General features: G+C 65.0%; 55 protein-coding genes (1 of these 55 cut by a window edge). 26 read left to right on the forward strand and 29 right to left on the reverse strand.

The features are described 5' to 3' along the window. Together WBG56_RS06310 and WBG56_RS06315 are read left to right on the forward strand one after the other, a co-directional pair. On the forward strand, positions 1–1197 hold a 1197-nt coding region (locus tag WBG56_RS06310), incomplete at its 5' end, for a TRAP transporter large permease (RefSeq protein ID WP_424266380.1). 131 nt (positions 1198–1328) lie between these two features. Further along, positions 1329–2315: a serine hydrolase gene (locus WBG56_RS06315; protein WP_424266382.1), complete on the forward strand. Its 987-nt coding sequence runs from the start codon at positions 1329–1331 to the stop codon at positions 2313–2315. 37 nt (positions 2316–2352) lie between these two features. On the opposite strand, the gene WBG56_RS06320 is transcribed toward WBG56_RS06315, so the two are convergent. The 3 genes from WBG56_RS06320 to WBG56_RS06330 all read right to left on the reverse strand — a co-directional run bounded on the left by WBG56_RS06320 (position 2353) and on the right by WBG56_RS06330 (position 5662). Beyond that, positions 2353–3867, reverse strand: a complete 1515-nt coding sequence (locus WBG56_RS06320) for an MFS transporter (protein WP_424266384.1) — start codon at positions 3865–3867, stop codon at positions 2353–2355. Beyond that, positions 3864–4244, reverse strand: coding sequence for a thioredoxin (gene trxA / locus WBG56_RS06325; RefSeq protein WP_298015985.1), 381 nt, complete (start codon positions 4242–4244; stop codon positions 3864–3866). Before trxA ends, WBG56_RS06320 begins: the two co-directional genes overlap by 4 nt. A gap of 125 nt (positions 4245–4369) precedes the next feature. Beyond that, positions 4370–5662: an NCS2 family permease gene (locus tag WBG56_RS06330; RefSeq protein WP_424266387.1), complete on the reverse strand. Its 1293-nt coding sequence runs from the start codon at positions 5660–5662 to the stop codon at positions 4370–4372. A gap of 107 nt (positions 5663–5769) precedes the next feature. On the opposite strand from WBG56_RS06330, the gene tsaD reads away from it, so the two are divergent. Continuing rightward, on the forward strand, positions 5770–6816 hold the full coding sequence (tsaD, locus tag WBG56_RS06335; protein WP_424266389.1) for a tRNA (adenosine(37)-N6)-threonylcarbamoyltransferase complex transferase subunit TsaD: 1047 nt from the start codon (positions 5770–5772) through the stop codon (positions 6814–6816). Between the two features lie 2 nt (positions 6817–6818). Here tsaD and plsY read toward each other — a convergent pair whose 3' ends face one another. Then, the gene (gene plsY / locus WBG56_RS06340) at positions 6819–7460 is read right to left on the reverse strand and encodes a glycerol-3-phosphate 1-O-acyltransferase PlsY (RefSeq protein WP_424266391.1); all 642 of its coding nucleotides are present in this window, start codon (positions 7458–7460) and stop codon (positions 6819–6821) included. Between the two features lie 137 nt (positions 7461–7597). Here plsY and surE point away from each other — a divergent pair, with 137 nt between their 5' ends. Genes surE through WBG56_RS06375 form a run of 7 tightly spaced genes read left to right on the forward strand, consistent with a single transcriptional unit; the run spans position 7598 to position 14131 of the window. Further along, the gene (surE, locus tag WBG56_RS06345; protein WP_424266393.1) at positions 7598–8344 is read left to right on the forward strand and encodes a 5'/3'-nucleotidase SurE; all 747 of its coding nucleotides are present in this window, start codon (positions 7598–7600) and stop codon (positions 8342–8344) included. Further along, positions 8341–9162, forward strand: a complete 822-nt coding sequence (locus WBG56_RS06350; protein ID WP_424266395.1) for a protein-L-isoaspartate(D-aspartate) O-methyltransferase — start codon at positions 8341–8343, stop codon at positions 9160–9162. Before surE ends, WBG56_RS06350 begins: the two co-directional genes overlap by 4 nt. Before the next feature lie 13 nt (positions 9163–9175). Beyond that, complete coding sequence (locus tag WBG56_RS06355; RefSeq protein WP_424266397.1) at positions 9176–10015, forward strand: peptidoglycan DD-metalloendopeptidase family protein; 840 nt, start codon at positions 9176–9178, stop codon at positions 10013–10015. Beyond that, positions 10012–10791 (forward strand): 3'-5' exonuclease, encoded by a 780-nt coding sequence (locus WBG56_RS06360; protein WP_424266399.1) that lies wholly within the window; start codon positions 10012–10014, stop codon positions 10789–10791. Before WBG56_RS06355 ends, WBG56_RS06360 begins: the two co-directional genes overlap by 4 nt. 4 nt (positions 10792–10795) lie before the next feature. Further along, the gene (gene rlmD, locus WBG56_RS06365; RefSeq protein ID WP_424266822.1) at positions 10796–12106 is read left to right on the forward strand and encodes a 23S rRNA (uracil(1939)-C(5))-methyltransferase RlmD; all 1311 of its coding nucleotides are present in this window, start codon (positions 10796–10798) and stop codon (positions 12104–12106) included. Positions 12107–12116: 10 nt separating this feature from the next. Further along, complete coding sequence (locus WBG56_RS06370) at positions 12117–13334, forward strand: MFS transporter (protein WP_424266401.1); 1218 nt, start codon at positions 12117–12119, stop codon at positions 13332–13334. Positions 13335–13393: 59 nt separating this feature from the next. Further along, complete coding sequence (locus WBG56_RS06375) at positions 13394–14131, forward strand: sulfurtransferase (RefSeq protein ID WP_424266403.1); 738 nt, start codon at positions 13394–13396, stop codon at positions 14129–14131. 87 nt (positions 14132–14218) lie between these two features. Here WBG56_RS06375 and argH read toward each other — a convergent pair whose 3' ends face one another. Beyond that, on the reverse strand, positions 14219–15634 hold the full coding sequence (gene argH / locus WBG56_RS06380) for an argininosuccinate lyase (RefSeq protein ID WP_424266405.1): 1416 nt from the start codon (positions 15632–15634) through the stop codon (positions 14219–14221). An 83-nt stretch (positions 15635–15717) separates the two neighbouring features. Between argH and WBG56_RS06385 the strand changes: the two genes are divergently transcribed. Next, positions 15718–16056, forward strand: a complete 339-nt coding sequence (locus WBG56_RS06385) for a P-II family nitrogen regulator (protein WP_424266824.1) — start codon at positions 15718–15720, stop codon at positions 16054–16056. On the opposite strand, the gene WBG56_RS06390 is transcribed toward WBG56_RS06385, so the two are convergent. Then, complete coding sequence (locus WBG56_RS06390) at positions 15995–16603, reverse strand: chorismate--pyruvate lyase family protein (RefSeq protein ID WP_424266407.1); 609 nt, start codon at positions 16601–16603, stop codon at positions 15995–15997. The genes WBG56_RS06385 and WBG56_RS06390 overlap by 62 nt on opposite strands. A 44-nt stretch (positions 16604–16647) precedes the next feature. On the opposite strand from WBG56_RS06390, the gene WBG56_RS06395 reads away from it, so the two are divergent. Further along, positions 16648–17379: a pseudouridine synthase gene (locus WBG56_RS06395; protein WP_424266826.1), complete on the forward strand. Its 732-nt coding sequence runs from the start codon at positions 16648–16650 to the stop codon at positions 17377–17379. On the opposite strand, the gene WBG56_RS06400 is transcribed toward WBG56_RS06395, so the two are convergent. Together WBG56_RS06400 and ugpQ are read right to left on the reverse strand one after the other, a co-directional pair. Beyond that, a complete protein-coding gene (locus tag WBG56_RS06400) occupies positions 17352–18329 on the reverse strand; it encodes a 23S rRNA (adenine(2030)-N(6))-methyltransferase RlmJ (protein WP_424266409.1) in 978 nt (325 codons plus the stop codon). The two genes, WBG56_RS06395 and WBG56_RS06400, sit on opposite strands and share 28 nt — an antisense overlap. Before the next feature lie 9 nt (positions 18330–18338). Next, the gene (gene ugpQ, locus WBG56_RS06405) at positions 18339–19106 is read right to left on the reverse strand and encodes a glycerophosphodiester phosphodiesterase (protein WP_424266411.1); all 768 of its coding nucleotides are present in this window, start codon (positions 19104–19106) and stop codon (positions 18339–18341) included. A 270-nt stretch (positions 19107–19376) separates the two neighbouring features. On the opposite strand from ugpQ, the gene WBG56_RS06410 reads away from it, so the two are divergent. Further along, a complete protein-coding gene (locus WBG56_RS06410) occupies positions 19377–21332 on the forward strand; it encodes a SurA N-terminal domain-containing protein (protein WP_424266413.1) in 1956 nt (651 codons plus the stop codon). A 415-nt stretch (positions 21333–21747) separates the two neighbouring features. Here the strand turns inward: WBG56_RS06410 and WBG56_RS06415 are convergent, their stop codons facing one another. The 5 genes from WBG56_RS06415 to xth are packed head-to-tail and all read right to left on the reverse strand — an operon-like array spanning position 21748 to position 26079. Next, on the reverse strand, positions 21748–24012 hold the full coding sequence (locus WBG56_RS06415; protein WP_424266415.1) for a RelA/SpoT family protein: 2265 nt from the start codon (positions 24010–24012) through the stop codon (positions 21748–21750). Between the two features lie 17 nt (positions 24013–24029). Further along, positions 24030–24233 (reverse strand): DNA-directed RNA polymerase subunit omega, encoded by a 204-nt coding sequence (rpoZ, locus tag WBG56_RS06420; protein WP_424266417.1) that lies wholly within the window; start codon positions 24231–24233, stop codon positions 24030–24032. 11 nt (positions 24234–24244) lie between these two features. Continuing rightward, positions 24245–24904, reverse strand: a complete 660-nt coding sequence (gene gmk / locus WBG56_RS06425) for a guanylate kinase (protein WP_424266419.1) — start codon at positions 24902–24904, stop codon at positions 24245–24247. After that, positions 24901–25248 (reverse strand): hypothetical protein, encoded by a 348-nt coding sequence (locus WBG56_RS06430; protein WP_424266421.1) that lies wholly within the window; start codon positions 25246–25248, stop codon positions 24901–24903. Before WBG56_RS06430 ends, gmk begins: the two co-directional genes overlap by 4 nt. Before the next feature lie 36 nt (positions 25249–25284). Next, positions 25285–26079, reverse strand: coding sequence for an exodeoxyribonuclease III (gene xth / locus WBG56_RS06435; protein ID WP_424266423.1), 795 nt, complete (start codon positions 26077–26079; stop codon positions 25285–25287). A gap of 524 nt (positions 26080–26603) precedes the next feature. Between xth and WBG56_RS06440 the strand changes: the two genes are divergently transcribed. The 6 genes from WBG56_RS06440 to WBG56_RS06465 all read left to right on the forward strand — a co-directional run bounded on the left by WBG56_RS06440 (position 26604) and on the right by WBG56_RS06465 (position 31798). Continuing rightward, positions 26604–27041: a cupin domain-containing protein gene (locus WBG56_RS06440; RefSeq protein ID WP_424266425.1), complete on the forward strand. Its 438-nt coding sequence runs from the start codon at positions 26604–26606 to the stop codon at positions 27039–27041. Between the two features lie 40 nt (positions 27042–27081). Continuing rightward, the gene (locus WBG56_RS06445; protein WP_424266427.1) at positions 27082–27993 is read left to right on the forward strand and encodes a dihydrodipicolinate synthase family protein; all 912 of its coding nucleotides are present in this window, start codon (positions 27082–27084) and stop codon (positions 27991–27993) included. A 31-nt stretch (positions 27994–28024) separates the two neighbouring features. Then, positions 28025–28813, forward strand: coding sequence for an IclR family transcriptional regulator (locus WBG56_RS06450; RefSeq protein WP_424266429.1), 789 nt, complete (start codon positions 28025–28027; stop codon positions 28811–28813). 41 nt (positions 28814–28854) lie between these two features. Further along, on the forward strand, positions 28855–29913 hold the full coding sequence (locus WBG56_RS06455) for a TRAP transporter substrate-binding protein (RefSeq protein WP_424266433.1): 1059 nt from the start codon (positions 28855–28857) through the stop codon (positions 29911–29913). Between the two features lie 84 nt (positions 29914–29997). Continuing rightward, positions 29998–30519, forward strand: a complete 522-nt coding sequence (locus WBG56_RS06460; protein ID WP_424266435.1) for a TRAP transporter small permease — start codon at positions 29998–30000, stop codon at positions 30517–30519. A gap of 13 nt (positions 30520–30532) precedes the next feature. Then, complete coding sequence (locus tag WBG56_RS06465) at positions 30533–31798, forward strand: TRAP transporter large permease (RefSeq protein WP_424266437.1); 1266 nt, start codon at positions 30533–30535, stop codon at positions 31796–31798. A 52-nt stretch (positions 31799–31850) separates the two neighbouring features. Here the strand turns inward: WBG56_RS06465 and WBG56_RS06470 are convergent, their stop codons facing one another. Genes WBG56_RS06470 through WBG56_RS06480 form a run of 3 tightly spaced genes read right to left on the reverse strand, consistent with a single transcriptional unit; the run spans position 31851 to position 36683 of the window. After that, positions 31851–34664 carry an ATP-binding protein gene (locus WBG56_RS06470; RefSeq protein WP_424266439.1) on the reverse strand — a complete coding sequence of 938 codons (2814 nt, stop codon included), beginning with the start codon at positions 34662–34664 and terminating at the stop codon, positions 31851–31853. Continuing rightward, positions 34664–35335 (reverse strand): hypothetical protein, encoded by a 672-nt coding sequence (locus WBG56_RS06475; protein WP_424266441.1) that lies wholly within the window; start codon positions 35333–35335, stop codon positions 34664–34666. Before WBG56_RS06475 ends, WBG56_RS06470 begins: the two co-directional genes overlap by 1 nt. Continuing rightward, positions 35328–36683 carry a hypothetical protein gene (locus WBG56_RS06480; protein WP_424266443.1) on the reverse strand — a complete coding sequence of 452 codons (1356 nt, stop codon included), beginning with the start codon at positions 36681–36683 and terminating at the stop codon, positions 35328–35330. Before WBG56_RS06480 ends, WBG56_RS06475 begins: the two co-directional genes overlap by 8 nt. A 109-nt stretch (positions 36684–36792) precedes the next feature. On the opposite strand from WBG56_RS06480, the gene asnB reads away from it, so the two are divergent. The 3 genes from asnB to WBG56_RS06495 all read left to right on the forward strand — a co-directional run bounded on the left by asnB (position 36793) and on the right by WBG56_RS06495 (position 40658). Beyond that, the gene (gene asnB / locus WBG56_RS06485; protein ID WP_424266445.1) at positions 36793–38757 is read left to right on the forward strand and encodes an asparagine synthase (glutamine-hydrolyzing); all 1965 of its coding nucleotides are present in this window, start codon (positions 36793–36795) and stop codon (positions 38755–38757) included. 62 nt (positions 38758–38819) lie between these two features. Further along, positions 38820–39470: a DNA oxidative demethylase AlkB gene (alkB, locus tag WBG56_RS06490; protein WP_424266447.1), complete on the forward strand. Its 651-nt coding sequence runs from the start codon at positions 38820–38822 to the stop codon at positions 39468–39470. Between the two features lie 57 nt (positions 39471–39527). Continuing rightward, positions 39528–40658, forward strand: coding sequence for an alkene reductase (locus tag WBG56_RS06495; RefSeq protein WP_424266449.1), 1131 nt, complete (start codon positions 39528–39530; stop codon positions 40656–40658). Here WBG56_RS06495 and WBG56_RS06500 read toward each other — a convergent pair. The 10 genes from WBG56_RS06500 to WBG56_RS06545 form a co-directional block, all read right to left on the reverse strand. Next, the gene (locus WBG56_RS06500) at positions 40646–41626 is read right to left on the reverse strand and encodes a quinone oxidoreductase family protein (protein WP_424266451.1); all 981 of its coding nucleotides are present in this window, start codon (positions 41624–41626) and stop codon (positions 40646–40648) included. The genes WBG56_RS06495 and WBG56_RS06500 overlap by 13 nt on opposite strands. 130 nt (positions 41627–41756) lie before the next feature. Then, positions 41757–42638, reverse strand: coding sequence for a pirin family protein (locus tag WBG56_RS06505; protein WP_424266453.1), 882 nt, complete (start codon positions 42636–42638; stop codon positions 41757–41759). Between the two features lie 86 nt (positions 42639–42724). Continuing rightward, positions 42725–43954 (reverse strand): ABC transporter substrate-binding protein, encoded by a 1230-nt coding sequence (locus WBG56_RS06510; RefSeq protein ID WP_424266455.1) that lies wholly within the window; start codon positions 43952–43954, stop codon positions 42725–42727. Positions 43955–44042: 88 nt separating this feature from the next. Further along, on the reverse strand, positions 44043–45425 hold the full coding sequence (locus WBG56_RS06515) for an MFS transporter (protein WP_424266457.1): 1383 nt from the start codon (positions 45423–45425) through the stop codon (positions 44043–44045). An 8-nt stretch (positions 45426–45433) separates the two neighbouring features. After that, positions 45434–46120 (reverse strand): hypothetical protein, encoded by a 687-nt coding sequence (locus WBG56_RS06520; protein WP_424266459.1) that lies wholly within the window; start codon positions 46118–46120, stop codon positions 45434–45436. 154 nt (positions 46121–46274) lie between these two features. Beyond that, positions 46275–46958, reverse strand: a complete 684-nt coding sequence (locus tag WBG56_RS06525; protein WP_424266461.1) for an ABC transporter permease — start codon at positions 46956–46958, stop codon at positions 46275–46277. Continuing rightward, on the reverse strand, positions 46955–47671 hold the full coding sequence (locus WBG56_RS06530) for an ABC transporter permease (protein ID WP_424266463.1): 717 nt from the start codon (positions 47669–47671) through the stop codon (positions 46955–46957). Before WBG56_RS06530 ends, WBG56_RS06525 begins: the two co-directional genes overlap by 4 nt. Positions 47672–47798: 127 nt before the next feature. Beyond that, a complete protein-coding gene (locus WBG56_RS06535) occupies positions 47799–48614 on the reverse strand; it encodes a transporter substrate-binding domain-containing protein (RefSeq protein WP_424266465.1) in 816 nt (271 codons plus the stop codon). A 61-nt stretch (positions 48615–48675) separates the two neighbouring features. Continuing rightward, a complete protein-coding gene (locus WBG56_RS06540) occupies positions 48676–50040 on the reverse strand; it encodes a TrkH family potassium uptake protein (RefSeq protein ID WP_424266467.1) in 1365 nt (454 codons plus the stop codon). 9 nt (positions 50041–50049) lie between these two features. After that, on the reverse strand, positions 50050–50706 hold the full coding sequence (locus WBG56_RS06545; protein ID WP_424266469.1) for a potassium channel family protein: 657 nt from the start codon (positions 50704–50706) through the stop codon (positions 50050–50052). Positions 50707–50848: 142 nt separating this feature from the next. On the opposite strand from WBG56_RS06545, the gene WBG56_RS06550 reads away from it, so the two are divergent. Next, on the forward strand, positions 50849–51865 hold the full coding sequence (locus WBG56_RS06550; RefSeq protein WP_424266471.1) for an alkene reductase: 1017 nt from the start codon (positions 50849–50851) through the stop codon (positions 51863–51865). Between the two features lie 50 nt (positions 51866–51915). Here the strand turns inward: WBG56_RS06550 and WBG56_RS06555 are convergent, their stop codons facing one another. Continuing rightward, positions 51916–52377 carry a GatB/YqeY domain-containing protein gene (locus WBG56_RS06555; RefSeq protein WP_424266473.1) on the reverse strand — a complete coding sequence of 154 codons (462 nt, stop codon included), beginning with the start codon at positions 52375–52377 and terminating at the stop codon, positions 51916–51918. Positions 52378–52433: 56 nt separating this feature from the next. Next, complete coding sequence (locus WBG56_RS06560) at positions 52434–53204, reverse strand: NRDE family protein (RefSeq protein ID WP_424266475.1); 771 nt, start codon at positions 53202–53204, stop codon at positions 52434–52436. Here WBG56_RS06560 and WBG56_RS06565 point away from each other — a divergent pair. The 3 genes from WBG56_RS06565 (at position 53203) to fabB (ending at position 55494) form a co-directional block, all read left to right on the forward strand. Beyond that, on the forward strand, positions 53203–53643 hold the full coding sequence (locus tag WBG56_RS06565; RefSeq protein WP_424266477.1) for a hypothetical protein: 441 nt from the start codon (positions 53203–53205) through the stop codon (positions 53641–53643). The two genes, WBG56_RS06560 and WBG56_RS06565, sit on opposite strands and share 2 nt — an antisense overlap. A gap of 109 nt (positions 53644–53752) precedes the next feature. Further along, a complete protein-coding gene (fabA, locus tag WBG56_RS06570; RefSeq protein ID WP_424266479.1) occupies positions 53753–54265 on the forward strand; it encodes a 3-hydroxyacyl-[acyl-carrier-protein] dehydratase FabA in 513 nt (170 codons plus the stop codon). Positions 54266–54276: 11 nt separating this feature from the next. Then, positions 54277–55494 (forward strand): beta-ketoacyl-ACP synthase I, encoded by a 1218-nt coding sequence (fabB, locus tag WBG56_RS06575; protein ID WP_424266481.1) that lies wholly within the window; start codon positions 54277–54279, stop codon positions 55492–55494. A gap of 98 nt (positions 55495–55592) precedes the next feature. Here fabB and WBG56_RS06580 read toward each other — a convergent pair whose 3' ends face one another. Beyond that, on the reverse strand, positions 55593–55657 hold the end of the coding sequence (locus tag WBG56_RS06580; protein ID WP_424266483.1) for a CynX/NimT family MFS transporter. 1168 nt of this gene lie beyond the right edge of the window; 65 of the gene's 1233 nt are visible here — the last part of the coding sequence; the start codon falls outside the window, past its right edge — the gene reads right to left on this strand; it ends in the stop codon at positions 55593–55595.

Consider the following 55657-nt stretch of genomic DNA (forward strand, 5'->3'; position numbering starts at 1 on the left):
TCGCTCCTGACCATCATGGCCTTCGGCACCGACTCGCTGGCCTCGCTCTCGCTCAAGCTCTACGAGACCTCCGAGCACTTCACGCTCATGGCCATCCCCTTCTTCATCCTGGCCGGGGCCTTCATGACCACCGGCGGCGTGGCCAAGCGCATGATCCGCTTCGCCATCGCCTCGGTGGGCCACCTGCACGGCGGCCTGGCGATCGCGTCGGTCATGGCCTGCGTGCTGTTTGCCGCCGTCTCGGGCTCTTCGCCCGCCACCGTGGTGGCGGTGGGTTCCATCGTGATCGCCGGCATGGTGCGGGCCGGCTACAGCCAGGCCTTTGCCGCCGGCGTCATCTGCAACGCCGGCACCCTGGGCATCCTGATCCCGCCGTCCATCGTCATGGTGGTCTACGGCGCGGTCACGGAAACGTCCGTGGGCGCGCTGTTCATGGCCGGCGTCATCCCCGGGCTGCTGCTGGGCCTGCTGCTGATGGTCGCCATCTACGTGGTCGCGCGCATGCGCAACATGCCCCGCCAGCCGCGCGCCAGCGCGGCCGAGATCGTCGGCGCCGCGCGCGATTCGATCTGGGGGCTGCTGCTGATCGTCATCATCCTGGGCGGCATCTACGGCGGCATCTTCACCCCCACCGAGGCGGCCGCCGTGGCCGCGGTCTACGCCTTCTTCATCGCCGTGTTCGTGTACCGCGACATCAGCATGAAGCAGGTGCCGGAGGTCCTGATCGATGCGGCCAAGGTGACCATCATGCTGATGTTCATCATCGCCAACGCGCTGCTGTTCGCCCACGTGCTGACCACCGAGCGCATCCCCCAGGCCATCGCCGAGCAGATCATCGCCTGGGACATGAGCAGCTGGCAGTTCCTGATCGTGGTCAACATCCTGCTGCTGGTGGCCGGCGCCTTCATGGAACCCACCGGCATCATCCTGATCCTGGCCCCGATCCTGTTCCCGATCGCCATGGAACTGGGCATCGATCCGGTGCACCTGGGCATCATCATGGTGGTCAACCTGGAGATCGGCATGGTCACGCCCCCCGTGGGCCTGAACCTGTTCGTCACCGCAGGCATCACGAAGATGAGCATCGGACAGGTCATTCGCGCCGCCTTCCCCTGGCTCTCGCTGCTGCTGGTCTATCTGGTGTTCATCACCTACGTGCCCAGCGTCAGCCTCTGGCTGCCCGGCCTGTTCGGATAGGCCTTTACAGTTGACACACGGGCGCCCTCGACGGGCGCCCGTTGTCTATTCAGCAAAAGTAAGATATTTTGCGAGGTATGTCAGACAGGTGACGCGCGGTCCTGCACCGCGCCAACGAATCGGGAGCCCTCATGGCTGTGCAGCACGCGCGGGCGGCATTTTTCGCCATGGCGGCCCTGGCGGCGACGCTGGCCTGGTCGCCGGGCGCATCGGCCCAGGTCGCCAATTTTCATCCCTGCAATGCCCAGCCCGCCTTGCCGATCTGCCAGCACGGCTACGGCAAACGCGTCGCGGTCCAGCGGTGGGGGGCGCAGCCCGAAGCGCTGGACCCGGACGCTGCTCTCCGCGCCTCGCTGGTCACGCGCAATCCGGCCCGGGAAATCGAAAAACTGACGTCCACCACGATCCTGGTGGAAGACATGGACACGGCCGAGGTCCTGTTCGCTCGCGATCCGGACGTGGTGCGGCCCATTGCGTCGATCACCAAGTTGATGACGGCTCTTGTGGTGCTCAAGGCAGGACAACCCCTGGACGAAATGATCCGCATCGACGCCAGCGACGACGGCGTGCCCAGCGAGCTGCCATCGCGCCTGGCCGTGGGGACCAGCCTCAGCCGGTCGGATCTGCTGCATCTGGCGCTGATGTCTTCCGAAAACAGCGCGGCCCATGCCCTGGGGCGCGCGTATCCGGGCGGCATCAGGGCATTCGTCGACGCCATGAATGCGCAGGCGCAAGCGCTGGGCATGACGGATTCGAGATTCGTGGAGCCTGTCGGCCTGTCCAACGAAAACGTGTCCTCGGCCAGCGACCTGGCGCGGCTGATCAAGGCCGCCGCCCGGCAGCCTTTGATCCGGCAATTCACGACGGATCCCGGAGACAAGGTCTCGGGCCAGGTCTTCCACAATACCAATATGCTGGTGGGTCGACCCGACTGGGCCATCCTGGCATCGAAGACCGGCACCACCCGCGAGGCGGGCGACTGCCTGATCATGGTGCTTGAGCTGGGCGGCCGTCAGTTGGCCATGGTGCTGCTCAACGCCCAGGGTGTCAGCGGTGCGCGCTTTGGCGACGCGGTGCGCGTGCGGCGCGTCCTGAGCAGCCGCATGGCGGCGAAATAAGGGGCTGCGGCGGCCCGGCCCGCGTTCGCGAGGGGCTTCATTCCGCGATGATCGCCCGGCCGCTTTTGCCGCGGTCTCGCTGGTCCTTGTATGCGAAGATCAAGGCCAGCACGACGACGAGCGAGATGACGCCCAAGCCGGCCGCAGTGGCAATGTGCCACGATGCATATCCATCCAGCGTCCAGAACACGGCGGCGGTGATCATGGCGATGCCGACCGAGGTGCCGATGCGCTGCCCCGTCTGCATGATGGCCCCGGAACTGCCTGCGTAGTCCAGGGGGACGTCCATCAGGGTCAGGGCCTGGTTGGGGCTGATGACGGACCCTTGCGCCAGTCCGACGAAGGACAGGGTCAGCAGCAGCCACCAGGCGCTGATCAGGCCGTGGGCCTGCAGCAGGATCACTCCCATGCTCAGGCCCAGGCCGGCCAGGGCCAGAAACAGGCCGCCGATGACGATCTTGCGGCCGTAGGTCATGACGCGTCGGCCGGCCCAGTCGGCCGCCCAGGACGACAGCAGGGCGGCGGGAATGCCGAACAGTCCGGATTCCAGGGCCGACATGCCCAGGCCTTCCTGCACGTACAGGGCCACCAGCACCCAGACGCTGGTCATGCCCAGGAAATACAGCGCCATGATCAGGACGCCGTTGCTGAAGCTGGCGGTGGCGAAGATGCGTAGGTCCACCATGGGGCTGTCGCCCCGGCGCATCGTGCGGCGTTCCCACCAGACCCAGAGGCCGGCCAGCGCCAGGCCCAGCGGCAGCAAGGCCCAGGTCAGGGGGGCGGTGCGGGATTCGACGAAGGGGTACAGCACGGACAGCACGGCCAGCCCCAGCAGCAGGGACCCGACGGGGTCCAGAGAGCGCCATCCCGCGTGCGCGGCGGCCTGGGCGTCCGGGACATCCGCGGCGTCGGGCGGGTCGGCGCGGCCGGGCCATTGGATCAGGGGCCGGGGAAACCATTTCAGCCCCAGCGCGATGACCGCGATGCCGATGGGCACGTTCACCAGGAATGTCAGCCGCCAGCCCAGATTCAAGCCGCCCAGTTCGATCAGCAGGCCGCCCAGCACCGGGCCGATGGCTACGGAAAAGCCGACGACGGTGCCGAAATAGCCAAAGGCGCGGCCTCGCTCGGCCCCGCGAAAATAGTGCTGGATCATGCCCAGGCCCTGCGGGTTGAGCAGACCCGACCCCACTCCCTGGAGAAAGCGGGCGCTGTTGAGCCAGGCGGCATCCGGCGCCAGACCGGCGGCGATCGACGACAGCGTGAACAGCGCCACCCCCGCCAGGAACAGGCCGCCGCGCCCCATCAGGTCGCCGGCGCGGCCCGCCGCGACCAGCACAACGCCGAAGGTCAAGGCATAGCCAGACAGCACCCACTGCATGTCGGATTGCGAGGCGTTCAGGGAAATCTGGATCGAGGGGAGGGCGACGTTGACGATGCTGACCCCGATCAGGGACATGAAAATGGTGGTCAGCAGGATGGCCAGAATGCGCCACCGGCCGGGGTCCGGCCGGTGGGCTTGTGTCGAGCGGTGGGTGGAGGAAGGGCTCAATGAGTGGTCGATGAGGCCTTTTCCTGTTCGGCGATCTGGGCATGCACCTGCGCCATGTCCACGGCCTTGACCTGGGTGATCAGTTCTTCCAGTTGCGAAGCGGCCAGGGCGCCGGCCTGCTGGAACAACAGCACGTTTTCACGGAACACCATGAGGGTCGGAATCGAGCGGATGCGCAAAGCGGCGGCCAGTTCCTGCTGGTCTTCGGTGTTGATCTTGGCGAAGGTGACATCCGGGTGCTTTTCAGCAGCGGCTTCGAAGGTGGGGGCGAACTGGCGGCAGGGACCGCACCACGGCGCCCAGAGATCGATGATCAGGGGTTGTTCGGCCTTGGTGGCGTCCTGGAAGGTTTCCTGGGTGAGTTCGATGATGCTCATGGGGACTCCTGTCTGTGGAAGGCGGCAAAAGGCCGCCGACCGGATTGCTGATCATATGGGGACAGTGTACCTGCCTTGCAAGTGGAAACAGGGGGAAGGTCCGCGGGGACCTTCCCGGCCCGGGATCAGCCGGGGAACAGGGCGTACTTGATGACGAACAGGATCGCGACCAGCAGCGTGGCGGGGTGGATGTCGCGGAAACGCCCGGACAGAGCCTTGATCACCACGTAGCTGATGAAGCCGAAGGCCAGGCCGTTGGCGATGGAGTAGGTCAGGGGCATGGCCACGGCGGCGATGGCGGCGGGGACGGCCTCGGTGATGTCGTCCCATTGCACGTCGACCAGTTCGCGCAGCATCAGGCAGGCCACGTACAGCAGGGCCGGCGCGGTCGCGTAGGCGGGCACGATGCCGGCCAGCGGCGACAGGAACAGCGCCAGCAGGAACAGCACGGCGATGACCAGGGCGGTCATGCCGGTGCGACCGCCCGCCTGCACGCCGGAGGCGCTTTCGATGTAGGCGGTGGTGCTGCTGGTGCCCAGGAAGGAACCGGCGACGATGGCGCAGCTGTCGGACAGCAGGGCGCGGCCCAGGCGGCCCGGGTTGTTCGGCGTGACCAGGCCGGCGCGCGTGGCGATGCCGATCATGGTGCCGGTGGCGTCAAAGACTTCCACCAGCACGAAGACCAGGATGATATGGAAGAAGCCCGTGTTCAACACCCCGGCGATGTCCAGCTTGAAGAAGGTGGGGTCCAGGCTGGGCGGCGCGGAGAAGATCCCCTGGTATTGCGTCAGGCCGGTGACGACGGACAGCAGGGTGATGGCCAGGATGCCGATCAGGATCGCGCCCTTGACCCGCAAGGCCCCCAAGGCTGCGATGATGAAGAACCCCAGGATGGCGAACAGCGTGCTGGCGTGGGTCAGGTCGCCCAGCCCCACCATGGTGGCCGGATTGGGGACGACGATGCCGGCTGTCTTCAGGGCGATGATGCCCAGGAACAGCCCGATCCCGGCGGCGATGGCCGCTCGTAACGAGGCTGGAATGCCGGCCACCAGCCATTCCCGGGCGCCGGTGACGGTCAGTATGACGAACACCACCCCCGAGATGAACACCGCGCCCAGCGCTTGCTGCCAGGAATAGCCCATCTGCGCGACCACGGTGAAAGCGAAGAACGCGTTCAGGCCCATGCCCGGCGCCATGCCGATGGGCCAATTGGCCACGAAGGCCATGATCAGCGAGCCCAGCGCCGCCGCCAGGCAGGTGGCCACGAAGACCGAGCCTTTGTCCATGCCCGTGCTCGACAGGATGTCGGGATTGACGAACACGATGTAGGACATCGTCAGGAAGGTGGTGAGGCCGGCAAGCAATTCGGTACGGGCGTTGGTGCCGTGTTCCTTGAGCTTGAAGAGCTGTTCGAACATGATCTTGTCCCCAGAGATGGAAGCGGTTTATTGACTGCGTATTTTCTGCAACGGCCCCATTCTACGGCGGCCAAAAGCCTTTTGTGAACAGCAGTACACTTCGCCCTATGCTGATCATCGGATTCGAGAGCTCCTGCGACGAAACGGGCGTGGCCATCGCCTGCACGGAACGCGGCCTGCTGGCGCACGCTTTGCACAGCCAGATCGCCATGCATCGGGAATACGGCGGCGTGGTGCCGGAACTGGCTTCGCGCGACCATATCCGGCGCATCGTCCCGCTGACCCGGCAGGTCTTGGAGGAAGCCGGGGTGCGACCGGCGGAACTGGACGCCGTGGCCTATACGGCCGGCCCCGGGCTGGCGGGCGCCTTGCTGGTGGGGGCCGGATTTGCGCGGGCCTTCGCCTGGGCGCGGGATCTGCCGGCGATCCCGATCCATCACCTGGAAGGCCATCTGCTGTCCCCCCTGCTGGCGGACGAGGTCCCTTCGTTTCCCTTCGTCGCCTTGCTGGTGTCCGGCGGGCATACCCAGCTGATGCGCGTCGATGGGGTGGGGCGCTATCAGCTGTTGGGGGAAACGCTGGACGATGCCGCGGGCGAGGCCTTTGACAAAAGCGCCAAGCTCATGGGGCTGGGATATCCGGGCGGGCCGGAATTGTCGCGCCTGGCGCAACAGGGGGATCCCCGCGCCTGCGCCTTGCCGCGCCCCATGCTGCATAGCGGCGATCTGGATTTCAGCTTCAGCGGCCTGAAAACGGCTGTCATGACGCGGATGCGGGCCTTGCAGGCCGAAGGCCGGGATGCCGACCTTGCCGCACGGGCGGATCTGGCCGCTTCGACCGAAGCCGCCATCGTGGATGTGCTGGCGGCAAAATCCCTGCAGGCCTTGCGCCAGACCGGTTTGAAGACCTTGGTCGTGGCGGGCGGCGTCGGGGCCAATCGCCATCTGCGCCAGCATCTGCAGGCGGCGCTGGCCGAGCTGGGCGGGCGGGTGTACTTCCCCCCCCTGCATTTATGCACCGACAATGGCGCGATGATCGCCTGGGCTGCCGCGCTGCGGGCGCGGGCCGGCCTGGTCGACCTGACGGCCCCGCAGGATGCGGGCTTTGCCGTGCGGCCTCGCTGGGATCTGCAGGACGTCTGCGTCCCTGCCTGAGCCTATTTCTTTTTGCTGCCGATGCGGCTTTCTTTGCCCGCCAGCAGGCGGGCGATGTTTTCATGGTGCCGGGCCAGCAGCAGCACGCTGATGGCAACGATGACCATGGCCGTCGGCGCATGGATGCGCCAGGCGACGTCGCCGCCCAGCAGGTAGTAGAACGGCGCGAAGACCGCCGCGATGATGGCGGCCAGCGAAGAATAGCGGGTCACGGCGGCCACGATCACCCAGGTCAGCGCCGTGGCCAGCGCCAGCCAGGGCTGCAGGGCCAGCAGCACGCCCAGCGCCGTGGCGACGCCCTTGCCCCCGCGAAAACGCAGGAATAGCGGATAGAGATGCCCCAGAAAGGCCCCCAGGCCCGCCAGGGGCACTGCGGCATCGGGCAGCCAGCCCCGGCTGACGGCCCAGACGGCCAGGGCGACGGCCAGCCATCCCTTGGCGGCATCGCCCAGCAGGGTCAGCAAGGCGGCCAGCTTGTTGCCGCCGCGCAGCACGTTGGTCGCGCCGGGGTTGCCCGAGCCGAAACTGCGGGGGTCGCGCAGCCCCATCACCCGGCTGACCACGACGGCGAAAGAAACCGATCCGATGAGATATCCCAGAACCAGCGCCAGGATAATACCGCCTGTGAAAGAAAGTTCGGACATGGAAAGTGGGCGACTGCGCCATCGCGGATAATTGGAATGGGGGCCATTCTAAAGCGCTTGACCGGCTCCGTCATCCGAACAGGGGATATCCCCGAGTACAATTCGCACCATCCGGTTTCAGGCAGGAAGAAAAGGCAATGCGCATTCTGGTCACCAATGACGATGGCTACAACGCGGCGGGCATCGAAGCGCTGGCGGCAGCCTTGCGGCCCTTGGGCGATATCACGGTGGTGGCGCCCGAAACCAATTGCAGCGCGGCGTCGAATTCCCTGACGCTGCGCCGCCCCCTGACGCTGAGCCAGGCCGCCAATGGCTTTCATTTCGTCAACGGCACGCCTTCCGATTGCGTGCACGTCGCAATGACGGGCCTGCTGGATTTTCGCCCCGACCTGGTGGTGTCCGGCATCAACAACGGCGCCAATCTGGGGGAAGACACGCTGTATTCCGGCACGGTCGCGGCAGCCTCGGAAGGTTATCTGTTCGGGGTGCCCTCCATGGCGTTTTCCCTGGTGGAGCGCGATTGGAAACATCTGGATACCGCCACCCAGGTCGCGCGCGAACTGGTGGTGCGGTTTCGCGATCAACCCTGGCAGCATCCTCTACTGCTCAACGTGAACATTCCGGCCGTGCCGTATCGGCAGCTATCCGGCTTCCGGGCCACGCGCCTGGGGCGCCGGCATCCGTCCGAACCCGTCATCCGCAGCACGACCCCGTATGGCGATGCGGTCTACTGGATCGGCCCGGTCGGCCTGGCTCTGGATGGCGGATCCGATACGGATTTCGGCGCCATTGCGTCTCATGCCGTGTCGCTGACGCCGCTGCGCCTGGACCTGACCGACCACGCCCAGACCCAGGCCGTGGCCCATTGGGTGGGAGAGCGATGAACAAGCCGCGTCACCCTTCGGATCGTCCTCTGCGGATCAGCCGCAGCCCGGTGCGCAGTTCCACGCTGGGGCCGGGCTATTCCGTGGCCAACAGCAATACCCGCATCCTGGGGCCGCACAGCCAGACGCCCGCGCGAGGCGGCGCCTCGCTGGCGTCGGCGCTTCCGGCCAACCTGGGGCTGAATTCCGATCGTCTGCGCACCGAGATGGTGCGTCGCCTGCGCGAACAGGGCATCACCGACGACCGGGTGCTCGCGGCCATGCAGACGGTTCCCCGCCACGACTTCGTCGACCAGGGGCTGGCCAGTCGCGCCTACGAAGACGCGGCCTTGCCGATCGGTTATGGGCAGACGATTTCGCAGCCCTGGGTGGTGGCCTATATGCTGGCCGTCATGTGCGCGGGCAGGGATCCCCAACGGGTGCTGGAGATCGGCGCCGGCTGCGGCTATCAGGCGGCAGTGCTGGCGCAGTTCGTGCCCGAGGTCTATGCGGTCGAACGCATCCGCGGGCTCTACGATCAGGCGCGCTTGAATCTGTCCCAGGGGCGCTCACGGGGCCGTGTGCGCCTGTCGTTTGGCGATGGTATGCAGGGGCTGGAGCACCGGGCGCCCTTCGATGGCATTGTCGTGGCGGCTGCGGGCGTTAAAATCCCTGAAGTCCTGCTGCATCAGCTGGCTATCGGTGCGCGTCTGATCGCCCCCGAAGGCGCGACGCACCAGAGACTTATTCTCTTCGAACGCACCGGTCCTTCTTCCTGGCATCGGGTGGAACTCGAAGATGTCCGATTCGTACCGCTGCGTCCTGGCACGCAGACCTAAGTAGGAGAACCATATGCTCGATGGGACGCTGGTGACAGATGCTCCGTTCACCCAACCGACGCGCACCGGGCGCATGATGCTTTTGGCCGCTGTTCTGTCGGCCGTGGCCTTGGCCGGCTGCGCCTCGCGCTCGCAGCGGGCGCCGGTTGCCGATCATTCCAATGCCGCGTCGTCATCCGGGACGCAGGCGGCCGCGCGCGGCACATACGTGGTGCGGGCGGGCGATACGCTCTACAAGATCGCCCAGAGCCATGGCATGGAACCTTCGCGCCTCGCGCAACTGAACAATATCTCCGACCCGACGCAACTGGCCATCGGCCAGGTCTTGCGCCTGGATGGCGGCACGGCCATGCCGTCGGGCTCGTCCACCGCGGTGGCCACGCCTGTGCAAACCAAGCCGGCCGGCGGCACGACATCTCCGGCGGCGGAGCCGGCCGCCACGCCCGCTGCTCCGGTGGAAACGTCGGCCTCCCGCGCCAGTGACGCCGGCCTGGTGTCCTGGGGCTGGCCCGCCGACGGCAAGATCATCCAGGGGTTCAACGGCAACACCAAAGGCATCGACATCGAGGGCGCCATCGGGGCGCCGGTGACGGCGGCTGCGGCAGGCAAGGTCATGTACGCCGGCAACGGGGTCCGGGGGCTGGGCAATCTGATCCTGCTGGGCCATAGCGATGGCTTCATCACAGCGTATGCGCATAACCAGTCCTTGCTGGTCAAGACCGGTGAAACCGTCAAGAAAGGCGCCAAGATCGCCACGATCGGCCAGTCCGACACGACGTCGCCGCGCCTGCACTTCGAGATCCGTCGCCGGGGCACGCCGGTCAACCCCCTGTCCTATCTGCCCGCCCGATGATACCCACCCTGGTCTTTGACCTGGAAACCATTCCAGACGCGGACGGGCTGCGGCGCCTGAATCCCCAGTGGGCCGATCTGCCCGACGCCGAGCTGATCGAGTCCGCGCTGGCCGCGAGGCGAGAGACGCACGGCAACGATTTCCTGCCCCTGCACCTGCAGCAGGTCGCGGTGATCGGTTGCGCCTTTCGCGACGATCAGGGGTTTCGCGTGCGCACCATCGGCCAGGCCGATGACCCGGAATCCACGCTGATCGCGGGTTTTTTCAAGACGATCGGGCATTACACGCCCACGCTGGTCAGCTGGAACGGGTCCGGGTTCGATCTGCCGGTGCTGCATTACCGCAGCCTGATCCATGGCGTGGCGGCCCCGCGCTACTGGGACACCGGGGAGGACGACCGCGATTTCCGTTTCAACAACTACCTGAACCGCTACCATACGCGCCACGTCGATCTGATGGACGTGCTGGCGAAATTCAATGGCCGCGCCAATGCGCCCTTGGATCAGTTGGCCAAGCTGTGCGGCTTTCCCGGCAAGCTGGACATGGATGGCGGCCAGGTCTGGCAGGCCTGGCATGCCGGCGACCGCGACCACGTGCGCAACTACTGCGAAACCGACGTGGTCAACACCTGGCTGGTCTATTGCCGCTACCGCCTGATCAAGGGCGATCTGGACGCCACGGCCTATGCCGCCGAACTCGACCTGGTGCGCAACACCCTGGCCGCCATCGACGCCCCGCACTGGAAGGAATTCCTTTCCGCCTGGAATCATGCCTGAACCCATTGTGTACCCCCTGGATATCGAGTCGCTGGATCTGGAGGGGCAGGGGATCGCCCATCACGAAGGCAAGGTCATCTTCGTGGAGGGCGCCTTGCCCGGCGAACGGGTCCTGGCCCGCGTGAAGCGGCGCAAACCCTCCTACGACAAGGCCAAGGTCGAGCGCGTCCTGCGGCCCTCGTCGCAACGCACGCGGCCCCCGTGCCCGCATTTCGGCGTCTGCGGAGGCTGCGCCATGCAGCACCTGGAACCCGCCGCGCAGATGGCCGTCAAGCAGCGTTCCCTGGAAGATGCGCTTGAACACATCGGCAAGGTCCGGCCGCAGCAGATCCTGCCGGCGCTGCAGGGGCCGACCGCAGGCTACCGACATCGCGCTCGCCTGTCCGTGCGGCTGGTGCACAAGAAAGGCGGCGTGCTGGTCGGTTTTCGCGAGCGCGCCAGCAGCTACGTGGCCGACATGCAGTCCTGCCTGGTGCTGCCGCCGCATGTGTCGGCCCTGCTGATGCCCTTGCGCGAGCTGATCGGCGGCCTGTCGCGGCCCGAACGCATGCCGCAGATCGAAGTGGCGGTGGGCGACGAGGCCACCGTCTTTTGCCTGCGGCACCTGGAACCGTTGACGCCCGACGATCTGGATCGCCTGCGCGATTTCGGCAACCGGCACCGCATTGACTGGTGGCTGCAGCCCAAGGGGCCGGAAACCGCCCACCCCCTGGATCCGGCCCGAGTCGACGTGCTGGCCTACGCGCTGCCGGCGTACGGCCTGCGCATGCACTACAAGCCTGCCGATTTCACCCAGGTCAACCCGCATATCAACCAGGTCCTGGTGGCGCGGGCGCTCAGTTTGCTGGACATCCAGCCGGACGACCGCGTGGCGGATCTGTTTTGCGGCCTGGGGAACTTCAGCCTGCCGCTGGCCACGCGCAGTCGCGCAGTCGTGGGCATCGAGGGCAGCGCGACTTTAGTGGCGCGCGCCCGCGAGGACGCCATCCGCCAGGGGCTGGCCGACAAGGCGGAATTCACCGAACTCAATCTGTTCGAGGTCGACACCGGCTGGTTGCGCGGCCTGGGCCATTTCGACCGCATGCTGATCGACCCCCCGCGCGAGGGCGCCCTGGCCGTGGCGCAGGCCCTGGCCGAACTGGCTCCGGACGAGCGGCCGCGTCGTGTCGTGTACGTCTCCTGTAATCCCGCCACCCTGGCGCGCGATGCCGGGATGCTGTGCCATGTGGGCGGATGGACGCTGAGGGCCGCGGGCGCGGTCAATATGTTCCCGCACACGGCGCACGTGGAATCGATCGCGGTATTCGAACCCTGAAGGAAGCAGCATGAGCGACAGGAATTCCGTTCCGGATGCGAGCGGAAAGCGCGCCATCCCGCGCACCGTCTGGATGCTGGGCCTGGTCAGCCTGTTCATGGATCTTTCGTCGGAGCTGATCCACAGCCTGCTGCCGATCTTCCTGGTGTCGGGCCTGGGAGCCAGCGTGCTGACGGTGGGGGTGATCGAGGGCGTGGCCGAGGCCACCGCCATGATCGTCAAGGTCTTTTCGGGCGCCATCAGCGATTTCCTGGGCCGGCGCAAGGGCCTGCTGCTGGCGGGCTACGGCCTGGCCGCTCTCAGCAAGCCCCTGTTCCCTCTGGCGCAGACCGTGGACATGGTCTTCGCCGCCCGCTTCATCGACCGGATCGGCAAGGGCATCCGGGGCGCGCCGCGCGATGCCCTGGTGGCCGACGTCACGCCGCCGGCCATCCGCGGCGCGGCCTTCGGCTTGCGTCAGTCGATGGACACCGTGGGCGCGGTCCTGGGGCCGGGACTGGCGGTGATCCTGATGCTGGTCTTCACGGATATCCGTCATGTCCTGTGGTTCGGCGTGGTGCCGGGCATCGTCGCCATGGGGTTGCTGTTCTGGGGAGTGCGCGAGGCCAGGTCCGGGCCGGGCGAAACGAAACCGTTTCGTTCTCCCATCCGCTGGAGCGCGTCGCGCGATTTCGGCGCCGCCTATTGGCGGGTGGTGGCGATCGGCGCGGTATTCACGCTGGCGCGCTTCAGCGAGGCCTTCCTGATCCTGCGCGGAGAGGACATGGGCTTGAGCGCCGCCTGGGCGCCTGTCGTGCTGATCGTGATGTCGCTCTTCTTCACGCTGTCGGCCTATCCGGCCGGCTGGCTGTCGGACCGTGTGCCGCGCTCCGCCGTCCTGGCGGCTGGCCTGGGCCTGCTGGTGCTGGCGGATCTGGCATTGGCCGTCAAGAGCGGCGGCGTCTGGTCGCTGCTGGCCGGCGCGGCGCTGTGGGGGCTGCACATGGGATTCAGCCAGGGAATTCTGTCCGCCATGGTGGCGGATACGACGCCGGCGGGCATGAAGGGCACGGCCTTCGGCATCTTCAATCTGGCCAGCGGCGTATGCATGCTGCTGGCCAGCGTCCTGGCCGGCTGGCTGTGGCAGGTCTGGGGGCCGTCGGCGACCTTTCTGGCCGGAGCGGCGTTCGCGGCAGTGGCGCTGCTGGGGCTGGGTGTGCCGGCGGGGCGTCAGCGCAGCGACGGGTAGCGGGCTTCATCCATGCATTCCCTTTAAAATGCGGCCTGATCCATTGCCCGCCCGCCGTCATGCATCCCGTCGCCAATATTGCCGCCTACCTGTTCGTTTCCCTGGATGATCTGCCGGATCTGCGCGAGCGCATCATGGCCCGGATCCTGGCGCTGGACCTGAAAGGCACGGTGTTGCTGGCGCCGGAAGGCATCAACGTGTTTCTGGCGGGCGGCAAAGACGACATCGAGGCGTTCCTGGGCTGGCTGCGCGCGGATGCCCGCTTCGCGCCCTTGCAGGCCAAGTACAGCTATTCTAGGACCGTGCCGTTCCGGCGCGTGCGGGTGAAGATCAAGCGCGAGATCATCCGTATGAATCATCCGGCGATCCGGCCTGAAGCAGGACGGGCGCCTGTCGTGGACGCACCGACGCTGGCGCGCTGGCTGGCGCAGGGCCAGGACGACGAAGGGCGCGAAGTCGTGATGCTGGACACGCGCAATGGTTTCGAGGTGGACGAGGGCACGTTCGCCCGTGCCATTGACTGGCGGCTGACGAAGTTTTCAGAGTTTCCCGCAGCGGTGCGGGAGCATCGCGCCGAACTGGCGGGCAAGACGGTGGTCAGCTTTTGCACCGGGGGCATCCGCTGCGAGAAAGCCGCGATTTTCATGGCTGAAGAAGGCATGGACCATGTCTATCAGCTCGAGGGCGGCATCCTCAAATATTTCGAGGAAACCGGCGGCCCGGGGTTCGAGGGCCGCTGTTTCGTGTTCGACGAGCGTGAAGTGCTGGGGATGGACCTGGCCGTGCCAGCGGTTTAGTCCGGAGCGCAACAAGTAAAAACGCCGAGGCGGTTCTGAAGCCGTCCGGCGTTTTTCTTTGAAAGCGAAGGGTACGCTGTGCGCCGCTTACGCCTTCGTCTGGTCTAGCACCCGTTGCGCTTCGATGCGCACGCGCTCGGGCGCGGTGCCGCCGATGTGCTTGCGGGCGGCGACCGAGCCTTCCAGCGTCAGCACCTGGAAGACGTCGTCCTGGATGTCGGCGTGGAATCCGCGCAGTTCGTCCAGTGACAGGTCGGCCAGATCGCAGCCCCGCTGTTCGCAGGAACGCACCGCCAGCGCGACCGTTTCGTGGGCGTCGCGGAAGGGCACGCCGCGCTTGACCAGGTAGTCGGCCAGGTCGGTGGCGGTGGCGTAGCCCTGCAGGGCGGCGGCGCGCATGGCGTCGGCCTTGACGCGGATGCCGCCGATCATGTCGGCGAAGATCGTCAGCGTGTCGCGGATGGTGTCGGCGGTGTCGAACAGGCCTTCCTTGTCTTCCTGGTTGTCCTTGTTGTAGGCCAGGGGCTGGCCTTTCATCAGGGTCAGCAGGGCCACCAGGTGGCCATGGACGCGGCCGGTCTTGCCACGGGCCAATTCGGGGACGTCGGGGTTCTTCTTCTGCGGCATGATGGAACTGCCGGTGCAGAAGCGGTCCGCCAGGTCGATGAAGCCGACGCGCGGGCTCATCCACAGGACCAGCTCTTCGGACAGGCGCGAGATGTGCGTCATGATCAAGGCCGCCGCCGCGCAGAACTCAATGGCGAAATCGCGGTCGGACACGGCGTCCAGGGAATTGCGGCAGACCTCGTCAAAGCCCAGGGTCTTGGCGACCCGTTCGCGGTCGATGGGGTAGCTGGTGCCCGCCAGCGCAGCCGCGCCCAGCGGCAGGCGGTTGGTGCGGCGGCGGCAGTCGGCCAGGCGTTCGGCGTCGCGGCCGAACATTTCGGCATAGGCCAGCAGGTGGTGGCCGAAGGTGACCGGCTGGGCGACCTGCAGGTGGGTGAAGCCCGGCAGGATGGTGTCGGCGTGTTCCAGCGCCAGCGTGGCCAGGCGGCCGCGCAGTTGGCCCAGCAGGTCGATGGCCAGGTCGATCTCGTGGCGCAGCCACAGGCGGATGTCCGTGGCGACCTGGTCGTTGCGCGAACGCCCGGTATGCAGGCGTTTTCCGGCGTCGCCGATCAGTTCGACCAGCCGTTTTTCGATGTTCAGGTGCACGTCTTCCAGGTCCAGCGACCACTGGAATTGCCCGGCCTGGATTTCCTGCAGGATCTGCGCCATGCCGCGCTGGATGTCGGACAGGTCGGCCGCGCCGATGACGCCCACGGCCGCCAGCATGTCGGCGTGCGCCAGGGAACCCTGGATGTCGAAGGCGGCCATGCGCTGGTCGAAATTGACCGAAGCCGTGTAGCGCTTCACCAGATCGGAGACGGGTTCGGAGAACCGCGCCGACCAGGCCTGGGATTTGTTGTCGAATTGATTGTGTGCGGAAGGGGTATTGGACATAGTGCGGAAATTATAAAGGAGGCGCGACCTGCGCTATATTAAAAGCTTTTCAGCGGAAACCGGAGATCATGGCGCAACCCGACATGAAGCAGATCACAGCCATCGTCAAGCCTTTCAAGCTCGATGAAGTGCGCGAGGCCTTGTCCGAGCTGGGGGTGAACGGCCTGACCGTCACCGAGGTCAAGGGCTTTGGGCGGCAGAAAGGCCATACGGAACTGTATCGCGGCGCCGAATACGTCGTCGATTTTCTGCCCAAGATCCGCATCGACGTGGTGGTGGCTGCGGATCAGACCGACGGCGTCATCGAGGCCATCGTCCGCGCGGCCCGCACCGGCAAGATCGGCGATGGCAAGATCTTCGTCACACCGGTCGAGCAGGCCATCCGCATCCGTACCGGGGAAACCGGCGTCGAGGCCCTGTAGCGCCCGGCCGGGCGGCCAGCGCCCAGAATTCAGGCAGGAAATATTCCGCTACCAGCAGTGGCGCGCCTTGGCGCATAAAGACTGAATGGCGGGCCTCGATCGCGCATCCGGCCCGAGGCGTCGCCCATGGACCGTCGGCCCGGCGGGTCAGCAGGCGGCCGAAGCGAAACGCGCTGCGACGAATCCGCGCATCCTGATACAGTATGTCGGCCAACGGCCGGCGGCCCAGGCCGCGCATGGCTTTCCATGCTCCCTGACTGGCCAGCCAGGGCGTGAAGCTGCAGGCTTGCACGCAGGGGCGGCCATCGATCGTCATCAGGATTTCACGCCACCAGACAGCCGCGCCCGGCGGCAGGCCCGCTTCCGCCGCCCAGATGGGGGGCAGGGCGGCGACGGTTTCGCGGCGCACAAACAGGCGGACTTCTCCCAGCGCGCGCAGGCCCACCGTCAGCGCCCCGGGCTGGCATAGCCAGGCGCGCTGCAGGCCGTCCAGGCTGGGGGCCGGGTGATTGCGCCACAGGGGCGCGCTGGCGGTTTGCGGAGTCATCGGGGCGACACGATAGCATGGCGGACGCTACAATGCGCTCCATCATGGAACCTGTCCGAATTTCAAAATTGATGGCCCAGCGCGGCCTGTGCTCCCGCCGCGAGGCCGATGCCTACATCGAACGCGGCTGGGTCCGCGTGGATGGCCGGATCGTGAGCGAACTGGGCACCAAGGCTTTGCCCAATGCCCGCATCTCGCTGGAACGGCAGGCGGCGCGACGTCAGACCGACAAGGCTACGATCATCCTGAACAAGCCGGTCGGCTACGTCTCGCACCAGTCCGACCAGGGGTATCGCGTGGCAGCGTCTCTGATCCGCGCGAATACCCAATATCACGCGGATCAGGCGCGCCGCGTCTTCGACCCGGCGCATTTGCGCGGCCTGGCGCCCGCCGGCCGCCTGGACATCGATTCCCAGGGCCTGCTGGTGCTGACCCAGGATGGGCGTATCGCCCGCCAGTTGATCGGCGACGATTCCGGCATTGAAAAAGAATACCTGGTGCGGGTCGACGGACGCCTGTCGTCCGGCGGCCTGGCGTTGCTGAATCACGGCCTGATGCTCGACGGCCAGGCGTTGCGCCCGGCCAAGGTCCACTGGCAAAACGAGGACCAGCTGCATTTCATCCTGCGCGAGGGTCGCAAACGGCAGATCCGCCGCATGTGCGAACAGGTCGGGCTGAAGGTCGTCGGCCTGAAACGGGTGCGCATGGGGCAGATCGTGCTGGGCGATCTGCCGCTGGGGCAGTGGCGTTATCTGCGAGAAGGCGAGCGTTTCTGACGCGGGGCTCGTCCGGCGGGCGGCCGTTCATGGCGGCCTGACTCGTCGGGTTTCCTTGTCTGCGCGATTGCGGCGGCGTCTTTGTCGGGCCGGGTCCCGGCGGCGCGTGTCAGCAGGCTGAATCGCGCCTGGTCGTCTTGCGCCAGGGTGGTTTGCAACCAGGGCAGGGCAGCGCGCAATTCGGCTTCCAGCGTCCAGGGCGGGTTGACGATGAACATGCCGCTGCCGTGCATGCCCAGGCCGTCGGCCGATGGCTTGCAGACCGTCAGGCTGGCATTCAGCCAATCCACGGGCAGGCGTTCCAGCGAGCGCACCAATTCATGCGCCTGGATGCGTTGCACCAGCGGGTACCAGATGACGAAACACCCTTGGGCAAAGCGCTGCAGCCCATCTTTGACCGCCTGCAGCACGTGCCGGTAGTCCTGTTTGTTTTCGTAGGACGGATCGATCAGGATCAGGCCGCGTCGGGGCGGAGGCGGCAGCAGGCGCTTCAGGCCGGCAAAGCCGTCTTCGCGGGCCACCGCCACCTGACGGCGCGAGGCATGCATCCGCTGGCGCAGCGTGTCTTCCAGCACCTGGCCTTCGGTGGGGTGCAGTTCGAACAGGCGCAGGCGGTCGTCCGGGCGCATGGCGTGCAGCGCCAGGCAGGGGGACCCCGGGTAGACGTTGGCAACCCCGTCCGGGTTGAAATCCTGGATCGCCCGCAGGTAGCGTTCGACCAGCGCGGGGGGCTGGGGCGCGCCCAGCAGGCGGTCCAGGCCTTCGGTGACTTCGCCGCTTTGGCCTGCCCAGTCGCCATCCAGGGCGTACAGTCCGGCCCCGGCATGGGTGTCGATCACCCAGTAGGGACTGTCCTTGCGATTGAAGTAATCCAGAGTCTGCACCAGGATGGCGTGCTTCAGGACGTCGGCGTGGTTGCCGGCATGAAAGGCGTGTCGGTAGCTGAACATGGCGAGGCTTTATGGATTCAGGCCCGGGGCCTGGGGGCGGACGCTATCCAGCGCGTCCGTGAATACCGCCTGGCAGCCCCAGGACAGCAGTTCGCGGGCGCGGCCCGGATCGTTGACCGTCCAGACGGCCAGGGTGGCGCCCTGGTCCAGGATGTCGCGCACCACTGCCTGATCGGCGTGCAGGGTGTCGATGTTCAGGCCGATGCAGCCCAGGCCCGTCTGGCGGGAGCGCCAGTCCGACGGCACCGGGCCTTCGATGAGCAGGGCTCGAGGCAGGTCAGGGGCTGCGGTGCGGGCGGCTTCCAGGGCGGTTTCGGAAAAAGAAGACAGCAACGGCGGCAGGGAGGCTGTCGCCCACAGCCGGGCAGCGGCCCGGGCGACCGCAACCCCGGTGTCGCGCTCGTAACCGGTGGTGGGTTTGATCTCGATATTGCTGTGCATGTTGCGGGCCTGCGTGTACCGGGCGACGGACAGCAGGGTGGGCGCGGGTTCTCCGGCGAAATCGCGGCTGTGCCAGGCGCCGAAATCGTACCGGGACAGGGTTTTCCAATCCAGTTCGCTGGCCAGCCCCCGCCCATCGCTGGTGCGGTCGATGCCATCATCGTGCAACAGGAACAGGACCTCGTCCTGGCTGAGTTTGACGTCGTATTCGGCCATCCGGAAACCGTGGGCCGCCCCGGTGCGCATGGCGGCCAGCGTGTTTTCAGGCGCCAGCAGACCGCCTCCGCGGTGGGCGATGAAAGCGGGCCAGGGCCAGGCTGGATGCGGTGTCGTCATGGGGATCGGGATGACAGAAAAGGGAGATCCGTTCATTTTAGCGGTTTGCCAGGATGATCCGCAGCCCGGGGACCCTGCGCATCCGCTCGGAGCGCCGGTCGCCAGGCCAGTCTGGCCGGGGCCGCCTGCGCAGCCCGGGCATCACAGTGTTAAACTGCGTGACATTTCAGGCTGTCGATTCGACCAGCCAGTTGGGGCGACGGTGTTCGCCTTTTTTGTTCCGGATGGTGCCGGCCTCGTCGTCCGTCATCCTTTGCAGGACCTTCGCCCATGTTTGATTTCATACGCACGCACCAGCGCTTGATGCAGTTGATCCTCCTGATCCTGGTGGTGCCGTCCTTCGTGTTTCTTGGCATCAGCGGCTATTCCTTCGTCACGGCCGACCCGGCCGTGGCCGAGATCGGCAAGCTTTCCGTGACCAAGCAGGAGTTCACCCAGGCCCAGCGCAACCAGTTGCAGCAGATGCAGGAAAGCAGCCAGGGTCGCTTCGATCCGGCGTTGCTGGACAATCCGCAGGCGCGCCAGGCGCTGCTGGATCAACTGATCGATCGCAAGGTCCAGATCGCGGTGGCCACCCAGGCCCACTTCAGCGTGTCGGACAACACCTTGCGTCGCGCGATCGCCTCCATGCCGCAAGTCCAGGTAGACGGTCAGTTTTCCGCCGACCGTTATCATGAAGTGCTGGCGTCCGCCGGCATGACGCCCCGGGATTTCGAGGCCAGTCAGCGGGCCGAGCTGGCCCTGGACACGGTGCTGGGACCGGTGCGCGATACGGCCGTTCTGCCGCAACCCGTGCTTGAAAGCTTGAAACGCGCCTTGACCGAGGAACGCACCGTGCGCTTGCGCGTCTTCCAGGCGAAGGACTACGCCAAGGACGTGACCATCACACCCCAGGACATCAAGGCCTGGTACGACGCGCACCAGGACGATCTGCGCCTGCCCGAACAGGTCGCCGTCGATTACCTGGTGCTGGACGAGGCCGCTGCCGTGGCCAGCGTGCCGGCGATCAACGACGCCCAGCTGAAGGATTATTACGAGCAGAACAAGACCCGGTACGTGGTGCCTGCCCGGGTGAACGTCAGTCATATTCTGATCAAGTTGCCTGCCGGCGCCTCGGACGAGGCCGCCAAGGCAGCCCTGGCGACCGCCCAGGACATCAGCCGCCGGGTTCGCGCCGAACCGAAGCAATTTGCCGAACTGGCCCGCAAGGAGTCCCAGGATGCCGGGACCGCCCGGGATGGCGGCCAGCTGGGCTGGATCCAGCGCGGCACCTTGCCCTTGCCCATGGAGCAGGCCATCTTTGCGTTGAAACAGGGCGAGGTCTCCGACCCGGTCAAGGGGCCGGACGGCTATCACGTCTTCATCGCCAATCAGGTTCAACCCGAAAAGGGCGAGACCTTCGACGAAGCCCGCGCCAAGGTCGAATCCGAGGTTCGCCGCCAATTGGCAGCCGATCGCTTTGCCGACATGGCCACCAAACTGACCAGCCTGGTGTACGACAATGCAAACAGCCTGGATCCTGCAGCCAAGGAGCTGGGGTTGCAGGTGCGTCAGGCCCAGGGGGTTGCCCGCGATCGTCTGCTGACGGCCGATGAAGCCGGTCCCCAGGCCGCGGCCGCGTCGAAGGATGCCGCCATCCTGGGCGATGTGCGGGTGCGCCAGGCCCTGTTCAGCCGGCAGGTGCTGGCCGACAAGCAGAATTCCGGTGTGATCGAGATCTCTCCCGACACCATGGTCGTGGTGCGCGTGAATGCGGTGACGCTGGCCCACGTGCCCGATCTGGATAAAGAGCAGGCGCATATCCATGCGCAATTGCAGGCCGAGCGCGCGCAGGCGGCCGCCGTGGCCGCCGGTGAAAAAGCGCTGGCCTCGCTGAAGCAGCAGGCATCGTCGGAGGGTTTCCATGATCCCGTCACCATCAGCCGTCTGGATCCCGCCGGCCTGAGCAAGGCCGTGATGGATGCGGCTTTCACGATTCCTCACCAGACGCTGCCGGCGTATGGCGGTGTATCGCTGCCGGATGCCTATGCCATTGTGCAGCTGGATCAGGTCAAGCCGGGCAGTACCGACAAGCCCGCGCTGGATGGTCTGGGTGCGCAACTGGCCCGTATCTGGGGCAGTGTGGAAGAACAGGCTTTGCTGGTGGATCTGCGCAAGTCCCTGAAGGTGAAGATCACGGACGAAGGCCACAAGCTGATCGAGAAAGGCGATAGCGGATCGAATTGATCGGGAAGTGTCGTGGATGGAAAAAAGGGCCTGCGGGCCCTTTTTTCATGGGGGGAGATCTTGCCGTGCTGCTTGTGCCTGGGTCGCGGGGGCGATGAGAAGGTGTTTTCAGTGGGGCTGTTCAGCGAAAGGGCTCAGCGGTTCAGGATGTTGGGCTTGGGGTTGAGGCTCCCGCTGGGCTTGGGATGCCTGTGGTTGCAGGCTGGAGGAGGGCCGTTGGGAGCAGTCTTAAGCTGCGGCATCCCTCCACCTCGCGGCCTGCAGGCCGCTCGGATTCGGCAGGCGCGAATCGGTCCGCAGGGATATTTCTTCTGGGGCCTGTCTTGGAGGACGGCATCCCTCCACCTCGCGGCCTGCAGGCCGCTCGGATGATTCCGGCAAAAAAAGGTCCGCAGGGACCTTTTTTAGTCCGGAATCATCCCTTCGCCCGGACGATTTTCTGGACTTGGGGGACGTGCCGGATGGCGCGGATGACCTGGGCCAGGTGTTTGCGGCTGTCCACCTGGACGGTCAGATGCAGCAGCGCGGTGGCGGCGGCCTCGTCGGGCATGGTCAACTGCGTGATGTTGGAGTCGGCTTCCGTGACCTCGGCCGCCAGGCGGCCCAGCACGCCGCGTTCGTTCAGGACGGTGATGTCCAGGCGGGTGCTCAGGTGGCGGGCCGTGGTGGCGTCCCAGACGACCGGGATCCAGCGTTCGGGTTCTTTGGCCTGCTGGCGTTGAGCGACAGGACAGTCCGTCATATGCACGACCAGGCCGTGGCCCAGGCGGATGCCGCCGATGATGGCGTCGCCCGGCAGGGGGCCGCAGCACGGCGCCAACTGCACCGCCTGGCCCTCGTTGCCGTGGATCACGATGGGAGCGCCGCTGACCGCGTTGAATTCGTCCACCGCCATGGCCGTGGTTTCCAGCATGGCGTTTTCGGGAGCGAATCGGCGCGCCACGACGGCTGCCAGGCGTTTGCCCAGGCCGATGTCGGCCAGGATCTCGATGCGCGACGCGCCGCCGGAGCCTTTGGCCAGGCGTTCCCATTGGGGATCGTCGTCTTTGGGGTAGGCGATGCCCAATTGATCGAAAGCCTGGTTCAGCAGGCGGCGGCCGAAGGCGATGGATTCCTCGTAGCGCTCGGTGCGCAGATAATGCCGGATTTCCGAGCGGGCGCGCCCGGTACGCACGTAGTTCAACCACTGGGCGCTGGGCCGCGAGGCGGCGGAGGTCATGATTTCGACGGCGTCGCCGCTATGCAGTTCCGTGCGCAGCGGCGCGAAGTCGCTGTTGATCTTGCAGGCGACCGCATGGTTGCCGACGTCGGTGTGGATGGCGTAGGCGAAGTCCACCGGCGTGGCGCCGCGCGGCAGAGACAGGATCTTGCCTTGAGGCGTGAAGACATACACCGCATCCGGGAAGAGATCGACCTTGACGTGTTCCAGGAATTCACCGGAATCGCCCGTCTGGCTCTGGATGTCCAGCAGGGACTGCAGCCATTGGTGGGTGCGCTTCTGCAGATCGTTCAGCGATGTGCCCTGTTCCTTGTAGAGCCAGTGGGACGCCACGCCTTCTTCGGCGACGTGATCCATGTCGCGGGTGCGGAACTGGAATTCCACCGGGGTGCCGTAGGGGCCGATCAGGGTCGTGTGCAGGGACTGGTAGCCATTGATCTTGGGGATGGCGATGTAGTCCTTGAATTTGCCGGGGACCGGCCGGTAGAGCTGGTGCAGGGTGCCCAGCGCCAGATAGCATTCCGGCAGGGTATGGACCACGATGCGAAAGCCATAGATGTCGAGCACATCGGAAAACGATTTTTTCTGCTCGACCATCTTTTTGTAGATGCCGTACAGGGATTTTTCGCGTCCGCTGACCTCGGCGTCCAGGCCGGCGGCCGGCAGCGCTGTCCGCACGGCCTCGGCGATTCTCGTGATGACTTCGCGGCGATTGCCGCGGGCGGCCATCATGGCCTTGTACAGAACGTCGTAGCGGTTCGGGTACATGGCCTTGAAACAGCGGTCCTGCAACTCGCGAAACAGGGCGTTGAGCCCCAGCCGATGGGCGATGGGGGTGTAGATGTCCAGCGTTTCGCGGGCCACCCGGCGGCGTTTTTCGGGCACGACGGCATCCAGCGTGCGCATATTGTGCAGCCGGTCGGCCAGCTTGATCAGGATGACGCGCACGTCGCGCGCCATGGCCAGCAGCATCTTGCGAAAGGATTCCGCCTGTTGTTCGGCCTTGGTCGCGTATTCCAGGCGTTCCAGTTTGGTCAGGCCGTCGACGATGTCGGCGACATCGGCGCCGAATTTTTCAGCCAGTTCCTGTTTGGCGACGCCCTGGTCTTCGATGACGTCGTGCAGCAGCGCCGCCATCAGCGAATCGGCGTCGAGCTTCCAGCCTGCGCAGATTTCCGTGACGGCGATGGGGTGGGAAATATAGGGTTCGCCGCTTTCGCGGAATTGCCCCAGATGGGCGCTGTCCGCGAAGCGGTAGGCTTCGCGCACGCGTTCGATGTCGCGTGGCGGCAGGTAGCCGGCGATGATCTGCTGCAGGCCCGCCAGCGAAGCGATGGGACTGGGCGCGGCGGCGGGGAGCGATGCGGGCGCGTTATGAGGTTTTCGCCGACGCAGTCTGGGGCCTTTGCGGAGAACCGCCAATAACCCCGATGATGCGCCGCGAATACCGGAAAACGCCATGAGCCGGCCCTATCGAATCAGGTGGGGACCTTGCGCAGCATTTCAGTGCCGACCTGGCTCTGGGCGATTTCGCGCAATGCGGTCACGGTGGGTTTGTTGTGGCTCTGGATGCGCGATTCGTGACCCTGGGCCAATTCGCGGGCGCGGTAAGTGGCCGCCAGAGTCAGATCAAAGCGGTTGGGGATCTGCTGGAGGCAGTCTTCGACGGTGATGCGGGCCATAAATTTCCTGATCAGCTAGCGTTGACGAGAGGTTTGCGGATGCCGAGCTGCATGAATAGATCGGCATGGCGGATGGATTGCGCGGCATAACGCAGGCGGGCGGCGAACACGACGGCCTGCAATTGCTGTAACGCAATGCTAAAGTCTTGATTAATAATAACATATTCGCAGTCTGACGCATGAGCCATTTCACCGCCGGCCGCCAACAGGCGACGGGCGATGACCTGGGGAGCGTCCTGGCCGCGTTTGTTCAATCGGGTTTCCAGCGCTTCGATCGAAGGCGGCAGGATGAAGATGCCGATGGCCTGAGGATAATGCTGGCGCACCTGACGCGCGCCCTGCCAGTCGATTTCCAGGATGATGTCGGTGCCGCTGGCGATGGCCTGGGCCACGCGGTCGCGCGGCGTGCCGTAGAAATGGCCGTGGACTTCCGCCCATTCCAGCATGTCGCCCCGGTCGCGCAGGGCCTGGAAGGTATCCACCGACACGAAACGGTAGTGTTCCTGGTCGCGCTCGCCGGGTCTGGGGTCGCGGGTCGTGCAGGAAATCGACAGGGCCAGGGTGGCATCCTGGGCCAGCAATGCATTGACCAGGCTGGATTTCCCGGCGCCGCTGGGAGCGACCACCATGAAAATATTGCCGGCGTGCGGGGTCTGGGCGTCGGTTGTCATTGCTGCGTCCCGTCGACGGCCGTGTCCGGGCCGGGCGCCTGGCCCAGTTCGGCCAGTGCGTCGGCGTAGGCCTGCGGGCCGGTGCACAGGAATACGATGGCGTCACCCGGATTCAGGTTGAACAGCACATCCTGGATCTGTTCGGAGGCATCGTCGCCATCGTGGATGGCCGCTACGTGCACGTCGCCGTCACCCTGGAACTGTTCCGCAGGCACCAGACCCGCGACCTGTTCCACGTCCGCCGGGCGCTGCGCGACATAGACCCGGAAAGGCAGGTCTTCCAGGGTGATGTCCAGGACCAGCCCCTGGTCCAGGCGGGTGATCAATTGACTGTCAAGCGGCATGGGAGCGAAATCTGTAGTGGGTACTCACGGCAAATATTATAGACGGTCGGCTGGCGCGAACTCGGCCACCACAGGCGCATGGTCCGATGGCTTTTCCCAGCCTCTGGGGACCTTGTCCACCTGGCAGCCCAGGCAGCGCGCGGCCAGTTCCGGCGTGGCCAGGATATGGTCGATGCGCACCCCCGCGTTGCGCCGGAAGGACATCATGCGGTAGTCCCACCAACTGAAGATCTTGGGTGGCTGCTCGAACAGGCGGAAGGTATCCCGCAGGCCCAGGTCCAGCAGGCCCTGGAAGGCCTGTCGCTCGGGCTCGGACACCAGGATGCCGCCCGCCCAGGCCGCCGGGTCGTGCACGTCGGCGTCCGCAGGGGCCACGTTGTAGTCCCCCAGGACCGCCAGATCGGGGTGGGCGGTCATTTCCTGGTCCAGCCAGCGGTTCAGCGCGCCGAACCAGTCCAGCTTGTAGACGTACTTGTCGCTGTCCACGGCCTGTCCGTTGGGGCAGTAGGCGCTGATGACGCGCACCGGCCGGCCCTGGGCGTCTGGTAGCGTGGCGGCGATGATGCGCTGCTGCGGGTCTTCGTACCCGGGTATGTTGCGCTGCACGTCCAGCGGCGGGGATTTGCTGATGATGGCCACGCCGTTATAGGTCTTTTGCCCTGCCCAGCAGGCGTGGTAGCCGATGGCTTCCAGCGCGGCGTGCGGGAATTTTTCATCGGGCAGTTTCAGTTCCTGCAGGCACAGGGCGTCGACGGGGTTGGCCTGCAGCCATTCCAGGACGTGGCCCAGGCGGACGTTGAGGGAATTGACGTTCCAGGTGGCAAGTTTCATGGTCGGTGCGATTTCTATCGGGATGTGGCTTTGTAGGACTTTACCAGGGTGGGCGGTATCTCCGGGCAGCGATCCCGGGAAGGTCGTCCGGCTGTGGTGCGATCGCGCGTAATCCCTGCCAAGAGACGGGATGGTGAAAAATCAGCCAATCGGCGCAGAGCCGCATCGATGCTGGGTGTGGAGAGGAAGGACGGCGGGACTGCACAGATTTATCCACAGGATCTGTGGATGTCCCTGGATGCCGCGCAACGAGCGCCGGAGCGTGGCGGCCGCCTGGATGAGGCAAGCGCAGTCGCGTTGGAGCCTCCCGGCGACTTGGGATCAACGCGGCGGACACTCGGCCGAACATCGATCGCGCAGGCCTGGATCCCGTGTGACGGGCAGGGTAGGTGTCATTTTTCGCACATATTTTTCTCAAAAATGAGACATCCATACTGGAAAAATGGTTTTTCCGAGTTGATTGGCGGTGGAGGCAATGACACACTGAAACCATCGAAAATTAATTGAACCTTAAAAGAGAGGGAATGGTGGAAAAGCAAATTCATTTTCTGGAATACGGAAAATTGCCTTCAATCAGTCGTGGAATCGGTATTTTCAATCACCCCGTCGCGACTGCGAAGCAAGGAGCAACCAGAATCCATTCCGGAATTACCGAGCTTCCGGTTGGCGCGGCGGTCCCCAATCACAGCCATCCGAATGCTGAAGAGCAGGTTACCGTATTGAAGGGAAAAGTAAGAATCAAGATTGGCGATCAGCAGCGCGACTGCAGTCCCTATGATTCGACCTTCATTTCGGGGGACGTGCCGCATGAATTCTCTAATGTGGGCGATGAGCCGGCTGTGGTGATGGTCATTTATGGTGTCTTGAATGACAAGAGCGTGAAGAGGACTTTCACGGAAACCGGCAGCACGGTCGATATAGGCTCCGATGCCGATCGATTCCCGGCCAGCCCGGGGGCTTGAACGGGCGGATATCTCTTCAATAACACGGAAGGATTGGCGCATGTCTACAAGGAAAACTGATCCGGGCGGCTTGTATTGCTATCTTGCGACTCCGTTTGATAAATCGGGCAATGTCGATCTGGCGGTTCTGAAGGACTATGTCCAGCAGATCGTTGAGCACGGGGTGGCGGGAGTGACCTGTCTGGCCAGCACTTGCGAAGGTCCTTACATGACGGAACTCGAGCGGAAAAATGTGCTCGAGGCAGTCAGCCGTGTGGCCTCTGGAAAGCTTGCCGTCAACGTCGGCATTGGAGGGGTGTCCACACGACAGGCCGTGGAGGCGGCAAAACAGGCCAAGGATCTGGGCGCGACAAGCTTGATGCTGGAAATGCAGCAATATTTTCCTGTTTCATTCAACGCCGCGGTGAAGCATTACCAGACTGTCGCAGAGGCCTGTGATGTCCCGATCAGGCTCTATAACCTGACGCTGTCCACGCGGTTTGACTTCACGCCCGACCGGATTCTCGCAATGTCGTCCATCGGGCAAATTATTTCCATAAAGGATGCCTCGGGGGATGTGACCCGTTTGCGGGATATACGGATGCTGTGCGGCGACCGATTTACCCTGTATTGCGGTTTCCATTACCAGGCGCTGGAGGGATTCCGTTTCGGCGCCCAGGGCTGGGAAGTCATGATGCATCCTTCGATCGCCGCGCCCCTGGTGGATTTATACAGGTCGCTGGTCGATGACCCCTGGAGCGAACAGTCCTCGAGCCTGTATCGTGCGCTTCAGCCGCTGTTCCATTTTTTCAAGCAATATGGGGTTCCTCAGTCCATCAAGGAGATTTCAAACCGCACCAGCCTGAAGTTCGGCAGTGTCAGGGAGCCTCTGGAACCATTGCCGGATATCGCAAAGCGCCGCCTCCACAGGATGATGGATGAGCTGGCGGATCGGTCGATAGTGTCAGCCTGATGCGGCGCGCGAAGGTTGCTGGGTGGATAAGATGAGAACTGATACTTCAGGCTTGTTTTCAGACGATAGCCGCTCTTCCGTGCTGAATGGATTTCTGATACTTGAGGCGATCGCTGCTTCGGACAAACCCGTGTCGATCAAGCAACTGGAGGAGCTGACGGCCGTTCCCAGATCGACGCTTTATCGTGTCGTGAAGACCCTGGTGCGATCCAAGATATTGCTGCTTGAACCGGGCGGCAAGAGCTATTCGGCGGGCGAGCGTTTGATCGCGTTGGCCAGGGGGATTGATTCACACAGCATCCTGCACGACGAACGTCATGCGATCCTGAAGTTGCTTGTCGACAAGATCGGGGAAACGTGCAATTTCACAACGGTGGACATGACCGAGGTCGTGTATGTGGATAGGGTAGAGGCGAAATGGCCGCTTGGACTGCGTTTCGAATCCGGATCCAGGGTGCCGATACATTGCACTTCCAGCGGCAAGTTGTTCATGAGCTACATGCCCGCTGACCAGAGGAGGGCGCTATTGAAACGATTGCCGCTGGAACGATATACCGACAAGACGATCATCGACCCTGACGTTCTGGCGAAAGAACTGGTCAGGATCCGAGCGAATGGCTTCTCGACGGATGATGAAGGATATCTCCTGGGCCTGATCTCGGTTGCAGTTCCCGTTTTTGGAAAGAGCAGGAAGATCATAGGGGCTGTGGCGGTCCATGCGCCCAAAGCCAGACTGAGCCTGAAGGACGCTCTGGATCACATCAGTGTGCTGAAAATGGCGGCTGGTGATATTGGCAGTATCTACAGAAGATTCAAATAATAATTATTATCCCGTATTTTAAATACATTGGAGACATGAAAATGACTGTTAATACGACAGGCCGTCGGGCTTTTTTGCGCCGCAGCGTGTGGCTTGCAGGGGCTGCGTCCCTGGGTGTGGCGAAATTCGGCGGGGCGGCCGCCGCGTCGAAACACAGAATGCTCTTTGCTCATACTTTCAGTGAGGCAAATGAAAAATATGTGGTCACCGGAATAGGCCTGTTCAAGGAGCTTGCGGAAAAATACAGCAATGGGGCTCTCGTGGTCGATGTGCACGAAGGGGGCAAGCTGGGAGGGCAGACGGAGCTTCCCCAAAAGGTTCAATACGGGGCTATCCAGGCATGTCAGGTTTCCATGCAGAATTTCACGCCCTATGCGGAGGTGTACAACATCCTGGACCTTCCGTATCTGTTCCCTTCCAACGAGGTCTTCAATAAATTCCTTTCCAGCAAGGAGTTCGCCCAATCCGATCTTGAGTCCGCGCCCCGGAAAAAAGGTTTGAAAATACTGTCCGGAATGTGGGCGAACACAGGTTATCGGATCCTATGCACCAGCAAGAAGGTGGATCGGATGGTCCGCTCCGTCAACGATCTGAAAGGCATCAAGCTCCGGGTGACCAACTCGAAGATCGAACAGCAGGCTTTCAGCCTGACTCCCGCCAGTCCGGTCTCCGTCAACTGGGCCGAGACCTATCAGGCGATGCAGCTGGGGGCGGTCGATGCATTGAACGTCGGCCTGGGGCCGCTGACTGCGAATCGGATTCAGGAAGTCCTGGCCAATGCCACCCGCGCAAACATCAGCTTCAATGCGCATGTGGCTATGGTTTCGAATAAATGGTATGAAAAACTTCCTGATGACGTCCGGCAGGCCATCGATAGAGCCGCGGCGGAAAGCTGGGAACATCAGCAGCGTGAACAGGCGCTGGCCGATGAAAGAATGTGGGCGGAATGGGCCGGCGCCGGCATCCAGGTTACGAATTTGACGGATGCCGAACATCGGCAGTGGGTGGACGCGATCGGGCACCAAAGACCCGAATGGGATCGTTGGAAAGAGCGGTATGGGGCTGATCTGTACGAGCGGATCGTCGCTTATGCAAAGTAAATCCCTGCGGGTTTGAATCAAGAAAACTTTTCAACGATGTCGTGATGCTTCCGGGCTATGAGGCGGACGATAAAAGGAGAGGGCATGTCAAGTCGAATCTGGAAGACTGTTGATGCTCGATTGGAAGAGTGGTTGATCGTGGCGTGCTATGGATACCTGGTTTTGATCATCCTGGTCGAAATTGCACGCCGGTACATATTCGGTAATTCCAGCGAGTGGGGGGAGATGACCGCCAGATACGCTTTTGTCTTTCTGGTGTATGTGTCCACGGCATATATATCAAAGCATCGAAATCACATCCGCATAGACTTGCTGCCTGTTTCGCTTTCGAACAGAGGCAGGCTCTGGCTGTATCTGTACTTCGATCTCTTGAATCTGGTATTGGTCGCGTTGACCGTGTACTACTCCGCCGAGGTGATGCGGCTCCAGGTGGAAAACGACACCTTGATGACAGGGTTGGACTTGAACATGGCATTCGCTCAGGCTGCGTTGCCCATAGGATTCCTGCTGTTGGGATACCGGGTCATACAACGATCGCTGCTGATGGTCAGGCAGTACAAAGAGACCGGCCTTGTGGCCGTGGACGGAGGGGCTCAAAGTGTTTAGCGATACCGCGATCGTGTCTATTATCGCCGTCCTGATGATGGTTCATCTGCTCATCGGCGCCCCCCTGTTTCTGATCCTGGGCTTGGGATCGCTTGCCATGGTCGTCGGGGTCGGCGTCTATTCCATCGATATCATCGGTCAGGTCCCGTTCACGGCCATCGACAATTGGGCCTTGCTTGCCATGCCTTTGTTCATCCTGACCGGGGACATCATTTCCAGCGGCCGGGTCGCCAGGGCGCTGACGGATCTCGGCGAGGCCCTGTTGGGCTGGATGTACGGCGGGTTGGGCATGTCCACCATCGGCGGCTGCTTCTTCTTTGCGGGAACCAGCGGCTCGAATTCCGCCGATACGGCCGCCATCGGGAAGATCATGATTCCTTCCCTGGTCGAAAAGGGATATGAAAAGCCCTATGCGGCGGCCTTGGCGGCAGCGGGCGGGTGTTTGGGCATCATTGTCCCGCCCAGCCTGATCTTCATCATCTACGGCGTCGTGACTTCCACCTCGGTGGGCGACTTGTTCCTGGCGGGCATATTCCCGGGAATCTTGATGGCTGTGTGCCTGTGCGTGGCCAATTATGTGACCTGCCGCTATACGAGATGGGGCGCGAACGGCAGGACGCAATTTTCGGGCCGGAGGCTGGCCAAAAGCGCCTGGGCGGCGCGGTACGGGCTGCTGGCGCCGGCCATCATCCTGAGCGGCATCTATTCCGGCGTCTTCACCCCGACGGAATCCGCCGCCGTGGCGGTTGCCTATTGCCTAGTCGTCGAACTGTTCATCACGCGCGCGGTGCGGTGGCATGACGTTCCGAAACTGCTGTTTCGCAGCGGCATCATTACGGGTCTGATCGGGCCGATCATTGCCTTTTCGATCCTGTTCGGCGAAGTCATGTCCGTGCTGCGCGTGCCCGATGCGATTGCCGAGTTCATGATCTCCGCGGATATGGGGTTCGTGGGCACCATGCTTTCGATCATGCTTCTTTTGCTTGTGTTCGGATGCTTCATGGAGACAATGGCATCGATCATCATTTTGATGCCCATTCTTTTGCCGATCGCACATTCCTTGGGCGTGGACATGGTCCATTTCGGCGTTTTCGTGGTCTGCGCGCTCACGATCGGTTATATCACCCCCCCGATAGGAATCAACCTGTTCGCCGCTTCCGCGGTCAGCGGGGTGCCCTATCTGAAAATCGGGGGAAGGATCTGGCTTCTGTGCCTGGCATTGGTGATCGCGGTGACGTTCATCGCGTTCGTGCCGGGCCTCTCGCTGTGGTTCCGCTAGCCGATCGGTCGTGCGGTCACCCGTGAGGATGTCTCTCACGGGTGACGCCGTATTACACAGCCGCTTCGGCCCGGCGCTGCAGCACGCCGATGGGTGGCGCCCAGCGGGCGTCGGGCGGCTTCTTGCTGGTCACCAGCGTGATGTCGGCCGGTTCGAAGACTTCCACGTTGTGGGTGATCGGGGTCGTCAGCACGTACTGGGCGCGGGTGGATTTCAGGAAGTGGCCCACCAGTTGGATGTTGCGCACATCCAGGTGAGCGAACGGTTCGTCGATGAAGACGAAACCGCCCGACATTTCATCGTCCTTCAGTAGCCCCACCAGCAGGATCAGGGATTTGATCACCTGCTGGCCGCCGGATGCTTCGCCGTCGTTCAGGCCGATGCGGCCCTTGCCGTCGAAATTGAAGCTGACCTTCAGTTCGGCCTGGCGCAGCACGGTGTCGTCGTTATCCAGGTGCGGCATGTCGGCGCTGACCTCGACGCCGGCCAATGTGCCCAGGTCCGTGATGTTGCGCCGGTAGCGGCGCACGGTGGTGCGCAGCACATCGATATAGCGTTCGCGGGCATTGTTCACCGCCGTGGTGGCCGCTGCATTGCGTGCTTTGCAGGTGGCCAGCCGGGATTCCTGGTCGCCGACGGTGGCGTGCATCAGGATCTGCTTGTCCTCCACGGTGCCATCGGTTTCCCATTGGCCTTCCTGCAGTTCCTGGTCGATGGCCTCGCTGCGCAGCTTGGCCAATCCGGCATATTGATAGTGTTCCAGCAGGGTCTTGATCTTGTCCGGCGTGATCCAGTGCGTGGGGAACCCCTGTTTTTGCCGGCGGGACGCGGCGGCCCGGTCGCGCTGGTCCTGATGGCGGGCCTGCCAGTCGCGTTCGGCGCGCTCGGCGTCGCGCTCACCATCGGTGAGACGTGCCTGCAGCGCCTCGTAGCGGCTACCGGTCTTGGTCTGCGCGATGATGGCCTGCTTGAGTTCGGCTTCCAGCGTTGTCCAGTGCTCGCTGGCTGTCTGGCGCGCCTGTTTCAGGGCAGGCCACTGCTGGCGGGCCCGTTCAAAGGTTTCGCTGCGTTCCGCGAGTTCCTGGGCGGCCTGATGCCCCTGGCCCGCCAGCCGGGCGGCATCCAGCTGTCGGCGCAGTGTCTGTTCCTGATGGGCCAGCTCCGTCAGTTGTTGGTCCCATTGCGCCAGTTGCCGTTGAATGGCATCCGAGCGGGCTGTCAGGGCGGCGGCGCCGAACTGATGCTGCGCCGGGTCGACCCAGACGCTGCGCCCGCCCCGGCGGTCGCGCCAGTAGGCTTCGGGCGTGATCCATTCGCCGCTGATCCGCGCGCCTTCCCGGGTGCTGGAGACGCGCTGGATCTGTGCCAGTTGCTGCAGCAGCCATACCGGAGCCGTTTCGGAAAATTGCAGGACGGCCAGCAGGCTGTCCGGCGCGGGGAGCGCGGGGGCGGTCGCCGATTCGGCCACCAGATAATGCCGGTAGCGCTCCTTTTCCGCCAATGCCATGGCCCGGGCTTCGTCGCCGGCGGCTTTCAGGACCACCACCCAGCGGGCCGACCGCAGCACGCCTTCAGCGGCGGCTCGCCACTGCGGGTCGGTGATGTCGATCACGTCGGCCATCAGGTGGTGCTCGATGCCTTGCTGGCGCAACAGGCGCTGGAAACGCTGCACGTCGGGCGGCGTGGGTGATTGACGCTGGCCCTGCAGGCTGTCCAGAGCGGACTGCAACTGGTTGCGTTGCGTGCTGGCGGCGTGCCAGCGGCCGCTCAGTTCGCTCTTTTGCTGTTCCAGTTCGCGCACGCGTTCAGCCAATTGGGCGCTGTCGCCTTCGATGGCGGCCAGTTTCTGCAGTTCTTCGGCTTGCCTGACCAGATCTTCGACGGGGCGCTCAGCCTCCCGGGCCTGTTGCTGGGCCAGCAGGGCCTGGTCTTTGTCCTGTTCCAATTGGCGCACGCGTTCGTCCAGCGCCCGGCGCTCGTCCAGCAATTGCAGTTGGCGTTGACGGTCCTGGGTGCGCTGCCGCCGTTGGCCGGCCTGATGCAGGCGTTGACGGTGCAGGTCAGCCAGTCGGGTGGCGATGTCGCGGCGGGTTTCGTGCCAATCGAGCACCGGGATCACTTCGGTGGCCAGGATTTCCCGTTCGCGCAGTTTGGCCTGGTGCTGGCGGTACAAGTTGACGCGGGCTTCCAGTTCCGCCAGTTGAGCGCGTCCGTGGGACAGTTCGCGGTCGGCCAGCTCCACTTCCGCTTCCTGGTCGCGCAGATGGCGGCGGGCCTCTTCGTAGCGGTCCAGCACTTCCTGGTCGCCGAACACGTCGAAAACCAGGCGCAGCAGCTCTTTGGGGGAATATTCGCAGAGCCGGTCAGTCTGCCCTTGTTCCAGGGCCAGCACGCGGGCGATGGCCCGCGACAGCCCGGCGCCTTCCAGACGCCTGCGCCAATGCTCGATGCCCAGCCAGTCCTTGTCGGGCGCCTGGATCAGGGTTTCGATGGGCACGTCGCCGTCGGCCATCAGGTAGCGGCGTTGCCAATCGCCGCCGTTGCGGTCGATGCGGCAGGCCAGCGTCACCTGGTCGGCGTACAGCAGGTTGCGGGCAAAGGGCCGGCTGGATGTCTGGCGGGTGTGCGGGCGGTTGTCGACCACGGCGCGCAGCCAGGTCGTGTCGGCATTGGCATGCCGCGCGTAGGTCTTGTAGTTGCGTCCGCCCGAACAATCCAGCCCCAGCAGGGTGCGCATGGCGTCCAGCAGCGTGGTCTTGCCCGATCCGTTGGGGCCCGCCACGGTGATGATGGAGCCGTCCAGGGGCAGGGTGAGGCGCTGGCAGTAGTCCCACTGCAGCAGTTCCAGGGATTGCAGGTGGAACATCAGAGAGCATCCTTTGATTCGTCGGCCTGTTGCCGGGTGCGGGCCAGCACGTCGCCCAGAGCGCCTTCCAGGATGCGCGGCGCCAACGCGTCGTAATCCAGCAGCAGGTCCAGCAGCGGCCCTTCCGCGATGTCGTCTCCATGGCGCGTGATGAAGCCGCGGTTCTCCAGGCGTTTCAGATTGCCGTCCATGCGGGTCTTGCGCCCCAGTTGCGGACCGAAGTCAGCCAGTAGCGCCTTGTAGGACACCGAGGGGCTGACGCTGGCGGCGCTGGGCAGGGGGCGCTCGGCGGCGAACATGTCGGTCTGGGTATCGGCATCGGCCGTGGCGGCCCGCGCCGCCTGGCGTTCGCGTTTGGGCAGCACGATCAGCGACCACAGCAGCACCAGCAGCGAGACGGCGTCGCGCGGCAGACGCGCATTGTTGTTGGCGTTCAGGCCGGTTTCACCGAAGACGGCAGCCTCCGCGCCGCGCAGCAGGGCCACCGCGACATGATCCGCGTGGATGTTGTCCACCAGGCGCAAGCCCACTTGGGCCAGCCGGTCTTGCACGGCCTGCCAGACCTCGGCATCGATCAGGGCGCGGCGCACGCGCGGGTGCTGCCGGGGCAGCCAGCGGCGGGCCAGCAATTCCGCGGCCAACAAGGCGGCATCGTCTAAAGCATCATGCATGGGGGTCATCCGGAATATCGGGTTCGAGGCGGCCGGCGCTCAGCGCAGCGACATAGGGATTCTGCACGGCGACGGTCTCGGGCAGCAGGACTGTGCGCCAGGGGGACCGAGCCAGGTCTCCCGTCAGGCCTTGCAGGGTGCGGGCCTGTTCGTCGCCCAGCAGGGGCAGCAGCTGCAGGCGATAGGCGGCCTGGGCGTAGCGTCCGCCGAGCACAACCTGGTCGATGGGACGCGCTGCGGGGGCCTCTCCAGGCGTCGTGGCCGCTGTCCAGCCAGCCAGTTGGTCGATCAGATCCCCCAGTTCCTGCGGCATGCGCAGGGCTTCCAGCGTGCCGGATGCGGCGTGCGCCGCCGGCGGCAGCCCTTGGCTGCGCTGCGGGTCGGGACGATCGCGTTCGAATTCGCCTTCGGCGACGTCGACCAGTTCGTGGCCGCTGATGAAGACCGGTTGCGGGTTGAACGAGAGCGCGTCGCCCAGCAGTTCGTGCAGGGATCCCCGGGATTGCAGCCAGTCTCGCACGTCGGAGCTGGTGATGCCGGTGGTGCCCAGCGTGACGCGTTGACGATCGGCCTGCTGCAGCGCCCGGGTGAACTGGCTGGCCATCGACAAGAGCCGCGCCTGACCGTGGCCCAGGGCCCGGGCCTCGCGTTCCAGGCGCGGATCGTCGTGGTCGCTGCGGATCAGGGCCGTCAGGGCTTCACCCGCCCGTTCCACCAGTTGCAAGGCTCGTTCGAAACGGGGCTGAGCTTCGCGCAGGCGCGCTTCCGATCCGCTGGCGATCACGTCGGCGAATTCGTCGTAGCGCCGCGCCAGTTGCGCGTGCAGGTGCTGAATCTGGCCGGCGTCGGACAGGCCCAGGGCCTGGGCGCCCGCCACCTGGGCCAACAGCGCGGCCATTTCATCGTCCTCATCGGTCGTTCGCGCCAGCGGCGCCAGCAGGCCCTGCAGTTGCTGGGCCAGGGGCGACAGGTGGTAGTCCTGCGCGGTGGCGTCCCAGATCAGCAGGCCCAGATCGCGCAGGCGCTTGAGACTTGCGTCCAGGGCCTCTGGCCGCAAACTGAAGAATGCCTGGTTCAGGTCGTCGCGTTGCAGGCGGCCCCGAGGCAGGGTGGCCAGTTCCAGGAATACCCATAGCCGCAGTTGCGCCATCGCCTGCCCGCCCGACAGCAGGCCGCGCAAGGCGTCCAGCACGGCCAGACGTTGGCCCAGCCGCCATGCCAGCGGTGATTCGGCGGCAAAGGCCGGGTCGCGGAAATAGCTCTCGAATGAGCTGCCATCGGCGTCGTCGGCAAAAGAAACGGCCTCTGGGGCCGGGGCGGAATCCGAGTCGATCATCTGGCGAATCATACTTGATTCGATCCCCGGATCCGTTCGCCTTAAGCCTTAAAATAGACCTCCGATGATCCGGTATGGCCGGTCATGAACGTCAGGGTCTGAGAAGCGAGGGGAATGCCGAATGTGCGGTTTGGTGGGGTTTCTGGAGGGCGTGCGCAGCAGCGGCATGGACGAGGCCTCGGCCCTCCTGGGGCGCATGGCGGCGACCATTGTGTCGCGCGGGCCGGACGACGCCGGTGTCTGGGCTGACGGTGCCGGTATCGGCCTGGCCCATCGGCGTTTGTCGATTCTGGATCTGTCGCCCGCCGGCCATCAGCCCATGGCGAGCGCCGGCGGCCGGTACATGATCGTTTTCAACGGCGAGATCTACAACCACCTGGATATCCGGCGCGAACTGGCCGCCGCCGTAGCGGCCGATGGCCAAGGCTGGCGGGGACATTCCGATACGGAAACGCTGTTGGCGGGTTTCGCCGCCTGGGGCATCCGGGCGACGGTCGAGCGCTGCATCGGCATGTTCGCCTTTGCCGTCTGGGATCGCCAGGAGCAGGTCCTGACCCTGGGGCGGGATCGTCTGGGCGAAAAACCGCTGTACTACGGCTGGCAAGGGCGGGGGGATGCCGCCTGCTTCCTGTTCGGCTCGGAACTCAAGGCTTTGAAGGCGCATCCGCGCTTTTCGGCCGATATCGACCGGGACGCCTTGTGCCTGCTGATGCGGCATAACTACATTCCGGCTCCGCATTCCATCTACCGCGATATTTTCAAGCTTCCGGCCGGCTGCCTGCTGACTGTGTCGCAGCGTCGGCGCGAGCCGCGGATCGAGGCCTACTGGTCGTTGGCGGATGTCGCCGTCGATGGCGTCCGGGCGCCTTTTTCCGGTTCCGCCGAGCAGGCGACCGACGCGCTGGAGGACCTCTTGAAGTCCGCCGTGGGCCAGCAGATGATGGCCGACGTGCCCCTGGGCGCCTTTCTGTCGGGCGGGATCGATTCGTCCACGGTGGTGGCGCTCATGCAGGCGCAATCCAGCCGCCCGGTGAAAACCTTTTCCATCGGTTTTCACGAAGACGGCTACAACGAGGCCGAACACGCGCTGGCCGTAGCCCGCCATCTGGGCACGGACCATACCGAACTGTACGTCACCCCTCAGCAGGCGTTGGATGTCATCCCCCGGCTGCCCGGCCTGTACTGCGAGCCTTTCGCCGATTCATCGCAGATTCCGACCTTTCTGGTGTCGCAACTGGCTCGTCAGCAGGTGACGGTGTCCTTGTCGGGCGATGCCGGAGACGAGCTGTTCGCCGGCTATGGCCGCTACGCGCGCAACAGCCGGCGCTGGGCCCGGGTGGCGCGTGTGCCCTATGGGGTCCGCAGCATGACGGCCGCCGGCCTGCGCGCCCTATCGCCGGACACCTGGCAGGCGGTGCTGGGGCCTGTGCGTCCCTTGATGCCCCGCTCGTTGCGCAAGGCCCATCTGGGTGAGAAATTGCACCAAGGAGCCGGCACGCTGGCCGCCCGGCGGGTGGACGATCTCTATCTGGAATCGATTTCCCGCTGGAACCCTGCCGATCTGGTGCTGGGCGGGCGAGAGCCGTCGACCTGCCTGCGCGGCCAGCCGCTGGCGCTCGAAGGCCTGGACCCCATGCAGCGACTGATGGCCCTGGATGCCCTCGTGTATTTGCCGGACGACATCCTGGTCAAGGTCGATCGGGCGGCCATGGGCGTGTCCCTGGAAAGCCGGGTGCCCTTCCTGGACCATCGGGTGGTGGAATTCGCCTGGCGTCTTCCGCAGTCGCTGAAAGTGCGTGACGGCGCCGCCAAATGGATTTTGCGCCAAGTGCTGTACCGACATGTCCCCAGGGCCTTGATCGAGCGGCCCAAGATGGGTTTCGGCGTGCCGGTCGACCGTTGGCTGCGCGGCCCGCTGCGGGATTGGGCGGACAGCCTGCTGGACGAATCGCGCCTGCGCCGGGACGGTTTCTTCGATCCGGCCCCCATCCGCCGGAAATGGGCGGAGCACGTGTCCGGACAGCGCAATTGGCAATACCACCTGTGGGGCGTGCTGATGTTCCAGGCGTGGCTGGGGGAATCGTGAGATGAAGCGCTGTTCCGCCGATCGCGGATTCTTCCCAGGGCTGCGGATTCGAGGCTGCGGGGATGGCGACGCTGGACCTGTTTGGCAGCCCCGCTGAAGGCGCCCGCGACTGGCTGGCTCCGCAGGCCGTCGTCCTGCGGGGGCGGGCCTTGTCCTGCGCCGATGAATTGCTGGATGCCGTCGCCGCCGTGATCGCGCAGGCGCCGCTGCGCCAGATGGTGACGCCCGGCGGCTTGACCATCGCGGTGGCCTCGACCAACTGCGGCGTGCTGGGCTGGACTTCCGACCGGCGCGGCTACCGCTACAGCCGGGAGGATCCCGTGACAGGGCGGCGTTGGCCGGCCATGCCTGCGTGCTTCGCGCAACTGGCGCGGCAAGCCGCCGCCGATGCTGGGTTTCCCGGGTTCGAACCGGATGCCTGTCTGGTCAATCAATATCTGCCGGGCACGCGGCTGTCGCTGCACCAGGACAAGAACGAGCGCGATTTCGGCGCTCCCATCGTGTCCGTGTCGCTGGGCATGGCGGCGGTTTTCCTGTTCGGCGGCCATGAGCGCGCCGACCGCGCGTTCAAGGTGAACCTGCATCATGGCGACGTGGCGGTCTGGGGCGGGGCGGATCGCCTGCGGTATCACGGTGTCATGCCCTTGGAAGACGCCCCCTATGCGCAGCTGGGCAGCCGGCGGATCAATCTCACCTTCCGCAAGGCGGGCTGACCCGCGAGCGCGGTACAGTACAGTAAGGCTTTTGCGTTTCAATCAAGGTAAATCCGCATGACTTCTCTGTTTGACGCCTTTGACCTGTCCGGCCTGGAACTTGCCAACCGGATCGTGATGGCTCCCCTGACGCGCAACCGTTCCCCCCGAGCGGTCCCCCCGGCCATGACGGCCCAGTATTACGCCCAGCGGGCGACCGCGGGCCTGATCGTCACTGAAGGCACGGCCATCACCCAGCAGGGGCAGGGGTATGCCGACGTGCCGGGCCTGTATAGCGACGAAGCCCTGGCCGGCTGGCGGTCCGTGACCGATGCGGTGCATGCGCAGGGCGGCAGGATCGTCGTCCAACTGTGGCATGTCGGCCGGGTGTCGCACGTCAGCCTGCAAGCCGGCGGCCAGGCGCCGGTGGCCCCGTCGGCCGTTCAGGCCAATGGCAAGACTTACGTGATCGGAGCTGACGGGCAGGGCGGTTTCGTGCCCACGTCCATGCCCCGGGCCCTGGATGCCGGCGAATTGCCGGGCATTGTGCAGGATTACCGCCGCGCGGCGCGGGCGGCCCTGGATGTCGGGTTTGACGGAGTGGAGATTCACGGCGCGAATGGCTATCTGCTGGATCAGTTCCTGCGTCGTGGCGCCAATCAGCGCGATGATGCCTATGGCGGGCCGATTCCCCATCGCGCGCGCCTGCTGCTGGAAGTCGTCGATGCCGTCGTGGCGGAAACCGGTCCGGGACGCACCGGCATCCGGCTGTCGCCGGTGACCCCGTCCAATGATCTGTCCGATCCGGAACCGCAACCTTTGTTCGAGTATGTGGCGCGGGGCCTGGCTCGGCATGACATGTCCTACATCCATGTCATCGAAGGCGCGACTGGAGGCGAACGGGATTACAGGCAGGGCCAGCAGGCCTTTGATTATGATGCCCTGCGGGCTGCCTACCGGGATGCCGGCGGGCGGGGCGCCTGGATGGTCAATAACGGTTACGACCTGGCTTCGGCGCAGCAGGCGCTGGCATCCGGCCGGGCCGATCTGATTGCGTTCGGGCGGCCCTATATCAGCAACCCCGATCTGGTGCGGCGCCTGCACCAGGGGCTGCCCCTGGCCGATGCGGACCGCGCGACTTTTTATGGCGGGGGCGCCGAAGGCTATGTCGACTACCCGAATGCCCAGGGGGTCGTTCAGCCGGCCTGAGACGCGGATACGACGATCTTGCCCAATTGCGCGTTGGATTCCAGGTGCGCGATCGCCTGGTCCAGCTGCGCAAGCGGATAGATCCGGTCGATGAGGGGCCGGATCCGGCCGCCTGCGATCAGGGGCAGCACGTCCCGGATGACGCCCTGGACGATGTCCTGTCGTTGGGTGGCGTCCAACCCCTTGCTGGACACGCCGAACAGGCGCAGGCGCTGGCTGTGCAGCGCGGCCAGGTCCAGTGGGCCGCTGGTGATGCCGTCCAGGTAGCCCACGGTGGCCAGGCGTCCCTGGAAGGCCAGGGACCGCACGCATTCCGCCAGCACGGACCCGCCCACGATATTGACGATCAGGTCCGTGCCGCGGCCCCCGGTCGCGTTCATGACGGCATCGCGGAAATCCGGATGGCGCGTGGGGATGCCCAGATCCAGTCCTTCCTTTTGCAAGGCGGCCAGCTTGTCCGCCGAGCCCGAGGTGCCGATCACCCGGGCGCCCAGGGCTTTGGCTAGTTGCAGGGCCGCGACCCCCACGCCCGATGAGACCCCTGTGATCAACAGCCATTCCCCGGCCGTCAGGCGGCCCTGGGCGACCAGCATGTCATAGACCACCATGGTGGCGATCGGAACGGCGGCCGCCTGATCCCAGGACAGGGCATCCGGTATCGGCATGGCATCGCGCGCGTCCAGCAGCGCGTGCTCGGCGAATGCGCCCCTGCACCGACCCATGACGCGCTGGCCGACCTGGAACGGAGCGCTGTTCGCGCCTGCCGCCACGACCTCTCCAGCCGCCTCGATGCCCAGGGGGACGGGCGTGTCCGCCCCGGATTGGCGCAGCGCCAGGATTTCCCCCCGATTCAGGCCGGCCGCCTGAACACGCACTAGCAGCTGCCGCGGGCCGGGCAAGGGCAGGGCGGCGTCTTGTCGGGTGATGGCGATCTGTCCGCTCAGGATCTGGGCCTGATACTGATGCATGGTGTCTCCGGAAGGAATGGGTTTGTTGCTGGGCGCGGCGCGGCCTGCGCGGCGTGCGGCGTCGTACGGGCGGCGCGGACGTCGGATCCCGACATGCGGGTCGGCCACGCAGGGGCCGGAGCTTGAAAAATCAGGCGGCGCCCTCGGGCAGGGGGATGAATTCCCGGTCGTCGCCCGCAGGCAGGGTCATACGTTGCTGGCGCCAGTCTTCGCGGGCCTGCTCGAGCCGGTCCTTGGACGAAGACACGAAATTCCAGTAGATGAAGCGTTCACCGATGGGTTCGCCACCCAGCAGCATGACGGTGGATGCCTGTCGCGCCAGAACCGTCACGTCGTGCCCGGCTTCCAGGACGATCATGCGGCCTTCGGGCACGATGTGGCCGTCGAGTTCGATTTCGCCGCATGCGACGTAGACCGCGCGCTCCGGGTATTGAGCGCCGAGTGTGCGCCGGGCTCCGGCCTGCATGTCCCAGTGCAGATAGAACAGCGGGGAATGCGTGGGAACCCGGGATGTGGCGCCGTCGATCGAACCGGCGATCAGCCTGCCGGAGACGCCGTCTTCGTGGATTTCAGGCAGATCCGCCGCGCCCTGATGATGATGAAAGGACGGCGGTGTTTCCTCGTCCTTTTGCGGCAGCGCCACCCAGGCCTGGATGCCGTGCATGGTGGCCCCGTGGGCCCGCGCGTATTCCAGCCGCTCGCTGTGCGTGATGCCGCTGCCGGCGGTCATCCAGTTGACTTCCCCAGGGCGGATTTCCTGCAGCGACCCCACGCTGTCGCGATGCGTGATGGCGCCGCTGTGCAGGTAGGTCACGGTGGACAGGCCGATGTGGGGGTGCGGACGGACGTCGAGTTCGCGGGGCGCGCCCGGCGCGATGTCCAGCGGCCCCATGTGGTCGAAGAAGATGAAGGGGCCGACCATCCGGCGCTTGCGAAACGGCAGCACGCGGCCGACGATGAACCCGCCTCCCAGGTCGTGAGTGCGGCGATCGATGAGCAGCGTGGCATCCATGGCGGTATCCGTAGGCAGATTGACACAAAGGGTTCGACCGGGCCATGCGACATGGCGGGGCGCAGCCGCGCGGGCATCCGGATTCCTTACGATTGTGAACCCTTTTGCGTTTTCAAGTAAGGGCAGGTGGATTCGCTCAGGGGGCCATAGGCGGTTTCGGCCGGGATGACGGCCACGACCTTGTGCAGATCCCAGGGACCCGTGCTCTCGGCGGGGGTCTTGACCTGCAGCAGGGTCAGATCGTTCATCATGCGGCCATCGGCGCGGATGACGCCGTTGTGCACGAAGAAATCGTTCACAGGATGTGATTTGAGCCAGGCCATGACAGTGTCGGCATCATCCGTGCCGGTCTGGCGCACAGCATTCAGATAGGTGGCGGCGGCGGAATAATCGCCGGCCTGGCCGTAGGTGGGCATGCGCCCGATGGTGTCGAAATAGCGGCGCGACCAGGCTTCGGAATCCGGATTCTTGTTCCAGTACCAGGGCACGGTGAAATACATGCCTTGGGTGACGTCCAGCCCCAGGGCGTGAATGTCCAGGAGCGTGGCGGTCAAGCCCACCGGCATCATGGTCCGGGTCAGGCCGAATTCCACGGCTGTTTTCAGGGAATTGACGAAGTCGGCCGTGGCATTGGCCAAGGCCAGCACCTTGGCGCCAGAGCCTTGCGCCTGCAAGAGGAATGATGAGAAATCCGCTGTGCCCAGCGGGGTGCGCACGGACCCCAGCACCTGGCCGCCTGCGGCCTGCACCACGGCGCTGGTGTCGCGCTCCAGTTCGTGACCGAAGGTGTAGTCCGTGGTCAGGAAGAACCACGAAGCGCCGCCGTGCCGGACCACCGCGGCGCCCGTGCCGCGCGCCAGCCCCCGGGTGGAGTAGGTGTATTGGATGGTATAGGGAGTGCACTGGGCATTGGTGAATGCCGATGCCCCTGCGCCCGAGGTGATGAACGGCTTCTTCTTTTCCGCGGCGACCGCGGACATGGCCAGGCTGGCGGCCGAATTGGTCCCGCCGATCAGCAGGTCCAGGTGCTGATTGTCGAACCAGTCCCGCGCCAGGGCCGAGGATACGTCAGCCTTGTTGCGGCTGTCGGCCACCAGCAATTCGATCTTCCTGCCATCGACGACGCCGCCGGCATCGGCGATCGCCATGCGGATGGCATGCGCGCCGCCGGGGCCGTCGCCATCGGCATAGACACCCGACATGTCGGTGATGAAGCCGATGCGGATGACGTCATTGGAAATCGGACCGGCGGCGGCCGATAGGGCGCTCAGGGCCAGCGCCAGGCCGGCCCCGAAGCGGGCGTTGCGGATATTCATGCGAACTCCTTGGAGACGAAGAGCATGATGCCATGGCGGCTGGGCCGGCAAGTCAATATGCCTGCCGGCGTCGGGGTCTGCGCCGGGTTTACCAGGCGCCCCGATGCTCGGGAACGTGGGCGATCAAAGGCAGCGCGGCCAGGACCAGCAGACTCCAGGTGCCATAGATCCAGGCCTGGCTGCGGCCAGGATCGGTGGATGAGGACAGCACCATGGTCACGACCGAGATGAAGGTGATGGTGCCGATCTGGATCGCCAGGGTGCGCAAGGCAGCCAGCGTCGAAGCGGATTGCGGGGCCAGCTGCAGACCGGCATTGCGGCTGGCCGGATTGACCGTGCCGGTGCCCATGCCCAGCAGAAAGGCGGTGGCCGCCAGCCAGGCGAACGGCGGCACGCCCGGGGTGGGCGGCAGCGCCAGCAGGACCATGCCCAGGGCGATCAGCACGCCGCCGACGTACAGCGGCCGGCGGTAGCCGGTACGCCGGATGGTCAGGGTGCAGGCCAGCGACAGCAGGATGGCGGCAATGCCCTGGAACGCCAGCAGCGTACCTGAACCCAGCGCTCCCAGGCCGTAACGGTTGGTGGCGTACAGGGGGATCAGCGCCACCGCGCCGATCGTGATGCCGCCAAACAGCATGTTGATCAGATTGACGATGCCGAAGCCGGGCCCGTGGATCAGGCGCGGCGCGATGAATGGCTGGCTGCTGCGGTGGATGTGGCGGAAGAACAGGCAGCCCGCCGCCAGCGCCACCCCGGCGGGCAGCAGGATCCGGGGGGACGCGAAGGGCAGGTCCTTTTCCCCCAGGAAGCTGGTGGCCAGCATGCCGGCCAGCAGGCAGATGCCCAGGTAACCCAGGCCCAGGTAGTCCATCCCCGTCCCGGGTTTTCGCGCTTTGGGGGTATCGGGCGGGATGTAGCGCAGCGCCATCCACAGGATGGCCAGGCCGATGGGGACATTGACGAAGAAGACGCCGCGCCAGTTCCAGTAGGTGACGAACAGGCCGCCGAAGATCGGGCCGATCATGGCCCCGATGGGGAAGATGCTGCCGAACAGGCTGACGGCCCGGTCGCGGCTGTCTCCGAAATAATCCACGACGATGCCGGTGGCCGAGGGCGTGATGCCGGCGCCGCCCGCCGCCTGCAAGGCGCGCAGCACGATCAGCATGGCGATGCTGTCGGCGAGCCCGCATAGCAGCGAGGCCAGGGTGAAGATTGCGACGGAAGCCAGGAACACGCGGCGCCGGCCGATGCGCTCGCTGAGTTTGCCGCTGACCGGCAGCATCAGGACGAAGCCGAAGGCAAACGCCGTGATGGTCCAGCCCGCCCAGTTGATCGAAGTGTCCAGGCCGCGCTGCAGGTCATGCAGCACCGTGGCCACGATGGTGGAATCCACGGACATCATCAGCAAGGCCAGGGCAATGGTCGTAAAGGCGGGAATGCGGCGAATGGCGAGCTGATTTGGGGAAGGCATGCCGCAGTCTACTGCTTTTGCAGGCCTTGCAAGCCCTGCAGCAGGTTCTGCAGGCTGGTGGGCTGCGCGGGCAGGGTGAATTCGCTTGGGGCGGGTTCCTGTCCGGAAATCGATTGCACGACGAAGTCCTGTCCCAGACGCAGGATGCCGCGCCGGTTGGCGGGCAGCGCCCCGGTCAGCTGCTGCGTCTTGGCCTGGCCCAGCAGCATCTGCATGCTGGCCAGATAGCTGGAGGTCATGTCCACGACGCGGCGGTCGTCGGTCAGCACGGCGTCGGTGGGGTGGGATCTGCCCTGGGTGTCCGTCACGGTCAGGCGGTAGACGTGTCCGGTGATGCCGGCCACGGTTTCCGTCCTGCCGGTATCCTGCACCTGATCGACGCGATCGGGCAGGTACTGGTTGGGGCGGGATTGGGCCAGCGCCCCCAGCCCCTGGAGCAGGCCGCCGACCTCCATGACCACCGGCGTCGGCCCCCGCATGGAAACGGAATAGGCCTTGCCGTCGCGCACGATCAGGTAATCGGGCTTTTGCTCCTGGCTCAGGCGCACGGCGCCGCCGGTCTGCCACGCCAGTTGCGTGGTCTGCCCGCCCGCCCGCACCTGAGCTGTGCCGCCCGCCTGGGCAGCCAGGGGCAGCAGGGCCGCCAGCAGGATGGTAACGCGGGTCAGGGGGCGAAGCAGAAACGGGGCGCGCATGGGATTCTCCTGGGTGAAAGAGGCCCTTCAGCCGCCGCGCTCTGTTGCCGGGAAGGCCAAAGGCCGCGACTATTGTCCGGCAAGCCGCGCCGGGCGGCTGTATGGAAGGGTAACGCGGGATCCGCGCGGGCGGGAATGGCGGCGGCGCCCGCGCTCAGCGTTGCGCCCGGATTCCCAGGCTGCGTTCGACCAGCCAGGCGCAGCCCAGCAGCGTCACGTTGATCGCCAGGTACAGCAGGCCTGCGATGATGAAGGTTTCCACGATCAGGTAGCTCTGGCTCATCAGGCGGCGGGCGAAGCCGGTCAGCTCCATGACGGCGATGGTGGATGCCAGGCTGGTGCCCTTGATGGCCAGGACCAGTTCGTTGCTGTAGGCGGGAAAGGCCTGGCGGATGGCCAGCGGGAAGCGGATGCGGCGGAACACCTGCAGCCGGGTCATGCCGCAGGACAGCGCCGCGTCGATCTGCCCCGCGGGCACGGATTGCAGCCCGCCCCGGATGGCTTCGCTCATGTAGGCGCCGCTGTTCAGACTGATGGCCAGGATGGCGCAGCGGGCGCCATCCGAAAACAGCCACCACAAGACGGGTTGGTTGCGCACGAATTCCAGGGTGCCGATGCCGTAATACAGCAGGAACAGCTGGATCAGCAAAGGCGTGCCGCGAAACGCGGTGCTGTACAGAAAGGACAGGCCGGCGACGGCGCGGTGTTCGGATGTCCTCATCAGGGCGGCCGCCAGGCCCAGCAGCGAGGCGCACAGAATCGCGAACAGACCGATGCGCAGGGTGATCCAGAACCCTTCGATCAGCACCGGCATGGCTTTTTCAAAGAGTTCGATCATCGGGCCGCCCCCTGCATGCCGCGTCCGAAGCGGCGCTCGGCCCAGACGAACAGGGCCTGGCTGCAGACGCCGATCAGGAAATACAGGATGCCGGCCATCAGGTAGAGCGTCAGCGGCGCCCGGGTGGCGGCCGAGCCCAGCACGGCCGCGCGCATCAATTCCACGAGACCGACCAGTGAAATCAGCGCCGTGTCCTTCAGGGCGTTCTGCCAGACGTTGTTGGCGCCCGGCAGGGCGTACCAGAAGAGTTGCGGCAAGGTGATGCGACGCAAAATCCGGCGCCGGCTCATGCCGATGGCGCGCGCGGCTTCGATCTGGCCCGGATCGATGGCCTTGAAGGCGCCGCGGAAGACCTCGACGCTGTACGAGCCCGAAATCAGGCCGATGGCCACGATGCCCACCAGCACGGGGAAGATACGGCTCATCAGGTCGTCCCATTCCAGCCAGTCGGCCAGGTCGGCGGCCGGCTGGACCGTGCCGAAGAACAGGAGATAGATGATCAGCAGTTCGGGGACGCTGCGCACCAGCAACGTGTACAGGCTGATCAGCCCGCGCGCCAGCCAGTTGCCGTTGGATTTCAAGGCCGCGCCCGCGATGCCGATCGCCATGCCCAGCGCAATGCCGCACAGACTGATGAACACCGTCATGCCGGCGCCGCGCAATAGCAGGGTGCCCCAGCCGGCGCTCAGGATGTCGTGCAGGGATGCGTTCATGGAATCAGCGGACCCGGTGCGTTGCCCGGAGGACAGGGGGGAATCGGGATCGAGACGAATCAGCCTTGGGCGCCCGCCTGCTGTGGATCAGGCGGAGCACGGCCAAGGCTGGTCTCAGAGCCGGATTTTACTTGCAGGCGGCGTAGTTGGACAGATCCACGCCAAACCACTTCTGGCTGGACTTCTTGACGGTGCCGTCCTGGATCAGTTCGCACAACGCCTTGTCGACCTTGGCCTTGAGCTGCGTGTTCTTCTTGTTGATCCCCGCGCCGATGCCCAGGCCCAGGATGTCGGGGTCGGCGCTGCTCTTCACCACATAGTCGGCCATGGCGAATTTGCCCTTGCCCGCGGTGTCCAGGAACTGGCTTTGCGGCGTGACTTCGGAGAACGTGGCATCCAGGCGGCCTGCCGACAGGTCCATTTGCATCTGGTCCTGGGTTTCGTAGGTCTTCAGCTTCATGTCCGGCGCGTACTTCTGCAGGAATGCGCCCTGGGTGGTGCCGCTTTGCACGCCGACGGTCTTGCCGGCCAGACCCTGCAGCAGGGCTTTCTGGTCGGCCGCCTTCAGCAGCGGGCTGCCCGCGGGCAGCACGAAGGAGGAATCTTCAGTGGCGTAGGGGATGCTGAAGGAAATGACCTTGGCGCGTTCAGCGGTGACCGACATGCCCGAAATGACCAGGTCGAAGCGTTCGGCTTCCAGCGCCGGGATCAGGCTGTCGAAGGCCTGCACGACGAAGCGGCATTTCATGTCGAGTTTCTGGCACAGGGCGTGGCCGACGTCGGCATCGAAACCGGTTACCTTGCCTTGGGCGTCCACCATGCTCCAGGGCGGGTAGCCGCCTTCGGTGCCGATCTTCAGCGTGGCTGCCGAGGCGGCAGTGGCCAGGCCCGCAAGGCCCAGTGCGGCGCACAGCACCGCCTGTCGTGCAATGGATGTCACCATGGACGGGATCCTTTATGTTGAGGGTCGGGAAAGAAGCAATAGTAGTACATCATGGCGCGGTTCAGCCAATCTGCATGGAGGCTTCCGGATAGCGAACCCTGCTGTAGCGTTGGGTGCCCAGGCTGTAGACCAGGGTCAACGGGCCCAGGCGGCCGATGAACATCAGCAGCATCAGCAGGGCCTGGCTGGGCAGGCTCAGGGTGCGCGTCAGATCGGGGCTCAGTCCCGTGGTGCTGAAGGCCGCCATCACTTCCATCGCGATGGCGATGAAAGGCTGGGATTCGAAGAGGCTGATCAGAAACACGCCCACGCACACCAGCAGACCCGACACCATCAACAGCGCCAGCGCCTTGTGGATGGTTTCCGGCGCGATCGTGCGATGCATCAGCACGACCTCCTTGCGCTGCAGGACGTAGGTGCGCACGACGGCCAGCAAGATGATGAAGGTGCCCAGCTTGATGCCGCTGGCCGTGGACAAGGACCCGCCGCCAATGAACATCAGGGCCATCAGCAGCAGGCGGGAACTGTCGCGCAGTTGGTCCACGTCCATGCTGGCGAAGCCGGCCGTGCGGGCGCCGACCACCTGGGTCCAGGCCGCCAGGCCCTGGCTGGGCAGGGACAGGTGCGCCAGGGTGGCCGGGTTGCGGGATTCGATCAGCCAGAACAGGGCCAGCGCCGCCAGGTTCAGGATCAGCGTGCCGATCAGCATCAGGCGGGTGTAGTACGCCAGCGTCTGCCAGGCCCGTTTGTGATAGATGTCGGCCAGGACGCCGAAGCCCAGGCCGCCCAGGATGATGCAGCCCGTCATGACGAAGGTGGTCACGGGATCGTTGGTAAAACCGGCAAGGCTATCGGGGAACAGCGAGATGCCGGCATTGTTGAACGCCGAAACCGCATGGAAACCGGCCATCAGAAAGGCATGTTCCAGGGAATCGTTGCGCCACCACCAGAGGGTCAGGATCAGAATGGCCGCCCCCTCGATGGCCAGAGAGAATTTCAGGACGGTCAGCGCGGTCTGGCGGATGCGCGTGACGCTGGTCTGGTTGAAGGCTTCCAGGGCCAGAGCCTGGTATTTCAGGCTGAGCCGCTTGCCCAGGGTCAGCGAGGCGATGATCGCGAAGGTGACGAAGCCGATGCCGCCCACCTGGACCAGACCCAGCACGATGGCCTGTCCCAGGACGCTCAGGTCCCGCGCGGGGTCGATCACCATCAGTCCGGTGACCGTGACCGAGGAGGCCGCCGTGAACAGGGCTTCGAACAGGCTGAGAGGGCGCTGCTGGGCGGCGGGCAGCAGCAGGAGCAGCGTCCCCAGCAGGATCAGGAACAGAAAGCTGCCGGCCAGGACGGCGGGCGGGCTGGCCTGCAGCTGCCCCGTGTGCCGGGCACGGCGGTAGGCGCGCAAGGGGTGGACGGTCAGCCTGGCCATGGCGTGTCGCTAACGCAATTTCGGCGCAGCCATCTTCAGCTGCTGCAAGGGGCCGAACAGGATCAGCGTGTCCTTGGCCCGCAACACGAATTGCGCCGGCGGATGGGGAGTCGCCGCGCCTTTGCGCTTGACCAGAAGGGCCTGGATCAGCCCCGGAGGCTCGGTGGTCAGGGCGTCTCCCAGCGTGCGGCCATCGAGCTGATCGCTGGCTTCGATTTCAACGACGAAATCCCCATTGCCCAGGGCGATGTAGTCATTGACCATCGGGTAGCTGAGCACCTGCGCGATGCGGATGCCCATTTCTTCTTCGGGATGGATGACCCGGCTGACGCCCAGCTTGGTCAGGATCAGGTGATGGGCGCGGGACGAGGCCTTGACCCATAGTTCCCCCACCCCCATGGATTTCAGATGCACTGTGCAGACCAGGCTGGCCTGCAGGTCCTCGCCGATGGCGACCAGCACCACGTCGTATTCGTCCAGCCCCAGCTCCGCCAGGGCATTGCGGTCGGTGACGTCGGCAATGGCGGCGCGTGTCAATTGCTCGGCGTGCTGGTCGACGACGCGGTTGTCAGCATCCACGCCCAGCACGGAATGGCCCAGGCGCATCAGTTCCAGCGAAGTGGCGGAGCCGAAGCGCCCCAGCCCGATGACGGCAAATTGTCCCATGTGCTGGGCGACTCCTCCGATAGTCAGACGGTGAAAAATCTGGTAAAAACCCTGATGGATTTTCAAAGATTTTTGGTGTCTGGATTGTGCGTTGCAGCAAACTGTGTCGCAGTTCCGGCGTTCCCTGTTTTGATCGCATGATATGACAAGTTTGCTTGATCCGCTGCAGTTGGGCGATGTGTTGCTGCGCAACCGCATCGTCATGGCGCCATCCGCAGGCATCCGGCCTGCGCAGGGGCGCGTGCCCAGCGATGCATTGCGGGCGTACTACGCCCAGCGGGCGGCGGCGGGGCTGATCGTCACCGAAGCAGCATCGGTATCCCCATTGGGGGTCGGCTATCCCGATATGCCGGGCATCTGGAATTCAGCCCAGGTCCAGGGCTGGCGGCGTGTGACCGAGGCCGTGCATGCCCGGGGCGGGCGCATTTTCCTGCGCCTCTGGCATGCGGGCCGGGTGTCCGACCCTGAATTCCTGTCCGGCGAGATGCCGGTGGCACCCAGCGCCATTCCTTGCCGAAAGGCGGGCGCCAGCAGCCTGATCGATGCCGCAGGCTATGTGGTGCCGCGCAGCCTGCATCCCGATGAGATCCGCCGCATCGTGGCCGACTTCGACCAGGCCGCACGCTATGCGCGGCAGGCGGAATTCGACGGGGTGGAAATCCATGCGGGCGACGGCTACCTGATCGATCAGTTTTTGCATGACGGGTCGAATTGTCGGCAGGACGAATACGGTGGTTCGGTCGGCAATCGCAGCCGGTTCCTGCTGGACGTCATCGATACCTGTATCGGCGTCTGGAGCGCCGGGCGTGTCGGCGTGCATCTGTCGCCCCGGGGCGACCGGCACGACATGCGGGATTCCGATCCGGTGTCGCTGTACCGCCACGTGGCTCGCGAGCTGGGCAAACGGCGCCTGGCTTTCATCTGCGTGCGCGAATACCCGGGAGCCGACGCCCTGACGCCGGTGATCCGCCAGGCCTTCAGCGGGGCCTTGATCCTGAACGAGGGGTACGACCTGGGGCTGGCTCAGCAGGCCGTCGAAACGCACGAAGGCGATGCGGTGGCCTTCGGCCGGGCGTTCGTGTCGAACCCCGATCTGGTGCAGCGCCTGGCCGATGGAATCGCGCTGCGGCCTTGCGCCGAGGCCGCGTCCACAGTCTGATCGGCGCGCTTTGATTGCGGGGCACGGCGACTTGCCGCCCCCGCAGCGCATCATCCGGCCAGCCGGGCCTTGACCTGCGCGGATATGGCGGCCATGTCGGCGCGTCCCGCCAGCGTGGTTTTCAGTTGCCCCATGATGGCCCCCATGGCAGCGCCTCCGTGCAGCCCTTTGGCTTGGGCCTGCGAAAGGGCGGCTTCAATGGCGGCGGCAATTTCTTCCGGGCTGGCTCCCTGGGGCAGGAATTCCTTCAAGATATCCATCTCGGCGCGTTCCTGATCGGCGCTCTCGGTGCGGCCTGCGGACTCGAAGGCCGCAATCGACTCGCGGCGTTGCTTGGCCTGTTTCTCGATGATGGCGATGATCATGGCATCGTCGGGCTGGATGCGTTCATCCACTTCTTTCTGCTTGATTGCCGCCTGCAGCAGGCGCAGCGTTCCCAGGCGCAGGCTGTCGTGCGCCCGCATGGCGGATTTGACGGCGTCGGCAATCTGACTGGCAAGGCCTGTACTCATGGAAAATGTCCTGTAAAGAGGGAAAAACCGTATTTTAGGCGCAGCGTGGGGGGGATCTAAGCGCAGGGCCGCCAGTCGTGCCGCTCGGTGGGCTGCCCGGCCGCATCGTAGGTCTGTTCGCTGAACAGCGCCGCGCCATCCGCGCGGAGGGCAATCAGGGTGGAACACCGCGTGCCGTAGTCCGGGCTGACGATGAACGGACTGCTCAGCAGCTGCTCGTGAGCCGAAGGTAGGCCGGTATCGGGCAGTTCCGCCGCCGGCGCCGGCGTGGTGTCGTGCAACAGATCGAAAACCTGCTCGGGCGCTTGCGCCCAGCGGTCGGGGGGCAGGGCGTCGAGCGCTTCACGCAGGCGCCTGGCCTTGGGCCAGGGGGTGTCCAGCAGATGGTTGGACAGCACGTAGCGGCCGGGCGGCAGAAGGCGGGGGCGGCCCGAAGGATCGCGGTTGCCCAGGTACCAGACCTGCCGCGCATCGCCCGCGATCAGGTTGAAGCCGGCCCATTCTTCCGCGCGGGCCGCGACCGCCTGACTATAATCGGCGGCGGAGGCTGGGCCCAGCAGGTAGTCGCGCACCAGCGCGCCGCGCGAAGGCGCATGGGGCGGTGCCGGGCGGCCCGGTTCCCGGTAGTTGGTCAGCAGGGCGAAGCGCCCGCCGGCCGCCCAGCCCAGCCAGGTGCCGCCCGCGCTCAGGTCCTGGCCCGCGATGACGTCCGGGCGTCCGGGCCAGGGGCCGGCCGCCCGGGCGGGGCGGGCGTGGAATTCGTCCCGGTTGGCGGCGATCAGAACGGGCCAGTCCGGATGGCCCAGCGATAGGTAGGCGATGCACATGACGCACAATATACTCGTCCGGCTGCTGATTCTGGGGATGGCGGCGGCGTGGCCCGGTTTGGCGCCGGCGGCGGATCGGGCCTGGACGCGTGACCAGGTCAGCCAGGGGCTGCAGGCGGTGGGCCGGGCTGTGGTCGTGCCGTTCCAGCCCGGGAAAATAGATGCGCCGTTGCCGGCTGGGGCGCGGATCACACGGGTCTATGCCGCCCGCAGCTACGAGAGCCCCGCCCAGGTCGTCACGGACCTGTGCTGGGGGTCGCCGCAGGGGCCTTGCGTGCCGCTGAACGGTTCTCATGTGAATACGCGCGCTTTTGACGGCTTGCCGGCGCAGGGCCCGCTGCTGTTGGTGCATCGCGTCGTGAATTGGGGGCCGGCGGCCGGCCCGCCGCTGTTCGTGCGCGGGACGGTCACGGTCTGGTATGCAGTGGGGCAGCCTTAGCCTGGATATCCGGATACCTCGGGTTATACTGCTAGGCTTACTTACTTTGAAGGCTTGCGCCCGGATATGGGGCGCAGCTGCCGGCAGACCGGTTTTGACACGGGGCATCATGGAAAAAAACAGCTATAGTTACGAGGAATTGCTGGCGTGCGGGCGCGGGGAACTCTTTGGACCCGGCAACGCCCAGTTGCCGCTGCCGCCCATGTTGATGTGTGATCGCATCGTGCATATCGACGACCACGGCGGCCCCCACGGCAAAGGCGAAATCATCGCTGAACTCGACATCCGTCCCGATCTCTGGTTTTTCGGTTGCCATTTCCAGGGGGACCCGGTCATGCCGGGTTGCCTGGGGCTGGACGCCATGTGGCAGCTGGTGGGTTTCTTCCTCGGCTGCTGCGGCGGCCAGGGACGCGGCCGCGCCCTGGGTGTGGGCGAAGTCAAATTCACCGGCCAGGTCCTGCCGACGGCGCACAAGGTGCGCTATCACATCGACATGAAACGCGTCATGATGCGCAAGCTCGTCATGGGTATTGCCGACGCGCGCATGGAAGTCGACGGCCACGAAATCTATGTGGCCCATGATCTGCGGGTGGGACTCTTCACCCGCACGGACAATTTCTAGGAGGCCCGATTATGCGTCGTGTGGTCGTCACCGGCATGGGCATCGTATCCAGCCTGGGCAACAACCAGTCCGAAGTCCTCGAGAGCCTGCGCGCGGGCCGTTCGGGCATCACGTATCAACCCGAATACGCCGAGCAGGGACTGCGTTCTCATGTGGCGGGCTCGGTGCGCCTGGATGCGCTCGACAAGATCGATCGCAAGCTCAGCCGCTTCATGGCCGACGGCCATGCCTATGCCTGGCTGGCCATGCAGGAAGCCATCCAGGACGCCGGCCTGACCCCTGAACAGGTGTCCAACCCTCGCACCGGCCTGATCGTCGGCGCGGGCGGGGCGTCGCATTCCGCCATCAACGACGGCATCCGGACGCTGCATGAAAAAGGCGTACGCCGCGTAGGGCCCTACATGGTCACCAAGGCCATGGCCAGCGGCGTGTCGGCTTGCCTGGCGACGGGCGCCCAGATCAAGGGTGTGAATTATTCGATCAGTTCGGCGTGCTCCACCAGCGCGCATTGCATCGGCAATGCCGTGGAACAGATCCAGCTGGGCAAGCAGGACATCGTGTTTGCCGGCGGCGCGGAAGAAGAACACTGGTCGCTGTCATTCATGTTCGATGCCATGGGGGCCTTGTCCACGCGCTATAACGACACGCCCGAACGCGCGTCGCGCACCTACGACGCCGACCGCGATGGTTTCGTGATCTCGGGCGGCGGCGGTATCGTGGTGGTCGAGGAATACGAACACGCCAAATCCCGTGGCGCCACGATCCTGGCTGAAATCGTCGGCTATGGCGCGACGTCCGATGGCTACGACATGGTGGCGCCGTCCGGCGAGGGCGCCGAACGCTGCATGCGCCAGGCCCTGGCGGGCGTTCAGGGCAAGGTCGATTACATCAACACCCACGGCACCAGCACGCCGGTGGGCGATGTCAAAGAACTCGAAGCCATTCGCGCCGTGTTCGGCGACGATCAGCCCTGGATCGCCTCGACCAAATCGCTGTCCGGCCATGCGCTGGGGGCGGCCGGCGTGAATGAAGCCGTCTACACCCTGCTGATGATGAAGCACGGCTTTGTGGCGGCCTCCGCGAATATCGACACCTTGGATCCCGCCGCGCAAGGCATGAACATCCTGCGCGAGACCGTTGCCCAGGCCGACATCCAGACGGCGCTGTCCAACAGCTTCGGCTTTGGCGGCACCAACGCTACCTTGGTGTTTTCACGCGCTGGGCTGTAGCGCCGCTACGCTGTTCTTTTCGCGGGGGGCTGTGCCTTCCGCGCAAAAAAGGCCTGTGATGATGCTATCACAGGCCTTTTTTGCGCGTTTGGCGAGCCTTATCCGGCGGACGCCGTGTTGGGCGAGGGGTCGCTGGTGACTGCGTGGGCCTGCACCAGGGCGT

Source organism: Castellaniella sp. (assembly GCF_049671645.1).
Lineage (GTDB): Bacteria > Pseudomonadota > Gammaproteobacteria > Burkholderiales > Burkholderiaceae_B > Castellaniella.

Excerpts from the sequence above, each read along its gene's own strand:
- WBG56_RS06315 (WP_424266382.1), top strand. The coding sequence starts at position 1,329 with ATGGCTGTGCAGCACGCGCGGGCGGCATTTTTCGCCATGGCGGCCCTG.
- trxA (WP_298015985.1), bottom strand. The coding sequence starts at position 4,244 with ATGAGCATCATCGAACTCACCCAGGAAACCTTCCAGGACGCCACCAAG.
- WBG56_RS06330 (WP_424266387.1), bottom strand. The coding sequence starts at position 5,662 with ATGTTCGAACAGCTCTTCAAGCTCAAGGAACACGGCACCAACGCCCGT.
- tsaD (WP_424266389.1), top strand. The coding sequence starts at position 5,770 with ATGCTGATCATCGGATTCGAGAGCTCCTGCGACGAAACGGGCGTGGCC.
- plsY (WP_424266391.1), bottom strand. The coding sequence starts at position 7,460 with ATGTCCGAACTTTCTTTCACAGGCGGTATTATCCTGGCGCTGGTTCTG.
- surE (WP_424266393.1), top strand. The coding sequence starts at position 7,598 with ATGCGCATTCTGGTCACCAATGACGATGGCTACAACGCGGCGGGCATC.
- WBG56_RS06350 (WP_424266395.1), top strand. The coding sequence starts at position 8,341 with ATGAACAAGCCGCGTCACCCTTCGGATCGTCCTCTGCGGATCAGCCGC.
- WBG56_RS06355 (WP_424266397.1), top strand. The coding sequence starts at position 9,176 with ATGCTCGATGGGACGCTGGTGACAGATGCTCCGTTCACCCAACCGACG.
- WBG56_RS06360 (WP_424266399.1), top strand. The coding sequence starts at position 10,012 with ATGATACCCACCCTGGTCTTTGACCTGGAAACCATTCCAGACGCGGAC.
- WBG56_RS06370 (WP_424266401.1), top strand. The coding sequence starts at position 12,117 with ATGAGCGACAGGAATTCCGTTCCGGATGCGAGCGGAAAGCGCGCCATC.
- WBG56_RS06375 (WP_424266403.1), top strand. The coding sequence starts at position 13,394 with ATGCATCCCGTCGCCAATATTGCCGCCTACCTGTTCGTTTCCCTGGAT.
- argH (WP_424266405.1), bottom strand. The coding sequence starts at position 15,634 with ATGTCCAATACCCCTTCCGCACACAATCAATTCGACAACAAATCCCAG.
- WBG56_RS06385 (WP_424266824.1), top strand. The coding sequence starts at position 15,718 with ATGAAGCAGATCACAGCCATCGTCAAGCCTTTCAAGCTCGATGAAGTG.
- WBG56_RS06390 (WP_424266407.1), bottom strand. The coding sequence starts at position 16,603 with ATGACTCCGCAAACCGCCAGCGCGCCCCTGTGGCGCAATCACCCGGCC.
- WBG56_RS06395 (WP_424266826.1), top strand. The coding sequence starts at position 16,648 with ATGGAACCTGTCCGAATTTCAAAATTGATGGCCCAGCGCGGCCTGTGC.
- WBG56_RS06400 (WP_424266409.1), bottom strand. The coding sequence starts at position 18,329 with ATGTTCAGCTACCGACACGCCTTTCATGCCGGCAACCACGCCGACGTC.
- ugpQ (WP_424266411.1), bottom strand. The coding sequence starts at position 19,106 with ATGACGACACCGCATCCAGCCTGGCCCTGGCCCGCTTTCATCGCCCAC.
- WBG56_RS06410 (WP_424266413.1), top strand. The coding sequence starts at position 19,377 with ATGTTTGATTTCATACGCACGCACCAGCGCTTGATGCAGTTGATCCTC.
- WBG56_RS06415 (WP_424266415.1), bottom strand. The coding sequence starts at position 24,012 with ATGGCGTTTTCCGGTATTCGCGGCGCATCATCGGGGTTATTGGCGGTT.
- rpoZ (WP_424266417.1), bottom strand. The coding sequence starts at position 24,233 with ATGGCCCGCATCACCGTCGAAGACTGCCTCCAGCAGATCCCCAACCGC.
- gmk (WP_424266419.1), bottom strand. The coding sequence starts at position 24,904 with ATGACAACCGACGCCCAGACCCCGCACGCCGGCAATATTTTCATGGTG.
- WBG56_RS06430 (WP_424266421.1), bottom strand. The coding sequence starts at position 25,248 with ATGCCGCTTGACAGTCAATTGATCACCCGCCTGGACCAGGGGCTGGTC.
- xth (WP_424266423.1), bottom strand. The coding sequence starts at position 26,079 with ATGAAACTTGCCACCTGGAACGTCAATTCCCTCAACGTCCGCCTGGGC.
- WBG56_RS06440 (WP_424266425.1), top strand. The coding sequence starts at position 26,604 with ATGGTGGAAAAGCAAATTCATTTTCTGGAATACGGAAAATTGCCTTCA.
- WBG56_RS06445 (WP_424266427.1), top strand. The coding sequence starts at position 27,082 with ATGTCTACAAGGAAAACTGATCCGGGCGGCTTGTATTGCTATCTTGCG.
- WBG56_RS06450 (WP_424266429.1), top strand. The coding sequence starts at position 28,025 with ATGAGAACTGATACTTCAGGCTTGTTTTCAGACGATAGCCGCTCTTCC.
- WBG56_RS06455 (WP_424266433.1), top strand. The coding sequence starts at position 28,855 with ATGACTGTTAATACGACAGGCCGTCGGGCTTTTTTGCGCCGCAGCGTG.
- WBG56_RS06460 (WP_424266435.1), top strand. The coding sequence starts at position 29,998 with ATGTCAAGTCGAATCTGGAAGACTGTTGATGCTCGATTGGAAGAGTGG.
- WBG56_RS06470 (WP_424266439.1), bottom strand. The coding sequence starts at position 34,664 with ATGTTCCACCTGCAATCCCTGGAACTGCTGCAGTGGGACTACTGCCAG.
- WBG56_RS06475 (WP_424266441.1), bottom strand. The coding sequence starts at position 35,335 with ATGCATGATGCTTTAGACGATGCCGCCTTGTTGGCCGCGGAATTGCTG.
- WBG56_RS06480 (WP_424266443.1), bottom strand. The coding sequence starts at position 36,683 with ATGATTCGCCAGATGATCGACTCGGATTCCGCCCCGGCCCCAGAGGCC.
- asnB (WP_424266445.1), top strand. The coding sequence starts at position 36,793 with ATGTGCGGTTTGGTGGGGTTTCTGGAGGGCGTGCGCAGCAGCGGCATG.
- alkB (WP_424266447.1), top strand. The coding sequence starts at position 38,820 with ATGGCGACGCTGGACCTGTTTGGCAGCCCCGCTGAAGGCGCCCGCGAC.
- WBG56_RS06495 (WP_424266449.1), top strand. The coding sequence starts at position 39,528 with ATGACTTCTCTGTTTGACGCCTTTGACCTGTCCGGCCTGGAACTTGCC.
- WBG56_RS06500 (WP_424266451.1), bottom strand. The coding sequence starts at position 41,626 with ATGCATCAGTATCAGGCCCAGATCCTGAGCGGACAGATCGCCATCACC.
- WBG56_RS06505 (WP_424266453.1), bottom strand. The coding sequence starts at position 42,638 with ATGGATGCCACGCTGCTCATCGATCGCCGCACTCACGACCTGGGAGGC.
- WBG56_RS06510 (WP_424266455.1), bottom strand. The coding sequence starts at position 43,954 with ATGAATATCCGCAACGCCCGCTTCGGGGCCGGCCTGGCGCTGGCCCTG.
- WBG56_RS06515 (WP_424266457.1), bottom strand. The coding sequence starts at position 45,425 with ATGCCTTCCCCAAATCAGCTCGCCATTCGCCGCATTCCCGCCTTTACG.
- WBG56_RS06520 (WP_424266459.1), bottom strand. The coding sequence starts at position 46,120 with ATGCGCGCCCCGTTTCTGCTTCGCCCCCTGACCCGCGTTACCATCCTG.
- WBG56_RS06525 (WP_424266461.1), bottom strand. The coding sequence starts at position 46,958 with ATGATCGAACTCTTTGAAAAAGCCATGCCGGTGCTGATCGAAGGGTTC.
- WBG56_RS06530 (WP_424266463.1), bottom strand. The coding sequence starts at position 47,671 with ATGAACGCATCCCTGCACGACATCCTGAGCGCCGGCTGGGGCACCCTG.
- WBG56_RS06535 (WP_424266465.1), bottom strand. The coding sequence starts at position 48,614 with ATGGTGACATCCATTGCACGACAGGCGGTGCTGTGCGCCGCACTGGGC.
- WBG56_RS06540 (WP_424266467.1), bottom strand. The coding sequence starts at position 50,040 with ATGGCCAGGCTGACCGTCCACCCCTTGCGCGCCTACCGCCGTGCCCGG.
- WBG56_RS06545 (WP_424266469.1), bottom strand. The coding sequence starts at position 50,706 with ATGGGACAATTTGCCGTCATCGGGCTGGGGCGCTTCGGCTCCGCCACT.
- WBG56_RS06550 (WP_424266471.1), top strand. The coding sequence starts at position 50,849 with ATGACAAGTTTGCTTGATCCGCTGCAGTTGGGCGATGTGTTGCTGCGC.
- WBG56_RS06555 (WP_424266473.1), bottom strand. The coding sequence starts at position 52,377 with ATGAGTACAGGCCTTGCCAGTCAGATTGCCGACGCCGTCAAATCCGCC.
- WBG56_RS06565 (WP_424266477.1), top strand. The coding sequence starts at position 53,203 with ATGACGCACAATATACTCGTCCGGCTGCTGATTCTGGGGATGGCGGCG.
- WBG56_RS06560 (WP_424266475.1), bottom strand. The coding sequence starts at position 53,204 with ATGTGCATCGCCTACCTATCGCTGGGCCATCCGGACTGGCCCGTTCTG.
- fabA (WP_424266479.1), top strand. The coding sequence starts at position 53,753 with ATGGAAAAAAACAGCTATAGTTACGAGGAATTGCTGGCGTGCGGGCGC.
- fabB (WP_424266481.1), top strand. The coding sequence starts at position 54,277 with ATGCGTCGTGTGGTCGTCACCGGCATGGGCATCGTATCCAGCCTGGGC.